Source organism: Arthrobacter rhizosphaerae (assembly GCF_023062595.1).
GTDB classification, from domain to species: Bacteria; Actinomycetota; Actinomycetes; order Actinomycetales; family Micrococcaceae; genus Arthrobacter; species Arthrobacter rhizosphaerae.
The window spans coordinates 1-56,159 of sequence record NZ_JALLAN010000021.1 but is presented as its reverse complement, the minus strand read 5'-3'; the positions used below and the strand labels follow the sequence as shown (position 1 = coordinate 56,159).

Sequence of the window (56,159 nt, the reverse complement as noted above, 5' to 3'; positions counted from 1 at the left end):
CTTCTATGACAACCTCGTCTCAGTGGTACCAGGGACCGATCTGACCCGGGATGAGGGAATCCGGGCCGGCTCTTCGGCCGAAAAGCTGGGAGGGCTCAAAACCGTATTCCGGAACGAGAACGGCACCGTCACCGCCGGCAATTCTTCCCCGCTGTCCGACGGCGCCTCCGCAGCCTGGATCGGCAGCGAACGTGCCGCCGGGCTTCTTGGCATGGAACCACTGGCCCGTATTGCCGGGCGCGGAGCCCACGCGAACGACCCCCAGTACTTCGGCTACGCTCCCGTGGAAGCCGCGAACAAGGCCCTCGCGAAGGCGGGGATCGGCTGGGACCAGGTGGGCGCCGTCGAACTTAACGAAGCTTTTGCCGCGCAATCAGTGGCCTGCATCAACGCCTGGGGTGTGGATCCTGCCATCGTGAACCAGCACGGCGGGGCGATCGCCATGGGCCATCCGCTCGGTGCCTCCGGCACGCGGATCCTGGGCACACTTGCCCGGAGCCTGCAGGCATCCGGTCAGCGCTGGGGCGTGGCAGCCATATGCATCGGTGTTGGGCAGGGGCTGGCCGTGGTGTTGGAAAACGTCACTGCTGATTCTGTCCCCGACAACAGGAAGGCCTAGGACATGTTGAACTTCATGGACACTGTTGAAGAGGCCGTCGCCGGAATCCAGGACGGCTCCACGGTGATGATCGGCGGGTTCGGCAACGCCGGGCAGCCGTTTGAGTTGATCGACGCCCTGATGGATTGCGGCGCGAAGGAGCTCACCGTGGTCAACAACAACGCTGGCCAGGGGGATCAGGGACTGGCCCTGCTCATCAAGGAGGGCCGGGTCCGCAAGATGATCTGTTCCTTCCCGCGGCAGTCTGACTCCTGGCACTTCGACGCGAAGTACAAGGCCGGCGAGATCGAGTTGGAACTGGTACCGCAGGGGAACCTGGCCGAGCGAATCCGTGCGGCGGGCGCCGGGATCGGCGGTTTCTTCACGCCCACCGGCTACGGCACCATCCTGGCTGAAGGCAAGGAAACCCGAATCATCGATGGCCGGGGGCAGGTTTTCGAGACGCCCATCCATGCCGACGTCGCCCTCATCAAAGCCCTCAAGGCCGACGGGAAGGGCAACCTCGTGTACCGCAAAACTGCCCGCAACTTCGGGCCTATTATGGCCGCGGCCGCCAAGCACACAGTGGTCCAGGTTTCGGAGATCGTGCCGGTGGGCGGGCTGGACCCGGAGAACGTTGTGACCCCCGGCATCTACGTGAACAGCATTGTGAAGGTGGCCTGAAATGACTGTTGAAACTTCCCTTCAAACGGCGGAAAAGCCGCTGGGCCGCGACGAGCTCGCGCGACTGGTGGCGCGGGACATCAAGCCGGGATCCTTTGTGAATTTGGGGATCGGCCAGCCAACGCTGGTGTCCAACTACCTCCAGCCTGAGCAGGACATCACGCTCCATACCGAGAACGGCATGCTGGGGATGGGGCCGGAAGCCACCGGCGACCAGATCGACGGCGACCTCATCAACGCCGGCAAGATCCCCGTCACGGAACTGCCCGGGGCCTCCTACTTCCACCATGCCGACTCGTTCGCCATGATGCGGGGCGGGCATCTGGACATCTGTGTCCTGGGAGCATTCCAGGTCTCTGCCGCGGGGGATCTTGCCAACTGGCACACGGGCGCCCCGGATGCGATTCCGGCAGTCGGCGGAGCGATGGATCTGGCCACCGGCGCCAAGGACGTTTTCGTGATGATGACCCTCCTGACCCGTGAGGGAGCGTCCAAGCTCGTGGACACCTGTACATATCCGCTCACCGGGGTTGGCTGCGTGACCCGGGTGTATACCGATATGGCCGTGTTCCTCACCGGACCCAACGGTGTTCAAGTCCGCGAGACGTTTGGCTGTACGTTCGAGGAGCTTCAGGCGCTGGTGCCCGTCCCGCTCATGCCCGTCGCGCCTGAGGCAGCGCCCGCCGTCGAACCCTAACCCCTCGCGCCAATAGGATTGGTAACCATGATTGACCAAGCAGCGCCTCCACAGGCCAGCGACCAGTACGTGCAGTCGCTGGCGCGCGGGCTGGCCGTCATTCGTGCGTTCGACACCGACCATCCGCTGATGACCCTCACCGAGGTGGCAGCGCGCACGGATCTGACGCGCGCCACGGCACGGAGGTTTCTGCACACCCTGGTGGAGCTGGGATATGTGCGCACCGACGGCAAGACCTTCGGGCTCACTGCTCAGGTGCTGCAGCTCGGCTATGCCTACCTGTCCGGGCTGTCCCTCCCCCAACTTGCGCAGCCCCATCTGGAAGAGCTGTCCCTCAAGCTGGGGGAGTCGACGTCGGCTGCCGTCCTGGACGGGACGGACATCGCCTACATCGCGCGCGTCACCACCCGCCGGATCATGAATGTGGGCATTACCGTGGGCACACGCTTCCCGGCCTATGCGACGTCGATGGGCCGGGTCCTGCTGGCAGCCCTGCCTCCGGCCAAGTTGCAGGAGTACTTGGCGGCAGCCGAAATCAGTCCCCTGACCCCGAGGGCGGTTGGAACCAAGCAGGAACTGCTGGCGGTTCTCGAAACCGTCCGGGCCCAGGGGTGGTGCCTTCTGGACCAGGAGCTCGAGGTGGGACTGATGTCTGTCGCAGCGCCGGTGTATGACGGTCCCAGCAAGGTAGTGGCCGCCGTCAACGTTTCCCTCCAAGCGCAGGCTGTGGCGGGACAATCCGATCCTGACGCTTACCTGGATTCTGTGCGCCAGGAGATCGTGGAGACAGCCAAGCTCATCTCGGCAGACCTTTCGGCGAAGCACTAACCAGCCCCGCCACCGATGCATCAGACGGGCGTTTGAGGGTCTTAAATTGTGCCGGTTGAAGGAGCCCTGTTGCCGACAGCAGGAGCGGGCCTTCGAGGAAAGGCAGCGGCGCAGCCACCATTCCACCTCGCGTGGAAATTTCCAGCACCCCTTGGTCGATGATGGCTCGTATGCGCTCTCCGTGGGGGAGGGGAATCCGCACATCCTTGAAGGCCGCATTGTCCGGGAGGTCGAGAATGAGCGAGTTCCCTGCATGTCTGATGGTTGCAACCGTCTTTTCGCCAGCCTTGAAATCAATCGCGGTTCGTTCTCCGGAGATCCAGGTGAAATCCGCTCCGCCGACCCACATGATTTCCACGGATTCAGGATCATCTCCGGCGTGGTTCTCAGGGACTGCATACGCTGCCAGATCCTGATGCGGGGTGGCAATCAGCGTGTCGTTTTCCAGCGTCAGAGTGTGGGGGATACTCAGGGCGCTGGCCCACTTCCTGTCCGGGCTGATGACCCCTCGAATCCAGAAGATCAGGGATGGTTTGCCGTCCTTGTCCCGGAAAAACGAGGGTGCGTAGTATCCGGAACCGTACGTCAGCTGTTTCCAGGCGCGAGCAGTGAATACGCCGTCACTGTAAGACCCGACGCCGTAGGCAACGTAGTGGAGGACATCGTCCTCCCATACCGATGTCACCAGGACGTGGGCACCGTCAATCTCGAACAGTTGCGGGCATTCCCACATGGTTCCGGTCCAGGCCTGGTCCATTTCTGAGGATCGGTCCCGTTCTGAACCGGGCCGTTCTGATCCGGGCCGTTGGGCGGCGATACCATCCAGCTCCCACGAGTCCATATCCCGTGAACTGTAGGAGATTGCCGCCCCGATTCCGCCTTCGAGTCCGGCCCCAACGAACATCCGCCACTTGTTTCCGTCCCTGAAGACGAACGGATCCCGGTATGCCACGACGCCGAGGTTCGGAGCCGAAAGAACCGTAGGGCCCTTCGTCCAGCGATTCCAGGTGTTGTCCTCGGGGGTTGCCGAGCGGATAGTGCCGATTCCGATTCCTGGCTCCTGAACGGAAGTGTAGAAGAGCTTTGAACGGCCTGTGGTATCAGTTGCGATCGATCCGGACCAGATCCCGTCGTCGCCGTCCCCTGGCGCCAGCGCTATTCCTTTCTCAGACCAGCTCACCAGATCCGACGAGGTGGCGTGGCCCCAGTGGCAGTTGGATGCCCAGGTGTCCCGGCCAGGGACGTATTGGTAGAAGAGGTGGTACTTCCCGTCCTTCCAGGTCAGCCCCAGCGGGTCATTGATCCAGCCTGCCTCGGCAGTGAAGTGGAATTGGGGACGGGGATCTTGTTCAGTCATGGCGTTCCTTCGTGTTTCTGGTCTCCGGGGGCATTTGGCCCTGGATGTAGACATGCAGGGATTGTCGGGCGTCCAAGGAGGCCGTCCGAAGGTCTTGCTGACTGCTGGGTGCGGCTAGCGGAGCGGAGGCCCCGCTACCGATTCCCGCACTACAAGCGGGCATCCCAGCACGGTGGGGTGGGTTGCGAACAAGGCCAGGTCTGTTTTGCCCTCGATGGCGTCAATGAGGTTTTCAGTTGCCCATGCCCCCATCTCGTAGTGCGGGAGCGCGACCGTGGTCAGGGCGGGGTGGAGGTTTTCGGCGATGAGCGCCTGGTTGTCGAAGCCGACAAGGGAAAGGTCGTCAGGAATTTTCAGTCCAAGTTCTCCTGCCGCCCGGTAGGCACCCATTGCCATGCGGTCGTTGTAGCAAAAGATAGCGGTGGGCCGGTCCTTCCGGTTCAGGAGCCTGAGGGTCGCCTGGTATCCGCCGGGCACTTCGGATAGCTCGGCCTCAACCAGCGAGGGATCGAAAGTCAGTCCAGCATCCGAGAGGGTGCTCCTGAAGGCCTCCAGGCGAGAGTGGGTTGCGGGGACATCATCGGTGTTGTTGATCATGCCGATCCGCTCGTGACCGGCCTCGATCAGCGTCCTGACCGCTGCAGTGGCCCCTCCGAATTCGTCGGGGATCACAGAGGAGATGGAGTGGTTGATGTCCTCGGAGTCCACGAGGATCGCCGGGACTCCGTTCAGGTTGTCCGGTACGGCCAGCTTGCGGTGGTACATCGTGGCATACAGGACCCCGTCCACTTGTCCCTTCAACATGGCTGCGACGTCGGCCTTGCGGGACTCTGCCGTGGCGGTACTGGAAGTGTTGATGATCATGAGGTTGTAGCCGCGCCGCCGGGCAGTCTCCTCCGCACCCAGGATGATCCGTCCGGCATGGGGCGTGGTGGCGATTTCTTCGCTGATGAATCCGAGCATGCCGGACCGCTGGGTTCGCAGGGCCTGCGCCAAGCGGTTGGGCCCGTATCCCAGTTCTCCAGCGACTGTTTTCACCCGTTCGCGGGTAACCGGACTGATGCGAGCGTAAGTGACGTTATTAAGGACGTGGGAGACAGTGGTCACGGAAACGCCTGCGGCGTCGGCCACGTCCTTGATGCTAATGGCTTTGCTGGTCAAATCTCCCACGTCCTCATCTACCTGATCTGGCCCGATTGTTTCATTTTCATACCCTCGTGATGTTCCGCCTCGAAACCTACCGTGGGTGTGGCTCTAAACGCGTTAACGGCCCTGTCTGCGATAACTTGGGCGTCACTTCCGGAGTCAAGGATCGTATTCCGAGCTGATTCGGAATCGACCATGACGGCCGTAACGGGGAGGCCGTCCGAAGCCGCGGTGGTCAACAGAGCGTCCACCTGAGCCGAGAAGCAGGAGTCACTTGACGTGGATTGAACGTCCATCGCTACCACATGGTTATTGGAGACGAAGTTGCCAACCCCCGCCATCAGCCGGATGATGACAGGCGTCGCGCCTGCCGGCCGGATGCTGTCAGAGTCGATGATCTCCGAGAAGTGATTGCCGATGACAGAGTTGTTGCTGCCGCTGATACTGAGAAGCCCGTAGAGGTCGTTCAGTCCGTTGTCGACTCCCAGGAAGGGCGTCCAGGGCTCATGATCATGCAGGAAATGATTGGTGGCCACGAGGTTCTCCGAACTGTTTGCTGCAAGAATCAACATCCCGGGGTAGAACGAATGTAAACGGTTGTTGGTGACGCTTGAACGCGTGACGCCGTCGAGGTGGACGCTGCTCGCACCACGGGGGAAGACGTTGTTCGCGGTTATCAGGAGACCGCCATGGTTCTGGGCGTAGATCGAGTGACCCTTGAATCCTGCCCCGATCAGGTTGTCGGTGATCTTTGATGCCTGTCCCCACCCGCGCAGCTCGATGCAGCTTCCGCATTCAGCGATGAAGTTGTTGTGAACGGAAAGTGCGTCCGCCTTGTAGATGGTGAGTGCGTTCTCGAGGTAAACGAACCCCATTCCGGTGATGCGGAATGAGTCATTGGCGTCAGCGACATAAATACCGGTCTTGCCGTTGACGTAGGTGTTCTCCGGGTGCATACCGGAGCCGTCCGCATTGAAGTGCAACCCGTCTATGCAGAAGTTGGAGAATTCCAGAGAGCTGATCCGCGGGCTTCCGCTTCGCTCAACGTAGAAGGCGGCTCCCTTGGATTCGTCCCCGTCTCCATCGAGGGGAATGTCGACGAGAATGCGGCTCCCGCCAGGCCACAGCTCATGTAAGTCGGGCCATTCGTCTTCGGGAACGTTGAAACGGATGCTCGACGACGTAAAGCCGTGTCCCGAGCCATGGATCCTGAGGAAACTGACGTCGATCACCACCTGTGTACGGAGGCGGTAGTCTCCGGGCGGAATGTAGATGACAGCGCCTGGTTTTCCTCCATCGTTCGCGTCTGTGACGTTCTGCCTGTCTTTGATGTCAGCGATGATGCTGTTAATTACTTCACCGACGTCCTCGGACGGATTGCCGACGGGCCACGCAGTCACGTCGTAGCAGTTGTTGCTTGACATAGGTACTTCCCCTTGTGTTGTGGTTTCTCAGCCCTTGACGGCGCCAAGCGTCATGCCGGCGACAATCTTGCGCTGCAAGAGAAGGGTGAGAAGGATGACCGGGATCGAATAGACGGCGGCGAGGGCCGTCATGGATCCCCAGTCCAGCCCGAACTGCGTCTGGAAGTTTGCGATGACCACCGGGGTGGTCTGCGACCTGATTGCTGTCATCAGGAGCGCGAACAGGAACTCGTTCCAGGACGCGAGGAAAGCGAAAATTGCGGTGACGGCAATGCCTCCGGACACCACCGGAATGACAACCCGCCAGAGCGCGCCGAGCCGGCTGCAGCCGTCAACTGTGGCTGCCTCTTCAAGGTCCTGCGGCACGGCCTCAAAGAAGCTGGACATCAGCCAGATCGAGAGCGGCAGAGAAATGGTGGTGTGCGCAATGGACAGCGCGATGGGCGTATCGGCAAGTCCCGCCGTCGCCATCATGGAAGCCAGCGGGATGCCGATGGCAACCGGCGGCACCATACGGGTCACCAGCGCAGCCATGATGAACACCCGGCCGCTCGGAGTCTTGTACCTGGTGATCCCATAGGCCGCGGGGACCGCCAGGACCAGGGACAGCGCCGTGCTGATGATGGCCGTCTGGGTGCTGTTGATGAATGAGGCGAGCACCCCGCTGCGTCCCAGAGCGTTGGTGTAGTTTTCCAGTGTCCAATCCTTGGGCAGGATCGTGGGCGGCACCGCTATGGTGTCGATCGGAGTCTTGAAAGAGGTGAACAGCAGGTAGAGGAACGGGAACCCGTACAGCACCATGGCTATCGCGAGGAGAATCCAGAGCAGGGTCCTGGTGCTGCGCTTGCCCGCCTCGAGGCCCTCCGCATGGTGGCGCGGGCGGCGCCGCTTGCCTCCCCCTGCCGCTGTTTGGCTTCCATGACCCTTCCGGGATGCGCCGGATGCCGGTAGGAGAGTGGTTTCCGTTGCCGGGGTGCCGCCAAGGCGTGAATCTGCAATGCTCATCAGTTGTCCTTTCCTGGCCGCCAGATGGTGGAGACGGCGAAAAATGCAACACCGAGCATGGCCAGCAGGTAGATGGTGCCCATGGCGCTTGCCAACCCCGGATCGCCGAAGCGGATCATGGTGCGGTAGATCAGCAGGCTCATGGTTTCCGAGGCGGACTGTGGACCGCCGTTGGTCTGAATGAGGATGGTGTCGAAGGCCCTGGCGGCGTCGATACCCCGCACTACGAGGGCGACGGCGATAACGGGGCGGAGCAGGGGAAGGATGATACGGAACAACAAGGCCGGGGCCCGCGCCCCGTCCAGCCGGGCTGCCTCGATGAGGTCTCCGGGGATATTCTGCAGGCCGGCGAACAGCACGAGGCACATAAACGATGTGGTGAGCCAGATGTCCGGAATCGCCACCGAGAAGAGCACGATGTTCGGGTCCGAAAGCCAGCCGATCTGGTTCGGGTTTTGCAGAATTCCTGCCTGGTGCAGGAGCGTCCCGATCAGGCCGAAGTTGTCGATCATGAGAAACTTCCACAGCAGGCCGGCCACGATGGGGGCAATCATCAGGGGGTACAGGAATACAGTCCGCCAGATCTGGGAATTGCGGCCCAGCATGGTGAACAGCAAGGCCATACCCAGACCCAGGGCGAATTCGAGGGTGACCACCACAAGGGTGTAGGCGAGTGTACGCCAGCCGGCCCCCATGAAGGCTTCTGAGGCGAAGGCCCGGAAGTAGTTGTCCAGCCCCACGAAATCGCGGGGCCCTCCGGCCATGGGCGAGATTTTGAAGAAGCTGTCCGTCACCAGACGGAACAGGGGGTAGGCCACGAATACTGCGAGGAACAGAGCCGCCGGGGCCATCAGGAACATTGCGAAGCGGCGATCGGAGATGCGCACGGTTTTCTCTTCCGCTGGTTGGGGCCGCGGCCGGCACTCGTTGAGCCAAGTGCCGGCCACGGGGTCTTACTTAAGGAGGTCCTGGATCTGCTTCTTGGCGTCGGCCAGGAGGGCAGCGGAGTCCCCGCCGGCCACGGCCTTCTGCAGGAGGGGTACCAAAACCGTGTCAACGATCTGCTGCCACTTTTCTGTCGCCGGGCGCGTGCCGGTGGCCTTCCCGTTGAGGGTCTCGATCAGCGGGCCGAAGCTTTCATAACCGGGCTGGTCCTGGTACTTCTCGAAAGCCGAGATGCGCGAGGCCAGGCCAAGGCTGGATTGAATGCCGAGGTCGTTGTGGTCGTAGGCGCATTTGATGAACTTCTTGGCGTTCTCGGTGTTCTTCGTGGCCTTGGGAACCGTCAGGTACCAGGGGCCGGGAACTCCTGCTATGCCGGCGCTGCCTCCGATCATCGGCGCTGTGCCCACCTTGCCTGCCACCGGGGCGTCCTTGGGGATCTGGCGGTAGGCGTGGGCCCAGAACCGGGTCATGGCCGTCTTGCCCTGGTTGAACAGATTTTGGGCCGCTGCCCAGTCAACCTGTGCCGCGCCCGGAGGGGCAGACGATGCAAGGCTGGTGTAGAAGTCCAGGGCTTCCTTGTGTGCTGCATTGTCAATGACGACGTCGTTTCCGTCCAGCACCATCGGGGAGCCTGCCTGGAGGACGTGGGCAAGCCATTCGGTCTCCACACCGCCCTTCACGTCGGTTCCATACATCCCGTCCTTCGTGAAGAACTCCGAGACTTCCTGGTACTGCTTCCATGTGGTGGGCGCGGCGAGGTCGTAGCCGTACTTGGCCTTGAAATCGGCCTTGTTCTGCGGGTCCTCGAAAAGGTCCTTGCGGTAGAGGATGATCTCGGCGTTGGTCCAGGCGGGCATGCCAATGAAGTGGCCATCCACGTTCGCTTCCTTCACGAGCGCCGGGAAGATGTCCTTTTTGGCCTCGTCGGTGAAGAGTTCATCGATCGGCTGGACCGCATCCTTGAAGCTGGGCAGCCAGACGGAGTCAAGGGCCGCGACGTCGAAGGAGACATTGCCGGAGGAGAATTCGCTGGAAAGCCTGTTGAACATGCCGTCGTAAGGGAGTTCGACGAAGTTGACGTCGATCCCGGCGTCCTTCTTGCATTGCTCGGCCACGCCGGTCAGCTCCGCGTGGCCGCCGGCCTCTACCAGGACATTGACGGTGCTGGCAGCGCTGCCCGACGACGTCGGGCCCCCAGCGCCGCACCCGGCGGCGGTGAGTGCTACGGCTGTGCAGAGGCCGCCAATAGTGGCAAACCTGTTGATGGTTGTTCGAGTGGACATCGCTGTCGACTCACTTTCTCTGGGGAACGGAAAATTCAGAAGAGGAGGGAGAACGGTGACAAATCGTTTTGGTAAAACGACTTGGCACCTAGAGTATGCGTCCCTTCCGGCGAGTGTCAAGCGTCACATTTGGTACTGTCCCGTCAAAGCCGATGACCCTCGGCCCACGGAATGAACCGGCAGCTAATTCCCTCAAAATCCAAATTTGAGGGAATTACTTGCCTGTTCACACCAAGCGGACCCAAGGGGCCATAGACTCGTGCCAACCACGTGCAGCAGTGTTGCTCCGCAAGGCATCGCCCACCGGCGAAGAACCGGCAAGCCGCCGCTGCACTCGTCGGAAGGGGAGTGGCGGGTGAAGCTAGGAATAGCGCGCGAACGCCGGGACGGAGAGCGGCGGGTGGCCGCGACGCCCGAAACCGTAAAGCAGCTGGCGGGTCTTGGCCTTGAGGTGCTGGTGGAGGCGGGGGCCGGAACGGCTGCCGGAAACAGCGACGACGACTACCGCCAGGCCGGGGCTCACATCATCCCCGAGCTGAACCTTCAGGAGCTGGATGTCTACGCCCATGTACGCCCGCTGGAACCGGCAACGGCACAGCGCCTCAAACCCGGAGCAATCACGGTTGGCCTTGCCTCGCCGTCGTCGGAGCTTCCCACCGTCCAGGCGCTCGCGGCCGCCGGGGTGACCTCCTTCGCCCTGGAACTGGTGCCCCGCATCTCTCGGGCCCAATCGATGGACGCCCTCTCTTCCCAGGCCCTGGTGGCCGGTTACCGCTGCGTGCTTGAGGCAGCAATGCGCTTCCCTCGCTTTTTTCCGCTGTACATGACCGCCGCTGGAACGATCCCTCCGGCGCGTGTGCTGGTGCTCGGCGTCGGAGTGGCCGGTCTCCAGGCCATCGGGACGGCAAAGCGCCTGGGCGCCCGCGTTTCGGCCAACGACATCCGGCCTTCCTCGGCTGAGGAAGTCACCTCAATGGGAGGCACGTTCATCAAACTGGACCTTGAGACTGCGGAGGCGTCCGGCGGCTATGCCCGGGAGCTCAGCGCCGATCGCGGCGCACTGCAACGCCAGCTGCTGGCCCCGCACGTTGCCCAGTCAGACGTCCTGATAACGACGGCGGCAGTCCCTGGACGGCGTGCCCCTCTCCTGGTGACCCGGGAAATGGTGCAGGGCATGCGCCCGGGTTCCGTCGTCGTCGACCTCGCGGCGGAGTCTGGCGGGAACGTGGAGGGATCGGTTCCCGGAGAGGACCTCCAGGTTCCAACCGCAGATGGCCAGGGTGCTGTCACCGTGGTGGGCATGAAGGATGCTGCGTCCGCAATGCCGGCAGACGCGTCGCGTCTCTACGCCAAGAATGTGGCGAACCTGCTCGCCCTGATGACGCAGGAAGGCGTTGTGGCGCCGCACTTTGAGGATGAGGTCCTGGCAGCGTCCTGCCTGACGCACGACGGCGTTGTGCAGCACGAGCCCACCGCCCAAGCGCTGCATCTGCTCGCGATGGAAAACGCCTCCGCGCCGAATATGGCTGCACCGAATGAGGGGGTGTCCTGATGGATCCGATCAGTTTGCTCACCATCACCGTGCTGGCGGTTTTTGTGGGCTTCGAAGTGGTTTCCAAGGTTTCCAGCACCCTGCACACCCCGCTCATGTCCGGGGCCAACGCCATCCACGGCATCATCCTGGTGGGCGCGATCATCGTCGCGGGCCAAGCCGCCGACCCGTGGGTGCTCGCGGTGGCCCTGCTCGCGGTAGTCCTGGCCACAGCCAACCTGGTGGGCGGCTTTGTGGTGACGGACCGCATGCTGGAAATGTTCCGCGGCCGTAAGAAGCCGGGTCTGGAAAAAACCAGTTCAGGAAACCGGGAGGTCCAAAAGTGACCCTCCTCGATCCCGTCTGGACGGCGCTGCTGTATCTCGCCGCTGCTGTTTTCTTTATCCTCGCGCTCAAGGGCCTCAATTCCCCCCGAACTGCCAGACAGGGAAACCTCCTCGGCGCCTTCGGGGCGCTCCTGGCGGTTGTCACTGTTTTCTTTTCGGCAAAACTCGACAATGTGCCCTGGATCCTGGGCGCCATTGCCGTCGGCACAGCTGTGGCGGCGCCCGTTGCCCGTCGCGTGCAAATGACCCAGATGCCCCAGCTCGTGGCCCTCTTCAACGGTGTGGGCGGCGGTGCCGCGGCGCTCGTGGCACTCCTGGAACTCGGGCATGCCGAGGAATCCTGGGTGCGCCTGGCGGTAGTCTTCACTTTGCTGGTGGGTGCCGTCTCCTTCGCCGGCTCGGCCATCACGTTTGCCAAGCTGCAGGAGCTCATGACCACCCGGCCGATTGTGTTCCCGGGTCTGCCTGTGCTGATGGCCGCTGTGCTGATCGCAGCGCTGGGTGCCGCTACCGCCGTCGTTCTGACCGGTTCGTTGGCGCTGGCTTTGATACTGATGGTGCTGGGACTGGCTGCAGGCGTCCTGCTGGTGCTTCCGGTGGGCGGCGCTGACGTTCCCATCGTCATTTCGCTCCTGAACGCCTTCACCGGCCTCGCTGTCGCGGCCAGCGGCCTGGTGCTCGGCAACGTGCTTCTCCTCGTCGCCGGCACGCTCGTGGGCGCCTCAGGTACTATCCTCACCCGGGCCATGGCTGCAGCGATGGGCAGAAGCGTTGCCGGCATCCTCTTCGGGGCCTTCCGCGGAGGTTCGACGGCGGGTTCGACGACGGCGAGTGACCGGCCAGTGCGGTCCTCCAGCGCCGAGGACGTGGCCGTGCTGCTGGGCTACGCGCAGCGCGTGATCATCGTTCCCGGGTACGGCCTGGCCGTTGCCCAGGGACAGCACACAGCTGCGGAACTGGCCCAGGCGCTCGAGGCCCGGGGCATCCAGGTGGACTTCGCCATCCACCCGGTGGCAGGGCGCATGCCCGGACACATGAACGTACTCCTCGCCGAGGCCAACGTGCCGTACGAGTCGCTCAAGGAAATGGGCGAGATCAACTCGGAGTTCAGAACGGCCGACGTCGCCTTGGTGGTCGGAGCGAACGACGTGGTTAACCCGGCCGCCAAGACCTCCTCCGGCTCGCCGATCTACGGTATGCCCATCCTCGAAGTTGCCGATGCGCGCCAAGTGGTCTTCCTCAAGCGCTCGATGCGCCCTGGCTTTGCCGGCATTGAAAATGACCTGATGTTTGAACCGCAGACAACGCTGCTGTTCGGGGACGCCAAGGAATCCCTCACCAAGGTGCTTGGCGCGGTCAAGGGCCTCTAAAAATCACGAGGCTTTATATCAAGCATGGGCGTTTCAGCTCTTGTGGTTGGTACGTTCCCCTGAGAACTGAGTCGACAGCGTGATGAGGACGCCGTCTGGATCGTCCCTGATGGTGAGGCACAATTCCCTGTCCACCACCGAGGCGTGGATGTCCTCGCTTCCCTCCGGAGCGAGCTGTTCAGCAAGCCTCGTTACTGCCCGGGCCATGGCCCGGCCCCAATCATGCGGGTCCCTGCTGTTCGCCTCGGCCTCTGCTGAAATGTTCTCCGCTTCGGTCATGCTCCGCCGCCTTCCGCATTGCTTTCGCGGCCCCCAGGAGTATCCCGGACAGGCCGGAGTGTTCCCTAACGTAGCCAGCCTATGGGTGGAAGGGGCGGACCGTCCACGACCCCGCGCCGGTGCTGCCCAGTCCGGTCAATCCCCGATACGATTTCAGTTCGGGGCCTTTCCCGTCGCCACGCGGCGTAGACGCCACTCTTAAGGACGCTATGACAGCCACTAACGCTACCCCCACTCTGCGGGCAGCCGTCGTCATCAATCCTGCCAAGTCTGTGGGCCCGGAGTTGCGCGGTTCCATTGTCCGGCTGTGCCAGACCCAGGGATGGGCCGAGCCGCTATGGCTGGAAACCACGGTTGAAGACCCTGGGGAAGGACAGACGCGGGAGGCGCTGGAAGCAGGAGTCGACGTCGTTATTGCCGCGGGCGGCGACGGCACCGTCCGCTGCGTGGCCGAGATCCTGGCAGGCAGCGGGGTCCCGTTGGGACTGGTGCCATTGGGCACCGGAAATCTGCTGGCGCGGAACCTGGGCATCAACATTACAGATCCGGTGGCCGCGGCCTACGATGTGCTGAACGGCACCGAGCGCACGGTGGACGTTATCCGGACCAACCTGGACGGCTCTGCCGACCGGCAGGTTTTTCTGGTGATGGGCGGCCTGGGCTATGACGCAGCGATCATGGCGGACACCATCGATGTTTTGAAGGACAGGATGGGCTGGCTTGCCTACGTGGAAGCCGGCATCCGAAAGCTCCCGGGAAAGCCGGTGCGCGCCAGGATCAGCATGGACGGAAGGCACCCTGTGCGGCGCCGCATTCGCAGCGTGATGATCGGCAACTGCGGCAGGATTATGGGCGGGGTGGAGATATTTCCCGAGGCCAAGGTGGACGACGGCGTTCTGGACCTCCTGATCCTCGCACCTCGTGGCCGCCTGGGTTGGCTGGGAGTGGTGGCTGGCATCTTCGGACGGAACAAACGCAAGACCACGTCGGTGGAGTACTTCCAGGGGAAGACTGCCGAAATCATTCTGGAGCACGAACAGGAATTCCAGCTCGACGGAGACCACGTCGGTACGGGTAAACACCTGGCAGTAACTCTCGAGCCTGCAGCACTCAAGATCAGGATGATGAACGACTGAGGGCTGGCGGCGCTCCAAACTCAGTTCGTGGGGCGGATCGGTCCGTCGGGATGCGGTGTCGTCAGCGGGTCGGCGTGGCGGCTGACGAGATGCCATCCGTCACTCTCCAAGCGAAAAGTGGTCGTGACGCGCAAGTCGAAGGGGGAGGGCTCTTCGCGACCGCCCACCTTGGTCTCCCAATGCTCGCGCTCGAACAGAGTAACGAGATCGGCGCCAACGTAGCGGGAAACTTCTTCAGTCCGAACTGGCGCGCCATTGCGGAAGTTCGATGAAGCGAAGTCGAGCGCCTGTGAAACCGCATCCCAGCCGCGCGAGGAGCCGCCGAAGGGATTCGCCAGCAGGACGTCCTCGCTCCGCGCGTACATTGCCTTGATCGGCTCCGGATCGCCCGCGGCAAACACATCTAATCCCGAGTGGTACTGCTCGATGACCTGACCAATGTCCATGGCTGACCTCCTATCTGAGGTCTACATCAGCGTCGCCTGGCACACAAGATCTAAGCCCGGGCCGCACGTTAGCCGGTCGGCTTGCGGTCACTAGGTGGTTGCGGCGATGCTCGATACGTGGAGGACAACATGATCGTTAGATCGGCCCAACCCGAAGACATTGCGGGGCTCGCCGCCTTGAAGGAAGCCTGGGCCCAATTGTCCCGCCCGGTATCCGAATCCGAGCGGCGAGAGTTTGCTGAAGACCTTTCTGCCTGGATGCGTTCCCAAGGGCAGGCACTAATATGCCATGTGGCCGAGATTGACGGTGAGCTCGTCGGCATGGCGTGGCTGGTGCTCTTCGAACGGGTTCCCGATATTGACGATCGAACTCGCCTCACAGGTGACATTCAGAGCGTGTACGTGCTTCCGCAACACCGCTGGCGCGGGATCGGCAGCGCGCTCGTTCGCTCATTGCTCCACGAGTCAGACGAGCGAGGCGTTCCGCGAGTGACTGTGAGCGCGAATGCGGCCGCCGCTGCGCTCTATTCGGCAGAGGGCTTTATGACTGCACCCTTTCTGCTTGAACGTCCTCATCGGTGAGGTTGCGGTGTGAATTACCCAATTCAGCAACGGAGCCCCCGGTGACGTCGAAGGGGCCGCCCGACGAGGTAGCCCACCATCCCGGCCTGGGAACAGCCGCGAATCTGCGCGGCGTCGTCTAAAGACACACAGCGCGCTTAAAAAACCTTGGTGGCCGGTCTCCCGGTCACCAAGGTCGATCAAAACTACCTTCAGCGGCGCACCTGTTTTTAGCCGCGGGCTGTGGTGCGGGTTGTTGTCACACTGCGCGCCAGGACGACGCCCAGGGCGACCATGCCCAGTCCCAAAATGAGGTGCAGCCAGTCGTCGGCGTCATTGAACGGTACGAAGTTGGCGGTGGAATCGTGGGGTACCAGGAGGCCATACAGCCAAAGAACCAGGTAAAGAGCCCCGCCGCCCACCAGATAGTTCCGGGCCTGGGTGGCACTGCGCGCCATGACGATTCCAGCCACTCCGAACAGCAGATGGACGATGTTGTGGAGGATGGAGACCTGGAACACGCCCAGGAGCAACGCCTCCGAGGCGGGTCCTGCCATTCCGAGGGCTGCGTAGTTGGTGGTTACACCCGGAATGAATCCCAGGATACCCACAAGCAGGAAGACTGCTCCTACGACCATTGCTGCCGTTTGGATGGTTGTTCGGCTACCTGTCGGGTTGGTGTTTACCATGATGTTTTCTCCTGCCTTGTACACAACTGCCTAGCAGATGTTGCGCTGCAGGGTGCCACGCTCCGGTAAGGCCGATCTACGTCGCATCCTTGAGTACATCATAAGTATGCTTATCAAGTTACGGAAGTGTTTGGAGTAATGTTTTAAGCACTACTTCAGAGGCGATTTGGCACGATCATAGGCCAGTATTTCCGCCAATTCGGCAAGCCGATGGGCGCGGGCGGATTCTGCAGGAGTGAAGGGTTCCCCAGGCCTGGAGAAAACAAGCGGCCCATGCCACGCCGTCGGGATCTTCAAAGCAGTGCCGGTAACCTGCGATCCGGAAGCCGCACGCCCGGTTCCAGCTACTGCAGGTGGCGTGTCTCCTCGGACAGGGTCGCCCGTATTGACCACATGAGCCCGGAGCAGTTCGGCAACTGCTAAAGGAAGCTCTGCCGGGTTTGCGGCAATTCTGGAGGCCAGGCTGAGGGCTTTGGTTTGGCCGTCCGCCATAGCCAGGGCGGTGGTGGGCCAGATGTGCGGGTGCCGGCCGCCCGCATCCCGCAATGCCGATAGAATCTCGGTTTCTCCCAGGTTCCCCGGAGCGGAAAGCACAAATTCGTCGAGCACGCCGCCGGCGATGGGATGGACGTGAATGCTGAGGATGTTCGTGTCAAGTCTGGCCAGGGTACGGGTAACCTTCTGGAGCGAGCCCGGCTGGTCACGAAGTACGGTCCGGGCCCGCCACAGAGCCGGTGCCTCCACAAGTCGGCTACGGTGGCGGAGGGCGGGAGCGTGAAGCCACTTCTTCAGGAGCCGCGCGGCCGACGGCTCAGCTACCCAGATCACCAGGAAAGTGGCAGTGAAGGTCAGGACCAAGACCTTGGCAACGTACGGCAGATGGGTTTCCACAACGGCAGCGTGCACCAGGAGTTCGATGGGGAGCATCACTGCGATGTTGGCCAGCGTCAGCCGGGCCTTAGTAGGTTCGGGCATCTGGCCGCAGACCTCACAACTCAGATCAGCCGGGAGCGGGACTTTCACCTTTGGCTTCATAAGCCCATACTGTCGGCCGGCTGTTTCGGCAGTATTGCCCCTGGGTAAGGATCAGTGGAAGCTTCCGCAGCCCTTGCTTCCGCCTCAGGCCCCGATGGATGCCGGCTACCGGGAGTTCTCTCTGCTGCGGTCAGCCTCTGCCATTTTCGTCAGCAGATCGCGGATCTCGGCCAGAAGAGCGGTGTCGGCCGGGATCGGTTCCTCTTCGGGTTCCTCCGTGGCAAGGCGTTGCTTGACCAAGGCGTTGATTTTGTTCATGGGGGCCACAAAGATGAAATAGACCACCGCTGCGGTAATCAGGAATGTCACTAACGCCGTGAGGACCCCGCCGATGTTGACGAACGTCTTTTCGTTTCCCGGCCAGATGGGGAAGCCCAGCCCCTCGGTCTGCACCCCGCCGGCCGCTGCGATGATCGGGTTAACAATGTTGGTGGTGAACGCGGCAACCAGCGCTGTGAACGCCGTACCGACGACGACGGCGATGGACAGTTCGATGACATTGCCGCGAAGAATAAAGTCTTTGAACCCTTTGAACACGGGACCTCCAGTTATACGTAAATACCTCGGAATCAACCGATAGAAGATACCACTGCGAGGAGGGTTTGCTCGGCTTCGGTGCTCAGCCGGAACCCTTCAGCGGACTGTGCGATGGCGCCTGACGCCACACGCTCCTCCCACCACCGGCGAAGAAAGTCCTCGGAGAAGCCGCCGGTACTAAAACCGTATGGTTGGTCGGTGAGGCTGAAGACAATCATGAGCTCATAACAAGGAGCGTCGTAAGAGCCAGCGCCCTCCGGATCTCTCACAAAGTGCTCAAAGGATTGGGCGCTCGTCAGCTGAGAATAGAGCCAGAAAATGAGGTCGTACATCGCGTATGACTGCTCATCGCCATGCAGCGCGAAACTGCCCTTATCCTCGACGATCTGACGCGCGAGGGCCCGCAGTATCCGTGCACTACCGGGGAGTTTGCCCGAGGCCGCAGCCACTGCCCTGACAACGATAGGCGAAAGCGTTCCCCGCTCCACCGTCACCATGGCTGCAGTGCGCTCGTCTTGTGCGAAATAGTAGTCATCCTCGCCCACAAGCCCGCGGATGAGAGTGGCGAAATCCTCTGCCACGAACGTGATGCGATAGCCGGCTTCCTGGTCGACGTGCACCACCTGTGGCTCGCCGTTTTTTCCGCAGGAACGGTAGTCGAGCATGATCTGCTCATGACCGGCGCTGGGGGTGTCTCCAATACCAACGCCGATGCGCGGATAGCCCCACTCGCTTTCCATATGGGTGGAGCCCAGCGGCCCAACAAGTGACTATTGCGCTGTCCGCCCCAAGGCGTACAGGCCCGTGATGACGATGTGGTCATCAGCCCAATTTGTGGGCAGGTCCATGGGGTAAACGCATCGGTGCAATACGCCGCCGTTGTGGAGCCGGGCCAGTTCGACATACGACGCAGGAAGTCTATAGCCGCCCAGTTCGGCCTCGACAGATGCGATCAACCCGTCACTCGGAGACGTTTCCTCGTGGTATTCGAGTGAGAAGTCGCCGTCTATCCACAGCCCGGTGAGATCGGAGTCAGTGAACGCTTTGCCGGTTTCTTTGGGCTCCCGAGGGCTGGTGCTTGCAGTCATTCTCCGGCGAGGGCAGCCTCGATTGCGTCGATGACCTCAGCTGAATCGGGCTCAACGGTTGGAGCAAAGCGGGCCACCACTTCGCCGTCGCGGTTTACCAGGAACTTCTCGAAGTTCCACTTCACCAGGCCGGGCAGCAGGCCGCTCTTGAATTTGGTCAGCTCCGCGTAGAGCGGATGCTGGTCCTTACCGCGGACGTTCGACTTCACGGTCAACGGGAAGGTCACCCCGAAATTCCGCTGGCAGAACTCGGCGATTTCGCTGTCGTTGCCAGGTTCCTGGCCGGCGAACTGGTTGCAGGGGACTCCAAGGACCTCAAAGCCGCGGTCCTTGAACTTTTCGTAGAGCGTCTCAAGCCCCGTGTACTGGGGAGTGAATCCGCAGTTGGAGGCGACGTTGACCACCATCACCACGTTCCCCTTGAAACGGCCGAAATCCGTCTGGGTTCCGTCGTTCAGGGTGAGGGGAATGGAGTAAAGGGATGTCACAGTCTTGGTCCTCGCAAAGTCGGTCTTACCGGAAACTTGTTGCCACTACCAGCCTACGGCCTCAGACTGAGGGTTTCCTGTCAGATAATGAAGGCTGGGAACGTCGACTAAAGGGGGCCGCCGGAGTGGGCGTCGCAGGACCAACTGATGCAGGACAAAGTGCACCACCAACGACTGAAGTCCTCAGGGTTCACGGACTGGTGAAGCGCTATGGGGAGCTGACCGCCGTCGACGGCGTGTCCTTTACCATCCAACCGGGGGAGACCTTCGGGCTCCTCGGGCCGAACGGTGCGGGGAAAACCACCACCATCTCCATGATCGCAGGCCTGATTGCTGCCGACGCCGGGACCGTTACGGTCGCTGGAATGGGTATGGGTCCATCCGAAACCGCAGCTAAGCGGCATCTCGGCCTCGTCCCCCAGGAGCTGGCGATCTATCCCGACCTGACAGGGAGGGAAAACCTGAACTTCTTCGGCCGGCTCCAGGGCCTGAACGGCAAGGACCTCTCCCGGCGGACGCAGGAAGTGCTGGAGCTTATCGGACTGGCTGACCGGGCCGGCGACCTCACCAAGAACTACTCCGGCGGAATGAAGCGGCGGCTCAATATCGGCATCGGGCTCCTGCACCGGCCCACCCTGCTGATCCTCGATGAGCCGACCGTCGGCGTCGACCCCCAATCCCGGAATTCCATCCTCGAAGCTGTGGAGGCCTTGTCTTCCGAGGGAATGGCCGTCCTGTACACCACTCATTACATGGAGGAAGCGGAGCGGCTCTGCGACCGGATAGCCATCATCGACGAGGGCAGCATCCAGGCAGAGGGGACGCGGGACCAGCTGATCAAGCTGACCGGCGGCGTGGACCGTATCAACCTTCATGGCAGCGGAAATTCCACGGCCGCGGCGGCTGCCCTGCGCCTGGTCCCAGGAGTGCAGCACGTGGACGGCGACGGTTCGGCCCTCGCGCTGACCGTGCATGATGGCCCCAGCGTATTGGCCGGCATCGTCACTGGTGCGGCTAATGCCGGAATGTCGGTGACGTCTGTGGAAATCACCCGCCCGGACCTGGAATCCGTGTTTCTCCACCTCACCGGAAAGGCGCTCCGGGACTGATATGCGCCAGCTGTGGATCATGACTCTTAAGGACCTGAGGCAACGGGTCAGGGATAGATCAGTCTTCGTTTTTTCACTCGTTGTTCCGCTCGCCTTAATGGGGGTGCTGAGCCTTGTGACAGGCGGTTTCGGCAGCGACGACCCCGGGCTGGAACCTGTGACAGTTGCGGCAAGCGCTGCCAACGCCGACCAGCTCGCCACAGCCGTTCTGGACACCATGGAGTCCCAGGAGGTGGTGGACGTTACCCTCAACAGGATGTCCGCGGATGACGCCCGTGCTGCTGCCCGCTCAGGGGCAGCCGACGTGGCAATCATCATCCCTGATGACTTTGGCAGCTCGCTCAGATCGGGGTCATCCCCCACGGTGCAGGTGGTTCAGGGCGACGGTGCCGGGCTGGAAACGGACGTCCTCATTTCTGTGGTGGTTGGAGTGGTGGACCAGTTGCACGCCGCTTCCGTAGCAGCGGCCGCGGCGGGTGCGGCCGGACTGCCCCCGGAAGCAATTGCCGCGATCGGGAACCAGGCGGCGGCCCGAGCCCCTGCCCTGACCCTCAAAGAAGGCCGGGCCTCGGACGAGCAGCTCTCGTTCCAGGGAACATTGGTTGCCGGCCAGGCCGGTCTCTTCCTGATGTTTACCGTTGGTTTCGGAGTCCTGGGGCTGCTGGCGGAGCGCGAGCAAGGCACCCTGGCGCGGCTGAAGTCCATGCCCCTCGGCCACGGAATCATTGTGGCTTCCAAGGCCGCCGTCGGCTATATCCTTGGCGTGGCAGCCACCGGAGTGTTGCTGGTGACGGGGTCGCTGCTTTTTGGAGTGGATTTCGGGTCCCCGCTGGTGGTTGGGGTGCTGGTTCTCAGCGTGGTGGCCGCGGCAACGAGCCTTACTTTCATCGTGGCACGCATGGTCAGGACCGCTGAACAGGCCAACGTGGCGCAGTCCATCCTGGCGATGGTGCTCGGTATTGCAGGCGGGGCATTCTTTCCGATCCAGGGCTCCGGATTCGCGCAGACCCTTCTGGATATCAATCCGGTTGGTGCATTCATCCGCGGCCTGGGGATTTCCGCTGGCGGGGGCGGCTTGCCTGAGGTTGGCGCTCCCATCGCGGTGATGCTGGTGTTCGCCGGCGCCTGTCTGGTTATAGCCAGGATCATTCCGGACCGGGGGGCGCGGGCATGACGGCAGTGCTGGCCCTCGCGGCTGTGGAGCTGAAACGGTTCCTGCGGGACAGGTCCAACATCTTCTTTGTGTTCATCTTCCCGCTCATGCTGATCCTTCTGATCGGCTCACAGTTCGGAGCGGGTGCCGGGCAATCGCGGGTGGCCATTTCGGGTTCGGGAACGGCAGTGGCGGAGGCCGTCAAGACGAAACTTGAAGCAGCCGACGTCGATGTCACCTTTGCGGGTTCGGATGCTGTGCGGCAGGAGCTGAGCCGCGGCAGCACCGACGTCGGGCTGTTCATCTCTGAGACGGCTGCTGCAGAGTTCGATGCCCGTGGTTCCGAAGCCGGGCGGCCCGCCGAGATTGAAGTGGTGATGGGGTCCCAGTCCGGCGCACAGGCAGTGATGCAACAGGTGCGTACGGCCATTCAATCGGTCAACGTGGAGCGTGGACAGCTCGCCGCCCTCACCCAGGCCGGCCTGACGGCAGGGCAGGCGGGTGATGCGCTCGCTGCCGCCTCGCAGAGGCTTTCCGCCCCGAAAGTGGAGGTGGTGGATACCAGTGAAATTGCCCAGGAGTTCCGCGGCCTGGGCCAGTTCGACCTTGGAGCAGCCCAGCAGCTGCTGCTTTTTGTGTTCTTGAGTTCTTTGACGGGTGCCACCACCCTGATCCAGGCAAGGCGACTGGGAGTGGTTCCGCGGATGTTGGCTGCACCAGTTTCAAGCGGGCAGGCCCTGGGCAGGTTCGCGATTGCGTTGGTGCAAGGTGGCTACATCATGCTTGGGACTGCGCTGCTCTTCGGCGTCCAGTGGGGGAGTATTCCGCTGTCAGTCATGGTTCTGGCATTGTTCTGCACCGTTTCAGCGGCGGCGGCCATGGTGATCGGTTCCGTGATGGACAACGACGGCGCCGCTTCGGGCGTGGGGGTCGGGGCCGGCTTGGTTCTGGCCGGGTTGGGCGGCTGCATGGTGCCGCCGGAACTGTTCCCGGAGACCCTCAGGGCGGTCTCCTACATCACTCCACACCGGTACGCGTACGACGCCTTTGCCGAGATCCAGCGGCACGAAGGCACGTTGGGCGACATCCTGCCTCAACTCGGAGTGCTTGCGGCGATGGCGATTGCGCTGTTGCTGCTCGGCTCCTTGCTGCTGCGCCGGAGCCTTAACCGGTCCCTCTGACTTTCGCCTGACGCGGGGTAGGGTGAAAGCGGAATTTCCATTCAATGGAAGCACTGCTGGGTGAACTTTAGGAAGTTCTCCTACGTGCCGGGAGGAGGTGGGGAGGCCGTGGCCAACTCTGAGTCCGGAGACTCCGTGGTGGACCGCATCGTGCGGGTCATCGCCGCATTTCCCGACGGCGTGAGCACGCTGCAGCTTTCAGAGCTTGCCGGGCGTTCCGGGCTTCCGCTCACCACCGCCCACCGGCTGGTCCGGCAACTCGCCCAGCATGGACTGGTGGACCTGGGCGACGGCGGTTCGGTACGGCTGGGACTGCGTCTATGGGAGCTCGTAAACCGAAATTCCCCCGCGCTCGTCCTGCGGCAGGCGGCTTTACCCTTTATGGAGGACATCCAACAGGTCCTGAACCAGAACGTGAACCTGGCGGTCCTGGACGGTTGGGAAGTCTTGTTTGTGGAAAGGTTGTCCCGCCGGGGATCGGTTGCCAACAGGGCGCAAATTGCGGGACGAATGCCGGTGCACATCTCATCGGCCGGCGTCGCACTGATGGCCTTCAAGCCAAAGGGAGTTCAAGGGGAGTATCTGGAGCAGTTCGCGGATCCCTCCGGCCGGCTGAGCCGCCGCGACATGCGTTCGCTCCTGGCCGAGACAAACCTTCAGGGGTACGCACAGCTGGCCGGGGTAGTGGACCCGGACACCTGGGGTATTGCCGTGCCGGTTCTTGACCGGAAAAGGAACGCCCTGGCCGCTCTCGGCGTCGTTGTTCCCCTACAGGAGATGCGTCTGCACGCTCTAGTTCCGGCACTCCAGACAGCGGCCCGCGGAATTGGGCGGCAACTAGGGAATGCTGCGCTGTAATTCCGTTCAACGGAATTGATGTGACGCGAGGAGGTCCGCTCGCGTCACACTGGTGCCAGATCAACAAGCCGGCCCTTTGCTCCCGGCCTACTGCGATGAAGCGAGGAATACCATGGCACCACGTACCGTCGTCACCACCCAGGTGGCCATCCTGGGGGCAGGACCCGCCGGGCTGATGCTTTCGCACCTCTTGGCGAAATCCGGGATTGCCTCAACGGTGGTCGAGATCCGCAGCCGGGAGGAGATCGCCGAAACGGTGCGCGCCGGCATCCTGGAACACGGAACCGTGAACATGCTGGTGGACAGCGGTGTATCGGACCGTGTGCTACGGGACGGTGATCGTCATGACGGCATTGAACTACGCTTCAACGGCGAGTCTCACCGAATCGACTTCAAAGAGCTGGTGGGGGAGTCCGTGTGGCTTTATCCCCAGACAGATGTCTTTAAAGACCTCGCTGCGCGACGGGAGGCCGACGACGGCGACATCCGCTACAGCGTGACCGGCACCAGTGTTCACGACATCGAAGGCAAACCGAGAATCTGGTTTACCGGGGCAAATGGCGTGGACTATGAACTCAAGGCCGACTTCATCGCGGGTGCAGACGGCTCCCGCAGCCAGTGCCGGCTGCAGATCCCTGAAGCCCGCAGGAAATGGTATTTCCACGAATATCCCTTTGCCTGGTTCGGGATTCTGGCAGAGGCTCCGCGGAGTTCCGATGAATTGATCTACGCAAATTCGGAGAACGGCTTCGCCCTGATCAGCCAGCGCACTCCCACCGTTCAGCGCATGTACTTTCAGTGTGATCCCGACGAGAACGTGGCCGAGTGGAACGATGACCGCATCTGGGAAACCTTCCGCAGCCGGGTGAATGGCAATGGGTTCACCCTCAAGGAGGGACCGGTCATCGACAAAATGGTCCTGAAATTCCGCAGCTTTGTCCACACACCCATGCGCCATGGCAATCTGTTCCTGGCCGGGGACGCGGCCCACACCGTTCCCCCCACCGGGGCGAAGGGCCTCAACCTGGCGATCCACGACGTAAAGATGTTGTTCGAGGGGCTGGACAGCTACTACTCCCGCGGTTCGAGTGATCTGTTGGACTCATACAGCAGCCGCGCCCTGGACCGGGTGTGGAAAGCCCAGCAATTCTCGTACTGGATGACATCGATGCTGCACACCCCCGCGGACGCTGACGACTTTTCACGCGCCCGCCAACTGGGGGAGCTTAACTCGGTGGTTTCCTCCAGCCACGGCCAGGCATACCTGGCTGAGGCATACACCGGCTGGCCGGGAGCAGCATAGGAGGGCCTTCTCTCCCACACAACCGGCCCTGCCCCGCACACGCGGCCCTGCCCAGCAACGCTTAAGCGGGGGAGGGCCGTGCGTGGCGGGGAGCGCGGACGTTTTGGCTACCGGGCAGAACTGGAAACCGTGACCGGGACGGGGGTATCGGCAGTTGTTGGCGACGTCGGGAGCTTCTGGCTTGCTCGGCCACCACGACGGCGGGCACGCCCGTACACGAGGTACATCGTGAACCCGGTGATCACCATCAGCAGCACCGTGTAGACGAAGGTGTTCGAGACTCCATCTACGCCTTCGGCCCCGTCGGTGTTGGCCTTGATGATCAGTCCAAGCGGCTGGAAGAGCGGATGGGCCAGGAAAATGGCGGTGTCATAGTCGTCCAGCATGCTGTTGAAGTTCAGTGCAGCGATGGCCGCGGCTGTGGGCAGGACAATCGGCAACAGGATACGGCGGAATATATACAGCGTCCTGGCTCCCATAATGGCTGCGGCCTCCTCCAGCGAGGAGTTCACTGTGGTGAATGTTGCCTTGAGCATCCTGAGGGTAAAAGGGATCTTGACGGTGACGAAAGCGATCAGCAGGATGACTGTGGTCCCGGTCAGGACGGCTCCGCCGACCAGGGGATTCGGATGGTCGTAGCTGATGATCAGGCCCAGGGCGAGGAGTGCTGATGGCAGGATCCACGGGATGTGCAGGAGGTATTCGAAGAGCGAGGTGAGCCAGTTCTGGTGCTTCTGGATCAGCCGAGCGACGAACAGAAGCCCTCCGACCGTGATGACGGCAGCCAGGGCGCTGTAGACAATGCTGATGATGAACGGACGAAGGCCGGAAGGCTGGGTTAGCACCCTGACATAGTTCTCCAGGGTGAGGCTGGACAGGGACAGTTGACCGGTTTGGATAGCTGCACTGTCGGCGAATGAATAGAGCACGATCAGGACAACCGGCAGGGTGTACACGGCAAAGAGCAGATAAGCGGCCACATGTATCAGGACGTTGGCCAACGGGTTTGTGATGGCCTGCTTCTCGAGGCGTGAGGACACCTTGGAAAGCGAGAAGTAGGTGCCGCCCTTTTCCAGACGGGTCATCACGGCAAGCATCAGGATGGTGGCCACACCAAGGATCACGGCAAGCAAGGCGGCGAGGTCCCGGGACGTGGGGCTGTTGGTGAAGGTCAGGATCATCGGGGTGATGGTCTGGAACTCCCGGCCGCCCAGGACCTGGGGTGCGCTTAGGGCGCCCAATCCGGTCAGGAAGGACAGGATGGTGGCCGCAAACAGTGTGGGCTTGAGCATGGGCAGGACGATCCGGCGGAGGATGGTCCAGGTTGAAGCGCCCATGTTCCTGGCGGCTTCAATGGTCTGGAAATCCACGCCTTTCAACGCGTTGGCAACAAAGAGCATGTGGTTGGTGGTGGTGGCAAAAGTCATGACCACCAGGACGGCAAAGAAGCCCGAGAACCAGCCTGCATCCATCCCGGGGAACATGCCGGCCAAGAGAACCGTGACAATGCCCTTCTCGCCGTAGATGAACTTATAGCCGGCAGCGAGCACAATGCCGCCGTAGATGAAGGTGGTGGCGTAGCCCAGGAACAAGATCCGGGACCCGCGGATCTTGAAGTAGTGCGTCACCAGCACAATGAAGATCCCCACAATGTTGACTGTGATGGAGAGGGCCACCGCCAACATGAAGCTGTTGCCTAGGGATTTCATGGCGCGGTCGGAGGACAGGAGCTTTTCAGCCGCCCTGCCGGAAAAGCGGCCGTCGGGGAAAAATGTGGCGATCAATACGTTCGCATTTGGCCAGACGAGGAATGCAGCGATGAACCAGGTCAGGGCCACGCCCACCACAATCACGAAGGGCGATCTCAGCATTGACCTGGCCGATGTTCCGCTCATGACTGCGAGGTGGCCGAGGTCGCCAGGGCTTGATTTTCGAGCCTGCTCCCCGTCTTCGGATGATATTGCAGCACATGTTCAGGCCTGACATGGACAGTGACCCGGGCCCCGGACTCAGGCCGCCTGCTCCCGTCCTCCCGGACAATGATGCTCAACTCGGAGCCGTGGGATTTCACCCGGTATCTGCTGTGAAGCCCATGGTAGGTCCGGGAGACCACGGTCCCCCCGACAGCAACTGCTCCTTCGGGAACGGCTGCGCCAAAATCCGTGCCCAAGTCTGCGCCAAAATCTGAGCGTGCATCGGTGCCCGAGCCCGATTCACTTATGCCCGGTGCCAGCGAGGCCTTCTCCACCCGGAGGTACGAGCGGGCATCGGGGTCCAAATGGGTGCGGGACTGCCGGTTGAGTTCGCCGATGAACTCAGGCGTCAGGGCAGAACTGTCGCCGATGAAGTTGCAAACGAATTCCGTGGCGGATTCGTCGTAAATGGTCTGCGGCGTGCCCACTTGTTCCACCATGCCCTTGTTGAATACGGCAACCCGGTCACTCATGGCCAGGGCTTCGTCCTGATCGTGGGTGACGTAGACGGTGGTAATGCCGAATTCGCTTTGCAGGTCCTTGAGTTGTTGCCGCAACTGGTGCCTGAGCTTGGCATCGAGGTTGGACAAGGGCTCGTCAAGAAGCAGGATCTTGGGCTGGAGCACCAACGCCCGGGCCACCGCCACACGTTGCTGTTGTCCGCCGGACAGTTCCGCGACGTTCTTACTCAGCTGTGCATCCGATAGATCAACCCGCCGGGCGATTTCGCGCACCATCCTGTCGCTGTCCGCCGGCTTTTCCTTGCGCACGCGAAGGCCAAAGGCGATGTTCTCCCACACGCTCATGCTGGGAAACAGCGCATAGTTCTGGAACACCATGCCTACCTGGCGCTTGTCACTTGGGAGCCGGGTTACGGCCTTGCCGTCGACATAGACATCTCCCGCGGACGGTTCGATGAACCCCGCCAAGGTGCGCAACGCCGTCGTTTTTCCGCAGCCGGAAGGTCCCAGCAGGGTAAAGAACTCCCCTTGTTCCACCTCCAGCGTCAAACCGGGGATGGCGATGAAATCTCCAAAGGTAACTTCGATGTTGTCCAAGCGGATCATGGGAAAGCCTGTCTGGAAGGAGTTGTTCGAGGACGTAAAAGGCGGTGACGGGCGGCTCAGGTTCCGCCCGTCGTCCGTCCTACGTCATGTATTCGAGCTCGATCTTCTCCACCCAGGCACCGATGTTCTCCTGGACGAACGTCCAGTCGATGTCCTGCTGCTTCAGCGAATTCACGAACTCCACCACTTCAGGCTTCGCCTTCGCGACGGCAAGGTTGTTGACGGGCATGGAGTTGAACTTCTGGGCCCATTCGCCCTGGAATTCGGCCCCGCCGAACCAGTCGATGAACTTCAGCGCCTCCTCCTTCTTGTCCGTTCCCTTCACCAGCGCAACCTGCTCCACCGCGAACGGCACACCCACGGAAGGCTTGACGACGTCGACATTCACTTTGAAGGTCTTCTCGCGTTCAGGGATGATGGACGACGGCATCTGGCCCATGTCCACTTCGCCGCCTGCAATCCGGGCAAAAAGATCGGTCTTTGGAACCGCGGGGCTGCCATGCTGGAAGTATTGTTCGATCTGGCTCCAGCCTTCATCGGAAATTCCCAGGTCACCGGAATCGTCTTTATAGCGGGTGAGAATACTGGCCAATACCAATTGGGATGTGGCCGTCCCCAAGCCTGTGACCCGCTCATACCGGTCCTTGAATTCGTCCTTGCTCCACAAGTCCGTCCAGTCCTTTGGTGCTTTGTCGGCGCTGAATTTATCGGAGTTATAGCCGAGCAGAATGGCCTGCTTTACCAGCGGCCAATAGGCTTTGTCTTCGCTTTTGTCGCCGAGTTCAGAATCAACTTCCTCTGCCCAGGACGGCGTGTAGGGCTCGATTGCGCCGCCGGCCTTGACTTGCTCGAAGTACATGTTGTTCAACCCGAAGGCGACATCGGCGATCGGGTTATTCTTCTCGGCGATGAGCTTGTTGGTGGCATCCGCGCCGCCTGCGCCAACGATTTCGATCTTGAAACCGGCAGCTGCTGCCTTTTCGGTCAGCCACTCACCCCGGCCCTCGCCGTTGGAATTCGTATAAACAATCAACGTTTCTCCGGTGGGTCCGCCCGAAGCTTCCGAGGAAGATCCGGAAGGGGACGCCGTCCCTGGCGCACCACCACAACCGGCCAAAGCAAGAACAGCGGCAATACCGGCAGCGAGAGCTTTTATTTTTTGCATGATTAAGACTCATTTCCCCCAATGGAATCAGCAATGTCCCGCAAGCCTATAGGCATACTTGGAAACGGCTGATGACGAATCACCGTCAATTTCAGGAACAGCCGCGCGGACGGCCCAGCCCCGCGCGGACGGCCCTGGCCAGCAACGGTTATGCGGGGAAGGGCCGTCCGGGCTCACAGCCATCCCGACGGCGGGACCACCTTGACGCCGTCGAACGCGTACACTCGGCCCGTGCATGAGATAACGATCGTGGGTGGCGGCGTAGCCGGCCTGGCCCTTGCAGCGCGGCTGGATTCCCGGCGCTTCCGGGTCACCCTCCACGAGCAGAGGACGCAACTGCCCACGGTGGGCACGTCCCTGATGATGTGGCCGAGGGCGCAAGAGGCGCTTGCTGCGGTGGGAATACTCGGTGCCGTCAGTGCTGCCAGCCCCGCATTGGCTGTCGGATCCCTCCGCAGCGCTGCCGGTGAGCCATGGTTGATGGTCCCTGCCCGTGGGACCATTGCTGTCTCCCGTCCTGAACTCATCCGCCTGCTCGAATCTGCCGTGCCGGACTCCGTCCGCCGGGAAACCAGCCGCTTTGAGTCCGTCAGCCCGGAGGGGCCAGGCGTGTTGATCGGAGCCGACGGAGTAGGCAGCGTGGTCCGCCGCAGCGTGTGGGGAGAGTCAACGCGCGCCCGCCTGACTCCTTATATGGCAGTGCGGGGAGTGGTGCCGGGCAGGCTCTGGGCGGATCACTCGGGGGAGTACTGGGGGCGGGGGGATCTGTTCGGGATTGGCCCCGCGGCCGGAGGCACCAACTGGTATGCATCCTTCCACTCCGGCTTCCGCCCGGAACTGGAACCGGACGGGATCGACGTCGAGAGGGTCCTTGAGTTGGCCCGAGTGCGCTTTGCCGGCCATGCACGAGCCATTCGTGAGGTTCTCGTCACCGCCGACACCGAGAGAACCTTGGCGCAGCGGATCTGGACGACGCCTCCGCTGACCGGGTACGTGAGGGGCCGGGTGGCGCTGGTGGGAGATGCCGCCCATGCCATGACGCCCAATCTGGGGCGGGGGGCCTGCGAGGCACTGATCGACGCCGTGACCCTGGCGGACCAGCTCAACTCCCGTCCGGTCGACGTCGCGCTCCGGGCCTATGGGCGTCAACGGCTCCTGCGCACTCAGGCCTTGCGTCTTGGCTCGGCAGCTATGATGCGCCTCGCCTTGGCGGGACGCCTGCAGCCCGCCCGGGATCTGGCACTGCGGACAGCGGGCGGTCGACGGCGGAAGTCCCCACCGCCGTCGAACTAATGGTGCTAGGCCATGGCCGTGTGAGCTGCGCTGTGCGAATCGATCTTCTTCGCATAGCAGTGTGAATGCTCCTGGCCGATATAGGGTCCGAAGCTCGGCACTTCCGCAAATCCGCTGTGCTCGTAGAAATGCCGCCCGTCGGGTTGCGCCGACCCCGCCTCGGCAGTCACTGTGGTGAAACCCTGCTGGTGGGCATGCGCTTCCAAGGCAGCAAGGATGGAGCTCGCCACGCCTGAGCCACGCATGTAGGGAATCACATAAAGGCGTTTGATCTCGACGGTACGGTCATCCAGCATCCGCAACCCGCCGCAGCCCACGGGCTGTCCGGAGCTCTTCTCGTAGGCCACCAGGAACACAGCAGTATCGGCTTCCGACGGCGGCGTGCCAGGCTCGTGATCGGCTGTTCCGAAGCGGGCATCCAGCTCCGCTTGCTGGGCTGCTCGAAGGTCAGCACCCACGGGGTTCGCCCAGGTGACTTGACGGATGTTGAGACGCGGGTTGGTCTGCATGACTGCCTCGATTCGAGATCACAATCGCCGAAGGGGTATGCAACTCAAGACTAGAAACCAGCGGTTACCGCAGTGTTTCGCGGGGGTAAGGGCCGGGAGAACTTTTCCCGGCCAACTTGACCCGGCTCAAAATCAGTACGAGTCGCCCGTGGGATCTTCCGCCGTCGGGTCCGCCAGGGCCAGTCCGCCCACCGGGCTGCCGTCCCAGTGGAGAAGGTGCCATCCGCCGTCAGGGTCCCCATCCAGTGCGACGATTCCGGTGTTTGAGAGGATATGCCTGGCTGCGAAATCAATGTCGATGTTGTGCGTGCGGGCGGCAGCCCAGACGCGGATGGCAGCGCCGTGGCTGACAACAGCCACTGTGCCTGAATCGCCGTCTGGTCCAGCGGGGACTGCCGCAGCCGCAATGGTGGCGATGGCGGCGTCGTAGCGCTGGAAAAAATCGTGGCCGTTCGGGCCATCGGGCATCCTGCGGTCCAGGTCGCCGGACGTCCATGCGAATGCCGTACGCATGTAGCGCATGTGCGATTCGTGGTCCGTCAGTTTCTCCAGCGCGCCGGCCTCAATCTCGTGCAACCCGTCCATCACTTGGATTTCCAGGCCGCGGGCACGGGCTAACGGGGTAGCGGTGACCTGCGTCCGGACCAGCCTGGAGGCATAAAGGGCGTCGATCTGCTCATTCACCAAGGCCCTGGCCAACGCTGCCGCCTGCCGCTGACCGAGCTCGGTCAGGCCAGGGCCGGGGTGCGCAGTATCCAGCTGCCCGAGGACATTCCCGGGCGTTTGGCCGTGGCGAATGAGCAGGAGCCTCATTTCAGATGATCGACCAGCTGATCGGCGATCCCCGTGTACTTACCCGGTGTCAGCGCCAGCAGCCTGGCTTCCGCCTCTGGAGAGAGGCCCAGGCCCTGGACGAACTCCCGCATGCGGGCTGCGTCGACGCGCTGGCCGCGGGTGAGGTCCTTGAGCCGTTCGTACGGGTTCTCCATGCCTTCGACGCCTGCGATTGCCTCCGCACGCATCACCATCTGGATCGCTTCACCAAGGACTTCCCAGTTGGTGTCCAGGTCCTTGGCGAGGACGTCCTCAGCCACATCAAGACGCTCCAGCCCCTTGGCAACATTTGAAATGGCGAGGAGCGAATGTCCGAACGCCACACCGATGTTGCGCTGGGAAGAGGAGTCCGTCAGGTCACGCTGCCAGCGGGACGTCACCAGCGTGGAGCCCAGCACGTCCAGCAACCCGGAGGAGATCTCCAGGTTGGCCTCGGCGTTCTCGAAACGGATGGGGTTGACCTTGTGAGGCATGGTGGAGGAACCCGTGGCTCCTGCGACCGGCACCTGTGCGAAGTAGCCTATGGAGATGTAGCTCCAGATGTCTGTGCAGACGTTATGCAGGATCCGATTGAAGCGGGCGACGTCTGCGTACAGCTCTGCCTGCCAGTCGTGGCTTTCGATCTGTGTGGTCAGCGGGTTCCAGGTAAGGCCGAGCCCTTCAACGAAGGACTTGGAGACCTGCTGCCAGTCAGCACTGGGCACGGATGCGACGTGGGCGGCGTAGGTTCCGGTGGCACCGTTGATCTTGCCGAGGTATTCCGTCCTTGCGATCCGATCCAGCTGGCGGTTCAGGCGGTGCGCGACGACGGCCAGCTCCTTGCCCAGCGTGGTGGGCGTGGCCGGCTGGCCGTGCGTGCGGGAAAGCATGGGGACGGCGCGGTTGTCTTCGGCCATCTTCTCGATCTGGGCCACCAGCGACCTTGCAGCCGGCAGCCATACGTCCTCCACAGCGCCCTTTACGCCAAGCGCATAGGAGAGGTTGTTGATGTCCTCGGACGTGCAGCCGAAGTGCACCAGCGCGGTGAGGTTTTCGATGCCGATCCCCTGGAGCCTGCGGCCGATGTAGTACTCCACGGCCTTGACGTCGTGGACGGTTACGGCCTCAATCTCCGCCAGTTCCTGAACTGCGGCTGCATCGAATTCAGTGACGATGGTGCGGAGCCGCTCCTGCTGCTCCGGCGTGAGGGGCCCGGCTCCCGGAAGAACATTGTTGCCGGTGAGGTGAATCAGCCACTCGACCTCCACGGCGACGCGGTCCCGGTTCAGGGCCGCTTCGGACAGGTAGTCAACGAGCGGAGCGACGGCGGACTGGTACCGGCCGTCCAGCGGGCCGAGCGCAATCTGGACCGGAGAGGCGGCAAGGGCAATGCGTCCGGAAGGCGTACGGGTGTCAGCTGTGGCGGCAGTTTGAGGCATGCGGCAATTCTTTCATGAACTTCGACTCTGCCTAAGCCGGGGGAGCGTATGACTTCCAGTCAGCAGCGGCACGGGTTGTAGTGCCCGCTTATCCACATAGCCTCCAGGCTCTGTTCACGATGGAAACAGGGTTCCTTACAGTGAAAGTTCAGTGACAGTTCTTACGTTCCTGGACGCCATTGTTCCGGGGACGCAGCTGTCACCCATCCACGTTTGGGGGTCCAGAAAATGAGCAGCGCCATCACACCGGCGGATCTCAACCAGTGCGCTTCGCGGAGCTATGAGGTCCAGTTGCTGGCAGGCCGGGTAGAGGCGGGAATAACTGAAATCGAGGCTGTACATCGCAGACTTTCCCAGTTGGAGCTCACCAGTTGGGAGTCGCCCGCCGGCCGAGCCTACCGCCTCAGTGTAGGTCTGCAGGCTGCGGCCTTGCGCCGTGCCATGGAGCAGCTGAACCATGCGGTCGCAGCCGTGCGCCACCATGCCCAGAACGTGGCGGCGTGGTCCACGCGGACTGCGGCGGGCGGTTACTGATGGCTGAGATCTCACCCGGAGGTGCAGGTGGGCCGCTCCGTCCCCAGGTGCCGCCGCCTGACGGGGATCTGTCGATCAGGGGCGGGGTTGGCGGCATCAGCTTCCAGCTTTCCGAGCTTGCAGCGGGCGCAGGAGCACTGGATGTCCTCGCCCGCACGCTCACGTCGGTCGAGGCGGCAACACACAATGTCTGGCAGGAGCTGTGTAACTACGGGAACGAGCCACGGTCCAGCGGAGTGGCTGCGCTCGAAGCGGTGGGCGAGGGCCGACGCGCGGTCGGGGTGGTCCGGCAGGAGCTGCAGGACATCGGCAGCCAGGTGCGTGCGTGTCAGCGTGAATACGAGGCAGCCGAGAGCCAGAGCGGCCAGGATCTCCGTATGGGAATGCGGTCCTTTGAACTGGTGGCTGCCCAGGGCATAGATACCGGCCTGACCGGGTTCATGAACAGGGAAACATCCGAGGCCCTCGCCCGTAATGTGCCCCTGACTCTGGGCCTCCTCCTCGGAGTGCGGCCGGAGCTGGCCTTGGCTGCAGCGGCGGCTCTTCGTCCTGGCTTCAAGGGCTCCGGTGTCCCGTCCATTATCCGGATGATGGCAGAGGGGGGAGTTCCGGACCTTAAGCCCCGTCACGTTAAAGCAGTAGAGGAAGAGACAAATGACATGGTTCTCGATGCGTCTCCGGCCGGTCTGCTGGCCAGGGCCCGCAGCGTCGATGCCGAAGGACTCGGCCACATCGAAATCATCCAAACTGTCCAGAACGGACACAAGGCTTTCATTGTGATCATTCCGGGCACGCAGCCGGGTGCACCCAGAGGCGGTGATAATCCCTTCGATGAAGCCGGTATCGCTGAAGGGCTTGGCTACGATTCCGCATACACCGGCGCTGCTATCCGCGCTGCGCTCCAGCAAGCCGGAGCAACAGTGCAGGATCAGGTGGTGGCTGTCGGTTACAGCCAGGGCGGCGTCCATGCCATGAACCTCAGCAATGACAAGGCATTTCTTGCGGAGTATGACCTTAAATATGTGCTGACCGCGGGCTCACCGGTTGGTGGAATAACTCCGCAGCCGGGAATCAGCAGCTTGCATCTGGAACACCGCCAGGACTGGGTGCCGGGAAGTGACGGCGTTCCCAGCCCGGATACCAGGGACCGGGTCACGGTGACGCTGACCAATCGCGTGCTGACGCCGTTAGGCGAGGAAGCCGGGCTGGGGCCCGGGCACAGACTTACCAACTACGAAGCAGGGGCGAGGGCGGTATCCATCAGCGATGATCCTTCCCTGATTGCGTCAACCGCAGCCTTGGCCGGAGTGGTGGGCGCCGGCGGTGCTGCCACGGCTACCCGCTTCCGCATGGTCCGCGACCCCCAGGTTCAGCCGAAGGACGGTGCCGGTCGCGTTTCGGCTGCCCGGAAGGAGCGGCATCCAGGTTATCCGTACGGTGGCCGATAGCCGCGCCGGGCAGCTGTTGGCTGTCCCGGACGGCCGTTAGCTGCGGCGGGCTCCCGGAATCCGGCTGGCAACCAGAGAAATGATGGTGATGATGATGGCGGCCAGGATAGCTGTCCAGAAAAAGCTGTCGATGGTGAAGTCGACGGGGGTGTAGCTGCTGAGCCACGACGTCAGGTAAAGCATGGCTGCGTTGATGATGATGGTGAACAGCCCGAGCGTGAGAATAGTGATCGGCAAGGACAGCAGGCTGACCAGGGGGCGCACGAAAGCGTTGACCAATCCAAAGATCAATCCAATGAACAAATACGCGAGGATGAGCCCGATGGTGTCTGTTCCTTCGGTTACGCCTGTGCGCGCAACAGCCGCAGTTGCTGCCGACGTGGAAATGTCCAGTCCCGGGAGGATCCAGCTTGCAATCCACAAAGCCAGTCCGTTGATTATTACCCGCACAATAAAAGAACGCATCCCCCATGTTTTCACACGCGAGCCGGCCGCAGATACGTGGAAGTAGGCTAGTTCACATGACGACACCAGAAAAGACTGCGGGTATCAGGCCGCGGCCAGTGGTAGACAGGCTGCCGCGCTACGCTGCTGGAAAGCCGCCCCTCGCCGTCGAGGGCATCACCAGTTACAAGCTTTCGTCGAATGAAAATCCGCTGCCGCCAATTCCCGCCGTCGTTAAGGCCATGGCGGCTCAACAGGACTTCAATCGCTACCCTGATCCGTTGAGCACCCGGCTGCGGACGGCCCTGGCCGGGTTTTTGTCTGTTCCGGCGGAGGACATTGTTACAGGCACGGGAAGCCTGGGCGCCCTGAACCAGCTCCTTGCCGCATTCGCCGGCCAGAACGAGGACGGCAAGGCGGACGAGGTGATTTATGCATGGCGCTCATTTGAGGCCTATCCCATTTGTGTGGGCCTCGCGGGCGCCGAGAGCATCAGGATCCCCGTGACCTCTGAAGGGCGCCACGACCTGGAGGCGATGGCCGCCGCAGTTTCAGCCCGGACCAAGGTAATTCTTCTCTGCACTCCCAACAACCCCACCGGACCGAGCCTGGACGCCGAGGAGACGGAGCGGTTCATCAACGCCGTCCCGTCTGACGTGATTGTGGTTATCGACGAGGCCTATCAGGAATTCGTGCGGGACCCTGATGCCGTCGAGGGTATCGATATGTACCGGAAGTACCCGAACGTGGTGGTGCTTCGGACGTTCTCCAAAGCCCATGGGTTGGCAGGACTTCGTGTGGGTTACAGCATTTCACAGCCGCATCTGACACAGCACCTGCGGGTGGCGGCCACGCCTTTCGCTGTCTCTCAGATAGCGGAAACTGCGGCTGTGACTTCCCTGGAGAACTTCAGTCAGGTTGTAGAAAGGGTACAAGGACTGGTGGATGAACGGGACCGGGTAACCGCGGGCCTCAAGGAGTTGGGCTGGTTCATTCCTGAAGCGCAGGGCAATTTTGTCTGGCTCAACCTGGGTGAAAACAGTTCGGATTTCTCGCGTAGGGCAGAAGAAGCAGGACTCTCGGTCAGGGCCTTTGGGAACGAAGGTGTCCGCGTCACCATTGGAGAAACAGAGGCGAACACCCGGTTCTTGGAACTCTGTGCGATCTATACAAAAGCCCCACAGCGTTCCTAGCGCTTAACGAGGCGCCTTCCGTTACCTTACTGCGGATAAAGTAAGGAACAGTAAGCCACTATATATGCTCCTACAGGAATGTATTCCTTGAAGAGCATATATCCCAGCGACATTGCAGCGCATTCTGATGCGGCAAGCAAGGAGACGGTATGGGCGCCACACATCTGCCCTCCACCGAGTTCGACGGAACCGAGGTAGACGACCAGCTCGAGGCGGAAGCTGAGGCTGCGATGGGGGAACCCGATGCCCAGATGGTGCAGCTGCTGGGCCCGGACGGAACCTTGGGCAGCGACCCTGTTTTCTCGGAGTACGCTGAAAAGCTCGACGCCGGCAAACTCCGCGGCTTCTATGCGGACATGGCTGCGATCAGGCGGTTCGACCAGGAGGCCACAGCCCTTCAGCGGCAGGGACAACTGGCACTTTGGGTACCACTGACGGGACAAGAGGCAGCCCAGATCGGCTCAGGCCGGGCCAGCCAGCCCCAAGACTACATCTTCCCCACATATCGGGAACACGGCGTTGCCCTCACAAGGAACGTTGACCTGTCCGAACTCCTACGGCAGTTCCGCGGTGTCTCCAACGGTGGATGGAATCCCAAGGACACCAACTTCCATCTGTACACCCTCGTTCTTGCTGCCCAGACCCTCCATGCGGTGGGGTACGCGATGGGGATCCAGCGTGACCAGAAGCTGGCTGCCGCCTCGGATCCAGCGGGAACGGAGCCGCCCGCTGCCGTAATGGCGTACTTCGGCGACGGAGCCAGCTCAGAGGGCGACGTGCACGAATCCATGGTCTTTGCCTCCTCCTATAACGCTCCCGTGGTGTTCTTCTGCCAGAACAACCACTGGGCGATCTCCGTCCCCAGCGCCGTGCAGACCCGCGTTCCGCTCTCCAACCGTGCCAAGGGCTACGGCTTCCCCGGCATTCGCGTGGACGGCAATGATGTCATCGCCGTACACGCCGTGACGGAGTGGGCACTTGAGCACGCCCGTTCTGGCAAGGGCCCTGTTTTGATCGAGGCTTTCACGTACCGGCTCGGTGCGCACACCACCGCGGATGACCCCACCAAATACAGGCTTTCCTCCGAAGAGGACGCCTGGCGGGCGAAGGATCCTCTTGCGAGGCTTGAGGTTTACCTGCGTGCCGCGGGCTTGGCGGATGACGCCTTCTTCGAGCAGGTCAAGGCCGACGGCGACGAACTCGCCTCCTATGTACGCCGCACCACCCACGACCTCGAGACACCTGACATCAGGGCGGCCTTCGCGAACGCCTATGTGGAATCACACCCGTTGGTCGCTGAGGAGCTCGCCTGGTTCGAGCAATACAGCGCAGGATTCGAAGAGGCAGCTGAAGGGGCGGCGCACTGATGACCACCATGACCATCGCGAAGGCGATCAACGAAGGCCTCCGGGCAGTATTGGCCAACAACCCGAAGTCCCTGCTCATGGGCGAGGACATCGGACCCCTCGGCGGCGTCTACCGTGTCACTGACGGGCTGATCGGGGAATTCGGTGCCGACCGCGTCGTAGACACTCCCCTGGCTGAGTCCGGCATTATCGGTACAGCCATCGGTCTGGCCTTGCGTGGCTACAGTCCCGTCTGCGAAATCCAGTTCGACGGCTTCGTGTTCCCCGGGTTCAACCAGATCACCACCCAGCTGGCCAAAATGCATGCCCGCAGCCACGGCAACCTCACCGTTCCGGTAGTTATCCGCATTCCCTACGGTGGCGGCATCGGATCGGTCGAACACCACTCGGAATCACCCGAGGCACTGTTCGCGCATACTGCAGGTCTTCGCATCATCACGCCATCCAACGCCCATGACGCGTATTGGATGATCCAGCAGGCCGTGGAGTGCCAGGACCCCGTTATTGTCTTTGAGCCCAAGCGCAGGTACTGGCTCAAGGGCGACGTCGACACCCAGGCCCCCGGGCTCGCCGATGATCCTTTCAAAGCGCACGTGATCCGGGAAGGACAGGACGCCACTGTCGTCGCGTATGGCCCACTGGTTCCGGTTGCCCTTGCAGCGGCAAACGCGGCGGAGGACGACGGCCGAAGCGTGGAAGTCATCGACCTGCGTTCCATTTCGCCCATCGATTTCGATACCGTTACGGAGTCCGTGAAGAAGACCGGCCGGCTGATCGTGGCCCACGAGGCCCCCACCTTTGGTGGAATCGGCGGCGAAATCGCGGCGCGGATCAGCGAGCGGGCGTTCCTGTCGCTGGAGGCTCCCGTGATTCGGGTGGGAGGCTTCCACATGCCCTATCCCGTTGCCAAGGTGGAAGAGGATTACCTGCCGGACATCGACAGGATTCTTGAGGCGCTGGACCGCGCCCTGGCCTACTGAATCCAGCCCGCCTGCAGCATGTCCCAATGCCGCCCTTGATCGTTTCGAAACCGAGGACCCCATGACTCTGAACAAGTTCAACCTCCCCGATGTGGGTGAAGGGCTGACCGAGGCTGAAATCGTCTCCTGGAAGGTCAAGGCCGGCGACACTGTGGCTATCAACGACGTCCTTTGCGAGATTGAAACCGCTAAGTCGCTCGTCGAGCTCCCCTCGCCCTTCGCCGGTACCGTCACCGAACTGCTGGTACCCGAGGGCGTGACCATCGACGTCGGCACCCCCATCATCAGCGTCAGCGATGCGATCGCCGGTGACCCAACTCCCGCTGACGTACCGGCCCCTGCCCTCCGGACAGCAGAACCCCCCGCTTCGGCGCCGGCCGCTTCGGTGCCAGCAGCTCCGCTGTACGGCAAGCTGCCCGAGGACACCCCCGGCACGGGCCCGGAGGCGGGCGGACCGCTGGTCGGATCCGGTCCCAAGGCCGACGCCGTGAAGCGCCGGCCGCGTAAGGCCTCGGGCACAAACATCCCGGCAGTTTTGTCGCCTGCTGCCCCTCCTGCCGCTGAGCTGCCGGCCGCCGTCGTGCCTCCGCAAGCTCCGCGAATGGAAACCCCGGAGCCAACAGGCACGCCCGGCACCATTGCAGAAGGGGACCGCCAGACACTTGGCGGGACCATCAGTGGGCTGGTGAACAAGGTCCTGGCTAAGCCTCCAGTGCGCAAGATCGCACGGGATCTTGGCATCGACCTCTCGGACGTTGTCCCCACGGGTGCCCGCGGAGAGGTCACCCGGGAGGACCTGGTGAGCTACCAATCGCAGCGCGACGCCGAACTGGATAAAGCCGATTCGTTTTGGGGCAAGTCCGGCAAGCCCCAGGACCAGCGCATCGAGCGCATCCCGGTCAAGGGTGTCCGAAAGGCTACGGCCAAGGCGATGGTGGAGTCTGCGTTCTCGGCTCCGCACGTCAGCATCTTTGTGGATGTTGATGCCAGCCGGACCATGGAGTTCGTGAAACGGCTCAAAGTATCACGCGATTTTGAGGGCATCCGGGTCTCCCCGCTCCTGATCCTTGCGAAGGCGGTCATCTGGGCTGCGGCGCGTAATCCGAGCGTCAACGCCACGTGGGTGGACAGCACCGATGGCAGTGATACCGCGGAAATCCATGTTAAGCACTACATGAACCTGGGGATTGCCGCCGCCACTCCGCGCGGCCTCATGGTGCCCAACATCAAGAATGCCCAGGACCTCTCCCTCAAGGAGCTGGCCCTGGCCCTCAACGACCTCGCCACAACTGCACGCGCAGGCAAGACCCAGCCGGCGCAGATGCAGGGCGGGACGCTCACTGTCACGAACATCGGTGCGCTGGGTATCGATACGGGAACCCCCATTATCAATCCCGGCGAGGTAGCCATCGTCGCCTTCGGCACCATCAAGCAGAAGCCATGGGTGCTGGACGGAGAGGTCATCCCGCGCTGGATCACCACCTTGGGCGGCTCATTTGACCACCGCGTGGTGGATGGGGATCTTTCGGCACGGTTCATGGCGGACGTCGCGGCCATTCTCGAAGAGCCTGCCCTGCTGCTCGACTAAGCAGTTGCTTGACTTACTCATTGCATGCAAGGCCGGAGCGTGGTCGCTCCTCCGGTGATTGGTGGCCGCCGGAGGAGCTTCACGCGAACGTGAAGAGGCGCGGCGGCCTCAGTCGACGTCGTCCGTCTTGGCAATGTAGACATCGCAAGGCGCGCTGTGAGCAACGCTGTTGGCCACGCTGCCCAGCACCCGGCCAATTCCGCGCATGCGACGATTGCCCACCACGATCATCCGGGCGTCGCTCCGCTCGGCTTCATTGATCAGTGCCTCGGCCGGCTTTCCACGCGCCGCGGAATAGGTCACGGACAATTCCGGCGTGCGCAGGCGATCGGCGACGCCGCGGGCGACTTTCTCCGCTTCGCCGGCGTCGGAAACGATCCACTGGTCGCTCCCGCTTCCGAAGACTTCGGTGCGGTCGCTGTCGAACGCGCTCACCACATGAAGAGTGGCTCCCATTGAAGCGGCGAGACCTGCGGCCGTTTCGGCAGCCTTCATCGCCGTTTCACTGCCATCCACGCCGACAACAATAATTCCGGTCATATTCCTGCTCCTTTAAGTCGATGCATCTCCGGACCAAGCCGGGATGTTTTCAGGCTACAGTGCCGCAATTGCTTCCCGCATAACGGGTGCCAACCTGCGGACACCTTCGTCTATGGATTCGGGTGGAACCGCGCTGAAGGCGAGCCTGAGCTTGTTGGATGGTTCAGTCGAATGCGTGAATGCTGCCCCGGGAATGAAAACTACGCCCGCCTCGATGGCCTTGTGAAGCAGCGGATATGTATCTACTCCCGCCGGAAGCGTGACCCAGACGAAAAAGCCACCGTCCGGCCTGGTCCAGGTCATGCCCTCAGGCATGTGCTTCTCGAGGGCGGCCAGCATGGCGTGGCAACGCTCCTCGTAGAGCGCTCGATAGGTGCGGATCTGTTCCTTCCAGTCAAAATCCCGCAGGTAGGCAGAGACCAGCATCTGGTTGAAGGCCGGGGGACACAAAGTTACGGATTCGGATGCCAGGTAGTAGCGGCGCTGAAGGTGTGCCGGAAGCAAAGCCCAACCAACCCGCAGTCCCGGCGCAAAGATCTTCGAAAACGAGCCCAGGTAGATGACATCATCCGGATTGCCTGTACGCAGGGGCGTCAGTGGCTGGCCGTCGAAACGCAGAAGACCGTAGGGGTTATCTTCCAGAACCAGGATATTTGCGTTACGACAAATATCGACTATCTGCTGGCGACGTTCCTGCGCGAGAGTAATGCCTGACGGGTTGTTGAAGCTGGGGATGGTGTAGAGGAATTTGATCTTCTTGCCGGCTTTTTGGAGAGCGCCGATTTTCGCGCGCAGCAATTCGGGGACCAGGCCGTCTCCATCCATGGGAACGGTCTCCACCTGTACCTGATATGCCTCAAAGGCATTCAATGCACCCACATATGTTGGATTCTCCACGAGGACCACGTCGCCTGGATTGCAGAAGACCTTTGCCGCGATGTCCTGGGCGGACTGGGACCCGGCGGTGACCACCACGTTCTCCGGGACGGCGTCAAGGATTCCCTCCTCGGCCATCACCTCGCAGATCTGCGTCCGAAGTTCCAGGCTGCCCTGGCCGCTGCCGTACTGGAGTGCAATCATTCCCTGTTCGGCGATGATCTTGGCGGCTGTTTCCGAGAGCCGGTCCAGGGGGAGTGACTGCAGGTAAGGATTGCCTCCGGCCAACGACACGAGACCCGGGCGCATGGAGATGTCAAACACATCTCGTACGGCTGACTGCTTGATGTTGGCGGCGCGCTCCGAGAAGAGTCCCTCGTGGCGGTGGGCGGACGTAGCCGCTCGTTCGATAGCTTCAACGGCTTCAGCGGGCAGCAACTGTGCTGCGGCATCCAATGTCTCGTGGCTCACATTCCTCAGGATACAGCCATCAGTTGTTGTTTATGCAACCTCTGTTGCCTCACGGGGTCTGGGCAGGTTCAGCTCGCCTGGCGGCCATTGTTACCGAAGGCTGAGGACTTCGGCCAGGCTTCGTCCGTTGATGTAAATTTCCGCCCGTGTTGCACCAACTGCCGTAACGGCTGTGTGCGTCAGTTGGGCCTCAATCCTGGGAACGTCACAGGTCCCCGCGGGACTTAGTGTGCCACTCAGGTTCACCACCACTGTCGATCCGTCGAAGTAACCCGAGACGAAGCTGAGCGTAGAAGATGCCAAGGCGTTGTAGAGCCCGTCCGGGGCGGATCCTCCGCCGTTGCTCCCGGGGAGCAGGGCGTGAAGCGCTGATTGAAGTGGTTCGTTTGCGAGCGGGGCGGCAAGGGGCACGGATACCAGGCTGTCGTTGCAGCCAAAGCGGACGCCTCCACTCCCGCCGTCGTCGAGCAAAACAAAGTAGGCCTTTCCGGGCTGCTGCGTACTGGTGGCTGGAGGATTACCTGCAGGAAGCGCGGCCCCTTGCGTGGGGGAGGGTTCAGGCGAAAGTATCGGCCTTGGTGACGACGACGCGGCCGATGGAGAATCTCCTGGCGTGGCGCCGGGTGGCGGGGTTTGGGCTGCCGGCTCCTGGTAAGGCTCACTTGTTCCGCGGGGTGCCAATTCGGGACTGGCCGGTTCAGCAAGCTCGGTTACAGGGGTGGGTGCACGCTGGGCTTCGGGCTCAGGCGCAGCAAGCGCAGGCACCTGTGTCGCCTGGCTGACCACTGAACCTTCCGCCGCTTTTGTGGCCGAGCGTGTGTCGGACGTGGAGCAGCCCGCCAGCCACAAGGGAATGGCCAGGCAGCAGGCCAATCCCGCCGCCCTCGTGAATCCTTGGGAGGTCCTCATGACAACCCGCACCTCCAGCCCCGCTGCAATCCGTATATCAACGTTACGGCTCAGCTGGGAGGGGTGGAATATGTTTCTGATGACGGTTCGGCGACAGGTGGATCACGGTTTGGTACGTGCGGCCCCTTTACGGGTCAGGGCCGAAAATGCAGAACGCCTCCGGCTGCCCTGAACTGGCCGCCGGAGGCGTCATACTTCATCTGAAAAGATCAGGCAGCGGCGACAGGGCTGCTCTCAGCAATGGCATCGAAAACATCCTTGATCTGTTCCACGATCTCGGCGTCGTCCTTCGGGTGGAGCTCAGCGAAGCGCACCACGGAACCCGGTACGGCGAGCTTGACGCCCTCAAGGACCTGCGCACCGGCGATGCCGACAGCCTTGCGGGTCTCATCCTGGGCCCAGACTCCGCCGAACTGACCATAAGCAGTTCCGACGACGGCGGTCGGCTTGCCGGTGAGGGCGCCTGCACCGTACGGACGGGACAGCCAGTCGATGGCGTTCTTGAGGGACGCGGGAATGGTGCCGTTGTGCTCGGGGGTCACCAGCAGAAGGGCGTCTGCGTCGGAGGCGGCGGCCCGGAGTGCTGCGGCTGCGGCCGGAACCTGGCCTTCGACGTCGATGTCCTCGTTGTAGAAGGGGATGTTTCCCAGGCTGTCGTGGATGATGACGTCCACCTGCTCGGGCGCGTTGACCTGAATGGCCTCGGCAAGCTTCTGGTTAGTGGATTCTGCGCGCAGGCTGCCTACGAGGGCGAGTACGGTGCTCTTTGACATATGAACTCCTAGTGTCAGCCACCGGTTGGGGCGGCGGTTTGCTGTAGGTGAGGCTTTGAAGCCTTCAGAGAGCTAAACGGACTACGGTCCGGTTCTTATTCCCACGGTCTAGAATGTTTTTTGTGAGCCTTATCCCAATCCGCTCCGGATCCCCGGGTGAGGATTCAGAGCGAAGCGATGCCGCCCGGAACCGGGAACGCCTGCTGGTGGCGGCCCGTGAACTCCTGGATGAGTGTGGTGTGGACTCTCTCACGATGGACAAGCTCGCCAAACGCGCCGGGGTAGGCAAGGGAACGGTGTTCCGACGTTTCGGCAGCAAGGCGGGCCTCATGATGACCCTCCTGAGCGACGCGGAGGCGGAATTCCAAGGGCGCTTTATGTTCGGCCCTCCCCCGCTTGGACCGGGAGCGCCGCCGCTGGACAGGTTGGTAGCTTTCGGCCATGCCCGCATCGGTTACCTCCTGGAATTCGGGGACCTGGCACGGGCTGCTGACCAGTCGGTCTATACCAAGCTCGAAGTTCCCGCCACGCTGCTCTGGCACCGCCACGTCGAGTTACTGCTCCGTGCGGCCGGAATGACTGCCGATCCCTGGCTCATGGCAATATTCCTCGGAGCAACCCTGGACCCCGAGCGGCTGCTCTATGCAGTCCGGGTTCAGGATGTGGCACCGGAACGGCTCGCCGAAGCATGGACCGAGCTCGTCACTCGGGTGGTCGGCAAGGCCTAGCCCCACTTCAACGCTCCCTCACCTTTCGCGCGTTTTTCGCAGACGCTCCCTCACCTTTCGCGGGTTTTTGGCGGACGCTCCCTCACCTTTCGCGGGTTTTTGGCCGACGCTCCCTCACCTTTCGCGGGCGCCCACGTGGTTCCGGTCGGGATGTGAGGGAGGGTTGGGGGATTTTGGTCGGGATGTGAGGGAGGGTTGGGGGATTTTGGTCGGGATGTGAGGGAGGGTCCGGGGGTAGCGTTGCCCCATGACTACAGACTCTTCCTTGGACGCCAGCCGGCCCGCCCCCATTCGCACAGCGGTGGCGGGCTATGGATTGTCGGGCAGTGTTTTCCACGCCCCGCTGATCGCCGCCAATCGCGCTTTCTCCCTGGACGTCATTTCAACGTCCGACGCCGGCCGGAAGTCCGCGGCGTCCGATCGGTACCCGGCAACGGGGCTTGTGGACACGCCGGAGGACATCCTCGGGCTGGCCGGCGAGCTCGACCTGCTCGTTCTCGGAACCCCTCCCGCAACCCACTATCCGCTGGCGAAGGCCGCGCTGGAAGCGGGCCTCGACGTCGTCGTCGATAAGCCTTTTGTGGTGACCAGCAGCGAAGGTGCGGAACTCATTGGACTGGCCGCACGCCTGGGGCGCGTACTCACGGTCTTCCATAACCGCCGGTGGGACGGCGATTTCCTCACCCTCAGGGCCATCCTCGCTGGCGGCACCCTGGGCAATATGGCCCGGTTCGAGTCGCGGTTTGAGCGCTGGTCGCCGCAGGTATCCAAGGCCTGGAAGGCGGAAGCCACAGCTGAGCAGGGAGGAGGGGTTCTGTTTGATCTGGGGAGCCATCTTGTGGATCAGGCCCTTCAGCTTTTTGGCCCGGCCACGGTTGCTCACGCCGAACTTCAGGTCCGGCGCCCGGGCGAAAACGTGGACGACGACGCCTTCCTGGCCTTGCGGCACGAGTCGGGCGTGACCAGCCACCTCTGGATGAACATGCTGTGCGCCCAGCAGGGTCCGCGCTTCCGGCTACTGGGAAGCGAAGGCGGATTCACCAAGCACGGCGTGGACCCCCAGGAACCTTACATCGTGGCCGGTGGGGGTCCCTTGGACGAGGAGTACGGCCTCGAAGCCCCCGAATGGGCCGGAACTCTTGGCCGCGATGGGCATCTGGACCGGCTCCCGACCGAGCGGGGAGCCTACCCGGAGTTTTATCGGATCCTGGGGGAGAAGATCCACGACGGCGGAACCTCCTCTGCCTTTCCCCTCCCAGTCAACCCCCAAGACGCAGTCGAGGTCCTGAAATTAATAGAGCAGGCCAGGACGTTGGCGTGGGATGGGGCTTAACGACTGAATGGCAGCCATCCAGAAAGCGTGCGTCAAAGCGACGAAGGAGCAGCACGCGTTGGATGACTGCCATTCAGTTGGCAGCCAGGGGATCAGGCGCTAACCAGCTGGTGCCAATCGGCTACGAGCGGCAGGTTGTGCGCCTCAGAGACTGAATGGTGGGCAACATGGCCTGCAGCAATGTTGAGACCGGCAGCCAGCGCGGGATCCTTCTCGAAGGCAGCCTTCACGCCCAGGTTCGCCAGTGCGACGCCGTAGCGCAGCGTGACGTTGGTGAGTGCATAGGTGGAGGTGTTGGGAACGGCACCGGGCATGTTGGCCACGCAGTAAAAGATGGTGTTGTGCACCTTGTACGTGGGTTCCTGGTGCGTTGTGGGGTGGGTGTCCTCAAAGCAGCCGCCCTGGTCCACGGCGATGTCCACGAGGACCGAGCCCGGCTTCATCCGTGCCACAAGTTCATTCGTCACCAGCTTGGGGGCCTTGGCTCCCGGAATCAGTACGGAGCCGATCACCAGGTCAGCGTCCACTACTGACTTTTCAATCTCGTACTTGTTGGACGCAACGGTTTTCAGGCGGCCCTGGTACTGGGCATCGAGTTCCCGCAGGCGGGGGATGTTGATGTCCAGGATGGTGACGTCCGCACCAAGCCCGAGCGCCATTGCTGCAGCGTTTGTTCCGGCCACTCCGGCGCCGAGCACCACAACCTTGGCGGGACGGACTCCCGGTACCCCGCCCAGCAGCACGCCCTTGCCTCCCGCCGGGGCCATCAGCGACGCCGCTCCCACCTGGACGGACAAGCGGCCCGCGACCTCGGACATCGGTGCGAGCAGCGGAAGGGTGCGGCCCTCCTGAACGGTTTCGTAGGCGATGGCAGTGACGCCGGAGTTGATCAGTTCGTGGGTCAGTTCCGGTTCTGCTGCCAGGTGCAGGTAGGTGAAGAGAATCAGGCCCTTGCGGAAACGGTGGTACTCGGCCTTGATGGGCTCCTTGACCTTCATCACCATGTCTGCGCGGTCCCAGACGTCGTCGGGATCAGCCACGATCTCGGCACCGGCAATCGAGTATTCCTCGTCGGTGATTCCCGAACCCAGCCCTGCGCCGCGCTCCACCAGGACCGTGTGGCCGTGCATGAGGAATTCGTGAACGCCGGCTGCAGTGATGGCCACGCGGAATTCGTTGTTCTTGATCTCTTTGGGGATGCCGATAATCATTTTTGGGCTCCAGGTTCGGCGGCTTTCTGAGGGCCAGGATGGAAGTGTTGATGTGATTCCAGAATAAATCCGCTTGTGAGACGCGCGACATTGGGGCCATCAGGAGCAAGCGCAACTTCCGCGTGTTTCCGGGGTTTCCCTAGAAATCCTCTCGACGTTTGTCGAGTTCTGTAGCGGCAACTGTCGCCTCATGTTGGTGCAGGAAGGTGAGGTCACGGAGGGTGCAAGAGCAGTACTGTTGCAGCATGCAGCAACAGGATGTGGAACAGCTCGTCGAGCACGTGGCACTCAAGTTGGGCCGGGGGCTTTCCCTCGAGGATCTCGACGGCGTTCTGCTCGCCTACAGCTCCAACCAATCCCATGCCGACCGTGTCCGGGTGAACTTTCTGTTGAGCAAACGGGTCCCGGCCGATGTCAGCGCCTGGCAGCTGTCGCACGGGATCGCCACGGCGGTGCGTCCCGTCGTCGTGCCTGCCAACGAGGATCTGGGGATGCTGGGCCGCGTATGCGTCCCGCTGCTGGTGCGCGGTTTCCGCGTCGGGTACCTGTGGGTCCAGCAGGACCTTGAAGACGAAAGCGCGACGGCGATCCTGAGTCAGCTGCCCGGCGTGCGGGAGGAGCTGGAGGTACTATCCGGGCTCCTGCTCGAGTCCAACACAGCGGAATCCGAGTTCCGCCGCCGTCGTGAGCAGGAATTCCTTAAGGCGTGCGCCGGGGAAAGCAACGCTGTGGCGGCCGTGGCCGGGTGGAAGGAAGTGCAGGGCAAGGGGCCTTGGCAGCTCGTGACGATCATCGACGCCGATGGCTGGACTGAAGGCCCCGATCCCATCGCCTCTACGCTCATCCACCGGTCTGCCGCGCTGCAGGCAACTATCGGAGTGGATTCCACGCTTTTCAGTGCCGGCACCGAAACCCATGCTGTGGTGCTGTTCCGGGAGTCCATCGGCCGGGCCAGCCACGCACAGGTTCTGGTGCACTACCAGCTGGAGTTGGCCAAGCGTTCCGGGCGACCCGTCCAGCGGATCATCCTTGGATGCAGTGAAGGTTTCAGTAAGCCCCGGGAGCTGAGCCATGCCTATAGTCAGTCGAAGCAGGCGGCCCAGGCGGCAGCGGTTGATCCGCAGCTCGGCGAGCTGGTGGATTGCCGTGCTACCGGTGTGTATCAGCTGCTGGCCTCGGCCGGAGGCGGGACTGGAGCGTGGGCAGATGCCGGATCTGTGTACTTCCATCTTCTGGAGGACCACGACCGCAACGGCGAACTGCTTCCCGTGCTCGAGTTGCTCTACGACAACGACGGCTCAGTCCAGGATGTTGCTGACAAGCTGCATCTGCACCGGAGCAGCATCTACAACAGGCTGGGCAGGATTCGGCAGTTGCTGGGAGTTGATCCGCTCAAAGGCATGGTGCGGCTGGAACTGCACGCGGCTCTCAAGGCGCGGCGCTGGGCCTCCCGCCCACGCATCTGAGCCGAGCCTTCCCGCCGGCGGGCATCTGACTTCGGCCCGGCGCCGGCGAAGAGCTAGCCGCCGAACACCTTGCTCTCCAGGAAGCTGTTGCGGAATTTGTGCTCGGGGTCCATGCGGTCGGCCAGCGCCGTGAAGTCCGCGAACCGGGGATAGAGGGGCGCGAGGGTTCCTGCGTCCGCCCGAAAGAGCTTGCCCCAATGCGGGCGGGCGCCGAGCGGGGCCAGCCTCTCCTCCATCAGCGGAAGGACCTTCTCAACAGCGGTCTGCTCGGGCTTCCAGGTGAAGTGAAGGCCCGCTGATGACTGGGCGTAGGAAGGGCTGAGCCACAGCCGATCGGCGGCGATGGTGCGGATTTCAGAGACCTGCAGCAATGGTGTGATGCGCTCAGAAAGTCCCCTCATCGCGGCGATGGCCTCAGCGGCGTGCTCGCGGGCCACAAAGAATTCGCTTTGTAGTTCGGCACCGCTGCTTGGCGTGAAGGCCATCCGGAAGTGCGCCAGTCGCTCGGACCAGGGGCCGGGAACGCCCAACTGCTGGGTGCAGTTCTCACCTGAGAATCCAGGCAAGGGGTGCATGGCTCGGACGGCCGGGGAGCCGCCGTAAAAACTCGCCCCGGCCGCGGCTGCGGGGACACCGCCGTCGTAACCGCGGCTCTTCAGCCAGGACTGCGCCACCGTCTCCCCCTGCCAGTCCGTAAACAGGCTGACGCTGTAGGCGCTGGCCGTGACGGCGTCGAAATCTGCAAGCACCTGCTCCCAGGCGAGTGCTTCGAACACGTCCTGGCGCACGGAGAAGGTGGGCTCGATGTCCAGGGTAACCCGCGTCACGATGCCCAAGGCGCCGAGAGCCACCACGCAACCGTCAAAGTCGGGGTCTCCGCGGCGCAGGGTCCGCAGGTTCCCGTCGGCCCCAATCAGCTCGAGTTCGGCCACGGATGTAGCGAGGTTGCCGTTGGCATCGCCCGATCCGTGGGTTGCCGTGGAGATGGCGCCCGCTATGGAAATGTGCGGCAACGAGGCGAGGTTGGGCAGCGCAAAGCCGTTACGCTCGAGCTCCTCCGCCAAGGTCCCGTAACGCGCTCCGCCGGAAACCGCAACGGTCCGCGCCGCAGAGTCAATACTGATGTCAGGGTCCACGGCCTCCAGTGAGAGCAGGGCTCCGCCTGAATCAGCGATGGAGTTGAAGGAGTGGCGGGAGCCGAGAGCCCTGATTTTCCCCGCATCTGCGACGACTTCCTGCGCTTCCTGCAACGAGCCTGGCCGGTGGATCAGTGGAGCTCCATAGCGGTAGTTGCCGGCCCAGTTGAGTTCATCAAGCTCCGTGCGCATTGCTCCCTTTCGTCCCGAAACCTCTGATTCCGGCAAGTGTTACCGCTCACAATACTGTTGGGCACCCAGCGCACTGTCAATGGGACGTGCGGTCAAGCCTAGGAGTTTTCGGGGTCCTTCGACTGGTCCGTTTCCAGCAATGCAGCTGACTTCTTCTGCGTCTCCAGCCAGGCCATGATGTCCGTGAGCCGGATCCGTCGATGGGTGCCCCTGTACTGCACCGGGATCTCGCCACGGTCTGTCATGTTCCGCAGATATGTATGCGAGATCCCGGCCAACTCAGCGGCGCGGGAGGTGGTGAGCATCTCTTCCACACTGCTGACAGTGACGGCGTCCCCCTCACTGAAACGCGTCAGGAGATCGACGACGGCGTCCCTCGCCTGCCGGGGCAGCCGGTGGACAGTGCCGTCAACAAACACAGTGATGTCATGGCTGCCCTCAAGGGCTCGCTTGAGCTTGCGGGCATCGTCAGCGGGCAGTGCGCCGGTGACCTGTGGGGCTATCAGTGCCATGGCTGAATACTAACCCGACTGAATCCAACCGAGCCCGTGCACAGGCCATCCGACGCACCGCTGCGGCCAGGCACAGCGGCCGGGCACAGCGGCCGGGCGCAGCGGCCGGGCACAGCGGCCGGGGAACCTACAGCCCCAGCTCCTCCAGCACAGGCAACTTGGCGCGAACCCATGCGCGGGCCTCCGCGGCGCTGGGAGCGGACAAGGCGAGCTTCGCCAGTTCCTGGGCCTCTGCCAGCGTGACGGTCTTCAGCACAGCGGCGACTGCTGCCAAGGAGCGGGCAGTCATGGAGAGTGTGGAGACCCCCAGGCCGGTGAGGACGACAGCCAGGGCGGGATCTGCTGCCGCCTCGCCGCAGACGCCAACGGGCTTATTGTGGCCTTCTGCCACTGACCCCTCAACCGTGAGTCCCACCAGCCGCAGGACTGCCGGTTGCCAGGGTGTGTTGAGACCGGCGAGCGGGCCAAGCTGCCTGTCGGCCGCCATCGCGTACTGGGTGAGGTCGTTGGTTCCGAGGCTGGCGAACCCGACTTCCCGCAGGATGGCTTCGGCGGTGAGAGCAGCTGACGGAACCTCTACCATCACGCCAGGCGTGCGGATACCGGCGTCGGCACACATGGAGGCGAAACGCGCAGCCTCTTCCGCCGTCGAGATCATGGGCGCCATCACCCACACATCCGCCTCAGAACCCTTGGCCGCCAGTCCGATCGCCTCAAGCTGGCGGTCCAGCACGCCGGGAGTGGTGAAGTCGGTCCGGTAGCCGCGGACACCGAGGGCCGGGTTGGGCTCTGTGGCGTCGGTGAGGAACGGCAGGGGCTTGTCGGCACCGGCGTCGAGAGTCCTGAGCACAACTTTCTTGCCCGGGAAGGCATCAAAAACGCCCTTGTAGGCTGCCGCCTGCTCTTCAACGCTGGGCTCGGTATCGCGTTCCAGGAAGCAGAATTCGGTGCGGAACAGCCCTACTCCCTCGGCGCCGAGGGCAGCAGCAGCCACGGCATCCTTGGCGCCTCCAACGTTGGCGAGAAGCGGCACCAGGTGACCGTCCGCCGTCGAGCCCGTACCGCTGAACTCTGCCAGCAGTGAAGCGGTCGCCGCCCATGCCTCGGCGGAAGACCGCAGTGACTCGTCGGGATCTGCGGTGATGGCTCCAGCTGCGCCGTCGACAAAAACTTCGGTGCCATCCGGCAGTTCATCGACGCCGACAGCGGCCACGACGGCCGGCAATCCGAGGGACCGCGCAATGATGGCTGTGTGGGACTGGGGCCCGCCACCCGCAGTGACCAGCGCCAGGATCTTGTTGGGATCAAGCGTTGCGGTATCGGCAGGTGCCAGGTCCTCGGCCACCAGGATAAAAGGATTGTCCGACTCCGGGATGCCCGGTGCCGGGACTCCGCGCAGTTCAGCCACAATTCTTGCCCGGACATCCAGGACGTCGGTGGCGCGCTCGGCCATGTAGCCGCCCAGATTCAACAGCATCTCCGAGACGGACGCCCCTGATTCCCAGATTGCACGTTCGGCAGACGTTCCCCGAGCGATCAGTTTGCCGGCGCCCTTGATGAGCATGGTGTCGGTAGCCATCAGCGCGGTGGCTTCCAAGACTGCCTTGCCATCGCCGGTGGCTTTGACGGCGCGCTCCTTGAGTTCATCATGGACGGCTTTGGCTGCGGTTTTGAGCTGTGCCGTGGCCTCCTCCGGGGAGGCCCCCTCCGGCAGTCGCTCGCCCGCAAGGGGTTCGCTGATCGGTTTTGGCATTTGGCGGATGGTGCCAATGATGCGGCCGGGGCTTACGCCTACTCCTGGGAAGTTCTGCACTGAAGGTCCTCATTTTCTGCCGGTAACCAGGCTTGCGTCTTCGGATGCTGGGACGTCGGTACTGCCACGTCCGACGCTAGCTGCTTTGCCTGAAAAAAGTGTATGTGATGCAGTTCATATAGCAATGCTATAGGTGCTAGGGTAGCGGTTATGAGTTTCGATGGCCAGCCGCCGCCAAAGGCGAGACTGCTGCGCGCGGCGGCTGAACTGCTCGCCAAATCAGCGGGTGCCCCCGTCTCCACCCGCCAAATCACACAGTTGGCGGGCGTTACGGCACCCACGCTGTACCACCACTTTGGCGACAAGGAAGGGCTGTTCGACGCCGTTGTTACGGCCGGCTTCGAAGAATACGTAAAAGGCGAACGCGACTTCACCCCGTCCGGCAAGCCGGTGGAGGACATCCGGCGAATGTGGGACAACCACGTGCAGTTCGGGCTCAACCAGCCTGAGCTGTACCTTGTCATGTTCGGAAATATCCGGCCTGAAAGACGTCCCGCCATCGTGGCCGACACAGAAGCTTTGATGGAAGAAATGTTGAACAAAGCGGCCGTGGCAGGCCAGCTCAACGTGCCTCCACGGGAAGCGGCCCGAAGCATTCTTGCGGCAAACGTCGGTGTCACTCTTATGCTCATTTCCGAACCTGCTGCAGATCGAAACCTGGAACTTTCCTCTATGACCCGGGACGCTATGATTTTCGCCGTGTCCACGGACCAGGCCAAAGGGGTTGCACCGGACGATTCCGGCAGATCATCAGTGGTGGTGGCCGCCATCGCCCTCAACGCCGCGCTCCAGGCCTCACACTCGGATCAGCTCTCAAGTTCCGAACTCAAGCTCTTCCTCGAATGGCTCCATAGGATCTCCAACAGCTCCACCGGCCTCCGCGGTGCTCGAGGGGTCGACGCGCCTGCATCGGAAGCCACCGACGGCGGTTCAAAGATCCTTGCCTCGAACAGCGTGATCCTGCATGGGACGGCCACCACCCGGGACGCCGCAATTTATGAAGCTGGCAGATTGCTGCTGGACCGCGGTGCCGTGGACAGCGGCTACATCACGGCCATGCACGAACGCGAGGAATCGGTGTCCACGTACATGGGCAGCTACCTTGCAATCCCGCATGGGACCAACGCCGCGAAGGACCACATCAAACAATCCGCTGTCTCGGTGGTCCGCTATCCCCGTGGCATTGACTGGAACGGTAAAGAGGTCAAGTTCGTTGTCGGGGTCGCAGGCATCGGCAACGAGCACCTGCACATCCTCTCCTCAATCGCCGAAGTCTTTGCTGAAAAGGCCCAAGTGGCACAGCTTGAAGCCGCAACATCGGTGGAAGAAGTGCTGGAGCTGTTTGCCAAGGTGAACTCCGGAGACGCCTGAGGCCCCCCGGGGGATCCTCCCTCACGTTCCGCCCGTATTTTGGGGACCCTCCCTCACGTTTCGCAAGAAAAAGGCCAACGCTCCCTCACATCGTGACGGAGCCTTCGCGCAGGCAGCAGGAAAGGTGAGCGAGGGTTTCAGCCCCCGCTATTTCGGGGTGATACAAACAGGGTTTCCGCCTGCTCGAGGGACATGCCGTTGGTTTCCGGCACTTTGAACATGACAAAGAAGAACGACGCCGCCGCGAACAGCGCGTACATGGCGTACGTCAGGGGCAAGGAAGCCGCTGCCATGACCGGGAAACTCAAGGTGATAGCGAAGTTGGCGATCCACTGCGCGGCGGCGGCCAGACCCAAAGCACGGGCACGGATCCTCGAGGGGAAAATCTCGCCCAGCAGTACCCACACGAGCGGTCCCCACGAGGCGCCGAAGCTGACCACGAAGACGTTCGCCGCCACCAAGGCGACCGGTCCCCAGCCGCCCGGCAGCGAGATTTCCGATCCGGAGCCAGTCGCGGAAGAGAAGGCCACGGCCATGGTGCCCAGAGAAACGGCCATGCCGATCGAGCCAGCCAGCAGGATGGGCCGCCGGCCAATGCGATCCACCAGTGCGATGGCTACGAGCGTGACCAGGATGTTGGTGATGGAAGTGGCCACAGAGATGGTGAGCGAGTCCTTCTCCTGGAAACCCACGGCCTTCCAAAGAGTGGTGGAGTAGTAAAAGATCACGTTGATCCCGACAAACTGCTGCAGCACCGAGAGCGTGATGCCGATCCACACAACGGCCTGCAGTCCGAAGACTTTTCCGCGGAGGGAGCCCTTCTGCCCTGCCAACTTGTCTTCCTCGATGGCCGACTGAATCTCGCGAATGCTGCGGTCTGTGTCCTCGCCCGGGGCGATGGTCTCGAACACCTTGCGGGCCTCGTCCTCCTTGCCCTTAAAGACCAGGAAGCGAGGCGATTCGGGCAGTCTGTAGGCGATCCAGCCGTAAACCACGGCAGGTACGGCGGCGGCGAGGAACATCCATCGCCAGGCTTCGATCCCGAGCCATAACGGCTGGTCCGCGCCGCCGGCGCTCGTTGCAAAGAGTGCGTCGGACAGGAGCGCCGCGAAAATACCCGTAGTGATGGCCAGTTGCTGGAGCGACGCCAGGCGTCCCCGGACGTGGCGCGGAGAGATCTCCGAGATGTACGCCGGGGCGATGACGGAAGCCAGGCCGATTCCGAGCCCACCCACCAGCCGCCAGAAGATCAGGTCCCAGACGCCAAAGGCGAAGCCCGTCCCGGCGGCGCTGACCAGGAACAGCAGTGCGCCCAGCTTCATGGCCGGAATACGTCCGTATTTGTCGGCTACTTTTCCGGCCAGGTAGGCGCCCGCCGCACAGCCAAGGAGAGCCACGGCCACAGCAAATCCGGTGACGGCTTCTGACAACGCGAACTCGTCCTTGATGGCATCAACGGCCCCGTTGACCACAGACGAATCGAAGCCGAAGAGGAATCCCCCGACCGCACCCGCGACCGCAAGGCCGATCACCTTGCGGGGGACGTCAGGGCGCACTTCAGTAATGGATGTGGACATGGATCTCCCCTTGGATCTTGCATCGGATTTCAGCGCTGCAGACTTCGTTGGCCACCGGATCCAGCCCTCCAGGCCGGCGCACGCGCGCTCAACAGTGTGCCATGCCCCCGTTAGAGGTTCCAGTCCGCCCCGTGAGGGAGGGTTCGCAGAAAACGGGCGGAAGGTGAGGGAGGGTTTGCAGAAAACGGGCGGAAGGTGAGGGAGGGTTCGCAGAAAACGGGCGGAAGGTGAGGGAGGGTTCGCAGAAAACGGGCGGAAGGTGAGGGAGGGTTTGCAGAAAACGGGCGGAAGGTGAGGGAGGGTCTGCAGGGAGGCCGACGACGGCGGGAGGCTCCCGCCGTCGTCGGGCGTTCCAATGGG

The 56,159-nt window shown here is 62.4% G+C and carries 54 protein-coding genes and 2 pseudogenes (1 of these 56 running past the window's edge); 26 read left to right on the top strand and 30 right to left on the bottom strand.

From position 1 onward, the window contains the following. The 4 genes in view from MU551_RS21160 to MU551_RS21145 are tightly spaced (at most 27 nt apart) and all read left to right on the top strand, a layout consistent with a single transcriptional unit that may run on beyond the window. A protein-coding gene (locus tag MU551_RS21160; RefSeq protein ID WP_247048529.1) for a thiolase family protein crosses the window boundary here: on the top strand, window positions 1–619 show its 3' portion. The gene continues 596 nt to the left of window position 1, outside the view; only the last 619 of its 1,215 coding nucleotides appear in the window; the start codon falls outside the window, past its left edge; its stop codon occupies window positions 617–619. Between the two features lie 3 nt (window positions 620–622). Next, a complete protein-coding gene (locus MU551_RS21155) occupies window positions 623–1,282 on the top strand; it encodes a 3-oxoacid CoA-transferase subunit A (protein WP_247048528.1) in 660 nt (219 codons plus the stop codon). A 1-nt stretch (window position 1,283) separates the two neighbouring features. After that, window positions 1,284–1,979, top strand: a complete 696-nt coding sequence (locus MU551_RS21150; protein ID WP_247048527.1) for a 3-oxoacid CoA-transferase subunit B — start codon at window positions 1,284–1,286, stop codon at window positions 1,977–1,979. 27 nt (window positions 1,980–2,006) lie between these two features. Continuing rightward, window positions 2,007–2,807 (top strand): IclR family transcriptional regulator domain-containing protein, encoded by an 801-nt coding sequence (locus tag MU551_RS21145; protein WP_247048526.1) that lies wholly within the window; start codon window positions 2,007–2,009, stop codon window positions 2,805–2,807. Here the strand turns inward: MU551_RS21145 and MU551_RS21140 are convergent. The 6 genes from MU551_RS21140 to MU551_RS21115 all read right to left on the bottom strand — a co-directional run bounded on the left by MU551_RS21140 (window position 2,776) and on the right by MU551_RS21115 (window position 9,967). After that, entirely contained in the window at window positions 2,776–4,164 is a 1,389-nt protein-coding gene (locus MU551_RS21140; RefSeq protein WP_247048525.1) for a glycoside hydrolase family 32 protein, read from the bottom strand. The genes MU551_RS21145 and MU551_RS21140 overlap by 32 nt on opposite strands. Window positions 4,165–4,278: 114 nt before the next feature. After that, window positions 4,279–5,325 carry a LacI family DNA-binding transcriptional regulator gene (locus MU551_RS21135; protein WP_247048558.1) on the bottom strand — a complete coding sequence of 349 codons (1,047 nt, stop codon included), beginning with the start codon at window positions 5,323–5,325 and terminating at the stop codon, window positions 4,279–4,281. A gap of 17 nt (window positions 5,326–5,342) precedes the next feature. Further along, entirely contained in the window at window positions 5,343–6,734 is a 1,392-nt protein-coding gene (locus MU551_RS21130; protein ID WP_247048524.1) for a NosD domain-containing protein, read from the bottom strand. Between the two features lie 27 nt (window positions 6,735–6,761). Then, complete coding sequence (locus MU551_RS21125) at window positions 6,762–7,739, bottom strand: carbohydrate ABC transporter permease (protein ID WP_247048523.1); 978 nt, start codon at window positions 7,737–7,739, stop codon at window positions 6,762–6,764. Continuing rightward, window positions 7,739–8,626, bottom strand: coding sequence for a carbohydrate ABC transporter permease (locus MU551_RS21120; RefSeq protein ID WP_247048522.1), 888 nt, complete (start codon window positions 8,624–8,626; stop codon window positions 7,739–7,741). Before MU551_RS21120 ends, MU551_RS21125 begins: the two co-directional genes overlap by 1 nt. 66 nt (window positions 8,627–8,692) lie before the next feature. Beyond that, a complete protein-coding gene (locus MU551_RS21115; protein WP_247048521.1) occupies window positions 8,693–9,967 on the bottom strand; it encodes an ABC transporter substrate-binding protein in 1,275 nt (424 codons plus the stop codon). Window positions 9,968–10,322: 355 nt separating this feature from the next. Between MU551_RS21115 and MU551_RS21110 the strand changes: the two genes are divergently transcribed. Genes MU551_RS21110 through MU551_RS21100 form a run of 3 tightly spaced genes read left to right on the top strand, consistent with a single transcriptional unit; the run spans window position 10,323 to window position 13,215 of the window. Next, on the top strand, window positions 10,323–11,519 hold the full coding sequence (locus MU551_RS21110) for a Re/Si-specific NAD(P)(+) transhydrogenase subunit alpha (RefSeq protein ID WP_247048557.1): 1,197 nt from the start codon (window positions 10,323–10,325) through the stop codon (window positions 11,517–11,519). Beyond that, complete coding sequence (locus MU551_RS21105; protein WP_247048520.1) at window positions 11,519–11,845, top strand: NAD(P) transhydrogenase subunit alpha part 2; 327 nt, start codon at window positions 11,519–11,521, stop codon at window positions 11,843–11,845. The genes MU551_RS21110 and MU551_RS21105 overlap by 1 nt, the downstream gene beginning before the upstream one ends. Then, entirely contained in the window at window positions 11,842–13,215 is a 1,374-nt protein-coding gene (locus MU551_RS21100; protein WP_247048519.1) for an NAD(P)(+) transhydrogenase (Re/Si-specific) subunit beta, read from the top strand. Before MU551_RS21105 ends, MU551_RS21100 begins: the two co-directional genes overlap by 4 nt. 33 nt (window positions 13,216–13,248) lie before the next feature. Here MU551_RS21100 and MU551_RS21095 read toward each other — a convergent pair whose 3' ends face one another. Then, a complete protein-coding gene (locus tag MU551_RS21095; RefSeq protein WP_247048518.1) occupies window positions 13,249–13,494 on the bottom strand; it encodes a hypothetical protein in 246 nt (81 codons plus the stop codon). A 209-nt stretch (window positions 13,495–13,703) separates the two neighbouring features. Between MU551_RS21095 and MU551_RS21090 the strand changes: the two genes are divergently transcribed. Next, the gene (locus MU551_RS21090; protein WP_247048517.1) at window positions 13,704–14,630 is read left to right on the top strand and encodes a diacylglycerol/lipid kinase family protein; all 927 of its coding nucleotides are present in this window, start codon (window positions 13,704–13,706) and stop codon (window positions 14,628–14,630) included. A gap of 20 nt (window positions 14,631–14,650) precedes the next feature. Here MU551_RS21090 and MU551_RS21085 read toward each other — a convergent pair whose 3' ends face one another. Next, entirely contained in the window at window positions 14,651–15,076 is a 426-nt protein-coding gene (locus tag MU551_RS21085) for a YybH family protein (RefSeq protein WP_247048516.1), read from the bottom strand. Window positions 15,077–15,205: 129 nt separating this feature from the next. Between MU551_RS21085 and MU551_RS21080 the strand changes: the two genes are divergently transcribed. Further along, a complete protein-coding gene (locus MU551_RS21080) occupies window positions 15,206–15,658 on the top strand; it encodes a GNAT family N-acetyltransferase (RefSeq protein ID WP_247048515.1) in 453 nt (150 codons plus the stop codon). Between the two features lie 209 nt (window positions 15,659–15,867). On the opposite strand, the gene MU551_RS21075 is transcribed toward MU551_RS21080, so the two are convergent. From MU551_RS21075 to MU551_RS21050, 6 genes are all read right to left on the bottom strand, one after another. Further along, window positions 15,868–16,326: a DUF4383 domain-containing protein gene (locus tag MU551_RS21075; RefSeq protein ID WP_247048514.1), complete on the bottom strand. Its 459-nt coding sequence runs from the start codon at window positions 16,324–16,326 to the stop codon at window positions 15,868–15,870. Between the two features lie 150 nt (window positions 16,327–16,476). Further along, on the bottom strand, window positions 16,477–17,361 hold the full coding sequence (locus MU551_RS21070) for an ACT domain-containing protein (protein ID WP_247048513.1): 885 nt from the start codon (window positions 17,359–17,361) through the stop codon (window positions 16,477–16,479). Window positions 17,362–17,466: 105 nt separating this feature from the next. Further along, window positions 17,467–17,898, bottom strand: coding sequence for a large conductance mechanosensitive channel protein MscL (gene mscL / locus MU551_RS21065; protein WP_247048512.1), 432 nt, complete (start codon window positions 17,896–17,898; stop codon window positions 17,467–17,469). A gap of 32 nt (window positions 17,899–17,930) precedes the next feature. Further along, window positions 17,931–18,638, bottom strand: a complete 708-nt coding sequence (locus MU551_RS21060; protein ID WP_247048511.1) for an SMI1/KNR4 family protein — start codon at window positions 18,636–18,638, stop codon at window positions 17,931–17,933. A 30-nt stretch (window positions 18,639–18,668) separates the two neighbouring features. Then, complete coding sequence (locus MU551_RS21055) at window positions 18,669–18,986, bottom strand: SMI1/KNR4 family protein (protein ID WP_247048510.1); 318 nt, start codon at window positions 18,984–18,986, stop codon at window positions 18,669–18,671. Beyond that, the gene (locus tag MU551_RS21050) at window positions 18,983–19,474 is read right to left on the bottom strand and encodes a glutathione peroxidase (protein WP_308198333.1); all 492 of its coding nucleotides are present in this window, start codon (window positions 19,472–19,474) and stop codon (window positions 18,983–18,985) included. Before MU551_RS21050 ends, MU551_RS21055 begins: the two co-directional genes overlap by 4 nt. A 125-nt stretch (window positions 19,475–19,599) precedes the next feature. Between MU551_RS21050 and MU551_RS21045 the strand changes: the two genes are divergently transcribed. The 5 genes from MU551_RS21045 (at window position 19,600) to MU551_RS21025 (ending at window position 25,078) form a co-directional block, all read left to right on the top strand. Further along, window positions 19,600–20,583: an ABC transporter ATP-binding protein gene (locus tag MU551_RS21045; RefSeq protein ID WP_247048509.1), complete on the top strand. Its 984-nt coding sequence runs from the start codon at window positions 19,600–19,602 to the stop codon at window positions 20,581–20,583. A 19-nt stretch (window positions 20,584–20,602) separates the two neighbouring features. Further along, window positions 20,603–21,757 (top strand): ABC transporter permease, encoded by a 1,155-nt coding sequence (locus tag MU551_RS21040; RefSeq protein WP_247048508.1) that lies wholly within the window; start codon window positions 20,603–20,605, stop codon window positions 21,755–21,757. Further along, window positions 21,754–22,917: an ABC transporter permease gene (locus tag MU551_RS21035; protein WP_247048507.1), complete on the top strand. Its 1,164-nt coding sequence runs from the start codon at window positions 21,754–21,756 to the stop codon at window positions 22,915–22,917. Before MU551_RS21040 ends, MU551_RS21035 begins: the two co-directional genes overlap by 4 nt. 108 nt (window positions 22,918–23,025) lie before the next feature. Next, window positions 23,026–23,775: an IclR family transcriptional regulator gene (locus MU551_RS21030; protein WP_247048506.1), complete on the top strand. Its 750-nt coding sequence runs from the start codon at window positions 23,026–23,028 to the stop codon at window positions 23,773–23,775. 112 nt (window positions 23,776–23,887) lie between these two features. Then, on the top strand, window positions 23,888–25,078 hold the full coding sequence (locus tag MU551_RS21025; RefSeq protein WP_247048505.1) for a 4-hydroxybenzoate 3-monooxygenase: 1,191 nt from the start codon (window positions 23,888–23,890) through the stop codon (window positions 25,076–25,078). Between the two features lie 107 nt (window positions 25,079–25,185). On the opposite strand, the gene MU551_RS21020 is transcribed toward MU551_RS21025, so the two are convergent. From MU551_RS21020 to MU551_RS21010, 3 genes are all read right to left on the bottom strand, one after another. Next, on the bottom strand, window positions 25,186–26,973 hold the full coding sequence (locus MU551_RS21020; RefSeq protein WP_247048504.1) for an ABC transporter permease: 1,788 nt from the start codon (window positions 26,971–26,973) through the stop codon (window positions 25,186–25,188). After that, window positions 26,970–28,118, bottom strand: coding sequence for an ABC transporter ATP-binding protein (locus tag MU551_RS21015; RefSeq protein WP_247048503.1), 1,149 nt, complete (start codon window positions 28,116–28,118; stop codon window positions 26,970–26,972). The genes MU551_RS21020 and MU551_RS21015 overlap by 4 nt, the downstream gene beginning before the upstream one ends. A 79-nt stretch (window positions 28,119–28,197) precedes the next feature. After that, on the bottom strand, window positions 28,198–29,283 hold the full coding sequence (locus tag MU551_RS21010; RefSeq protein ID WP_247048502.1) for an extracellular solute-binding protein: 1,086 nt from the start codon (window positions 29,281–29,283) through the stop codon (window positions 28,198–28,200). 231 nt (window positions 29,284–29,514) lie between these two features. Here MU551_RS21010 and MU551_RS21005 point away from each other — a divergent pair, with 231 nt between their 5' ends. Then, window positions 29,515–30,576, top strand: a complete 1,062-nt coding sequence (locus MU551_RS21005) for an FAD-dependent monooxygenase (RefSeq protein ID WP_247048501.1) — start codon at window positions 29,515–29,517, stop codon at window positions 30,574–30,576. 5 nt (window positions 30,577–30,581) lie between these two features. Here MU551_RS21005 and MU551_RS21000 read toward each other — a convergent pair whose 3' ends face one another. The 3 genes from MU551_RS21000 to purB form a co-directional block, all read right to left on the bottom strand. Next, on the bottom strand, window positions 30,582–31,085 hold the full coding sequence (locus MU551_RS21000; protein ID WP_247048500.1) for a GNAT family N-acetyltransferase: 504 nt from the start codon (window positions 31,083–31,085) through the stop codon (window positions 30,582–30,584). Between the two features lie 132 nt (window positions 31,086–31,217). Beyond that, entirely contained in the window at window positions 31,218–31,898 is a 681-nt protein-coding gene (locus tag MU551_RS20995) for a histidine phosphatase family protein (RefSeq protein ID WP_247048499.1), read from the bottom strand. After that, window positions 31,895–33,337: an adenylosuccinate lyase gene (gene purB / locus MU551_RS20990; RefSeq protein ID WP_247048498.1), complete on the bottom strand. Its 1,443-nt coding sequence runs from the start codon at window positions 33,335–33,337 to the stop codon at window positions 31,895–31,897. The genes MU551_RS20995 and purB overlap by 4 nt, the downstream gene beginning before the upstream one ends. Before the next feature lie 228 nt (window positions 33,338–33,565). Here purB and MU551_RS20985 point away from each other — a divergent pair, with 228 nt between their 5' ends. Together MU551_RS20985 and MU551_RS20980 are read left to right on the top strand one after the other, a co-directional pair. Further along, window positions 33,566–33,871: a hypothetical protein gene (locus MU551_RS20985; protein WP_247048497.1), complete on the top strand. Its 306-nt coding sequence runs from the start codon at window positions 33,566–33,568 to the stop codon at window positions 33,869–33,871. Continuing rightward, on the top strand, window positions 33,871–35,319 hold the full coding sequence (locus MU551_RS20980; protein ID WP_247048496.1) for a hypothetical protein: 1,449 nt from the start codon (window positions 33,871–33,873) through the stop codon (window positions 35,317–35,319). Before MU551_RS20985 ends, MU551_RS20980 begins: the two co-directional genes overlap by 1 nt. Window positions 35,320–35,355: 36 nt before the next feature. Here the strand turns inward: MU551_RS20980 and MU551_RS20975 are convergent, their stop codons facing one another. Beyond that, window positions 35,356–35,784 carry a phage holin family protein gene (locus MU551_RS20975; protein WP_247048495.1) on the bottom strand — a complete coding sequence of 143 codons (429 nt, stop codon included), beginning with the start codon at window positions 35,782–35,784 and terminating at the stop codon, window positions 35,356–35,358. Window positions 35,785–35,840: 56 nt separating this feature from the next. Between MU551_RS20975 and hisC the strand changes: the two genes are divergently transcribed. The 4 genes from hisC (at window position 35,841) to MU551_RS20955 (ending at window position 40,891) form a co-directional block, all read left to right on the top strand. Beyond that, window positions 35,841–36,956 carry a histidinol-phosphate transaminase gene (gene hisC / locus MU551_RS20970; RefSeq protein WP_247048494.1) on the top strand — a complete coding sequence of 372 codons (1,116 nt, stop codon included), beginning with the start codon at window positions 35,841–35,843 and terminating at the stop codon, window positions 36,954–36,956. Window positions 36,957–37,105: 149 nt separating this feature from the next. Further along, window positions 37,106–38,323 (top strand): pyruvate dehydrogenase (acetyl-transferring) E1 component subunit alpha, encoded by a 1,218-nt coding sequence (gene pdhA, locus MU551_RS20965; RefSeq protein WP_247048493.1) that lies wholly within the window; start codon window positions 37,106–37,108, stop codon window positions 38,321–38,323. Next, window positions 38,323–39,303 carry an alpha-ketoacid dehydrogenase subunit beta gene (locus MU551_RS20960; protein WP_247048492.1) on the top strand — a complete coding sequence of 327 codons (981 nt, stop codon included), beginning with the start codon at window positions 38,323–38,325 and terminating at the stop codon, window positions 39,301–39,303. The genes pdhA and MU551_RS20960 overlap by 1 nt, the downstream gene beginning before the upstream one ends. Before the next feature lie 61 nt (window positions 39,304–39,364). Further along, on the top strand, window positions 39,365–40,891 hold the full coding sequence (locus tag MU551_RS20955; RefSeq protein ID WP_247048491.1) for a dihydrolipoamide acetyltransferase family protein: 1,527 nt from the start codon (window positions 39,365–39,367) through the stop codon (window positions 40,889–40,891). Window positions 40,892–40,999: 108 nt separating this feature from the next. Here the strand turns inward: MU551_RS20955 and MU551_RS20950 are convergent, their stop codons facing one another. The 4 genes from MU551_RS20950 to MU551_RS20935 all read right to left on the bottom strand — a co-directional run bounded on the left by MU551_RS20950 (window position 41,000) and on the right by MU551_RS20935 (window position 44,460). Further along, window positions 41,000–41,431: a universal stress protein gene (locus tag MU551_RS20950; protein WP_247048490.1), complete on the bottom strand. Its 432-nt coding sequence runs from the start codon at window positions 41,429–41,431 to the stop codon at window positions 41,000–41,002. A gap of 54 nt (window positions 41,432–41,485) precedes the next feature. Next, window positions 41,486–42,778 (bottom strand): aminotransferase-like domain-containing protein, encoded by a 1,293-nt coding sequence (locus MU551_RS20945; protein ID WP_247048489.1) that lies wholly within the window; start codon window positions 42,776–42,778, stop codon window positions 41,486–41,488. A gap of 90 nt (window positions 42,779–42,868) precedes the next feature. Beyond that, a complete protein-coding gene (locus MU551_RS20940) occupies window positions 42,869–43,687 on the bottom strand; it encodes a GerMN domain-containing protein (RefSeq protein WP_247048488.1) in 819 nt (272 codons plus the stop codon). 209 nt (window positions 43,688–43,896) lie between these two features. After that, complete coding sequence (locus MU551_RS20935; protein WP_247048487.1) at window positions 43,897–44,460, bottom strand: NAD(P)H-dependent oxidoreductase; 564 nt, start codon at window positions 44,458–44,460, stop codon at window positions 43,897–43,899. A 122-nt stretch (window positions 44,461–44,582) separates the two neighbouring features. On the opposite strand from MU551_RS20935, the gene MU551_RS20930 reads away from it, so the two are divergent. Next, window positions 44,583–45,188 carry a TetR/AcrR family transcriptional regulator gene (locus MU551_RS20930; protein WP_247048486.1) on the top strand — a complete coding sequence of 202 codons (606 nt, stop codon included), beginning with the start codon at window positions 44,583–44,585 and terminating at the stop codon, window positions 45,186–45,188. A gap of 247 nt (window positions 45,189–45,435) precedes the next feature. Then, window positions 45,436–46,521 carry a Gfo/Idh/MocA family protein gene (locus MU551_RS20925; RefSeq protein WP_247048485.1) on the top strand — a complete coding sequence of 362 codons (1,086 nt, stop codon included), beginning with the start codon at window positions 45,436–45,438 and terminating at the stop codon, window positions 46,519–46,521. 92 nt (window positions 46,522–46,613) lie between these two features. Here MU551_RS20925 and ald read toward each other — a convergent pair whose 3' ends face one another. Further along, the gene (ald, locus tag MU551_RS20920; RefSeq protein WP_247048484.1) at window positions 46,614–47,732 is read right to left on the bottom strand and encodes an alanine dehydrogenase; all 1,119 of its coding nucleotides are present in this window, start codon (window positions 47,730–47,732) and stop codon (window positions 46,614–46,616) included. Between the two features lie 245 nt (window positions 47,733–47,977). Between ald and MU551_RS20915 the strand changes: the two genes are divergently transcribed. Continuing rightward, complete coding sequence (locus MU551_RS20915) at window positions 47,978–49,198, top strand: PucR family transcriptional regulator (protein ID WP_247048483.1); 1,221 nt, start codon at window positions 47,978–47,980, stop codon at window positions 49,196–49,198. 53 nt (window positions 49,199–49,251) lie between these two features. On the opposite strand, the gene MU551_RS20910 is transcribed toward MU551_RS20915, so the two are convergent. The 3 genes from MU551_RS20910 to ptsP form a co-directional block, all read right to left on the bottom strand. Continuing rightward, complete coding sequence (locus tag MU551_RS20910) at window positions 49,252–50,526, bottom strand: FAD-binding protein (protein WP_247048482.1); 1,275 nt, start codon at window positions 50,524–50,526, stop codon at window positions 49,252–49,254. Between the two features lie 98 nt (window positions 50,527–50,624). After that, complete coding sequence (locus tag MU551_RS20905; RefSeq protein WP_247048481.1) at window positions 50,625–51,038, bottom strand: helix-turn-helix domain-containing protein; 414 nt, start codon at window positions 51,036–51,038, stop codon at window positions 50,625–50,627. Window positions 51,039–51,165: 127 nt separating this feature from the next. Further along, the gene (ptsP, locus tag MU551_RS20900; protein WP_247048480.1) at window positions 51,166–52,851 is read right to left on the bottom strand and encodes a phosphoenolpyruvate--protein phosphotransferase; all 1,686 of its coding nucleotides are present in this window, start codon (window positions 52,849–52,851) and stop codon (window positions 51,166–51,168) included. 150 nt (window positions 52,852–53,001) lie between these two features. Between ptsP and MU551_RS20895 the strand changes: the two are divergent. Further along, window positions 53,002–53,724, top strand: a pseudogene (locus MU551_RS20895) (TetR/AcrR family transcriptional regulator); the annotation flags it as partial. A 21-nt stretch (window positions 53,725–53,745) separates the two neighbouring features. Beyond that, a pseudogene (locus tag MU551_RS20890) lies at window positions 53,746–54,222 on the top strand (PTS mannitol transporter subunit IIA); the annotation flags it as partial. Window positions 54,223–54,359: 137 nt separating this feature from the next. On the opposite strand, the gene MU551_RS20885 reads toward MU551_RS20890, so the two are convergent. Then, window positions 54,360–55,799: a sugar porter family MFS transporter gene (locus MU551_RS20885; RefSeq protein WP_247048479.1), complete on the bottom strand. Its 1,440-nt coding sequence runs from the start codon at window positions 55,797–55,799 to the stop codon at window positions 54,360–54,362. Window positions 55,800–56,159: the final 360 nt, after the last annotated feature.

Bases quoted from the DNA above. Each gene is read 5' to 3' on its own strand.
- ald (WP_247048484.1), bottom strand. From the start codon at position 47,732: ATGATTATCGGCATCCCCAAAGAGATCAAGAACAACGAATTCCGCGTG.
- MU551_RS21080 (WP_247048515.1), top strand. From the start codon at position 15,206: ATGATCGTTAGATCGGCCCAACCCGAAGACATTGCGGGGCTCGCCGCC.
- MU551_RS21145 (WP_247048526.1), top strand. From the start codon at position 2,007: ATGATTGACCAAGCAGCGCCTCCACAGGCCAGCGACCAGTACGTGCAG.
- MU551_RS20980 (WP_247048496.1), top strand. From the start codon at position 33,871: ATGGCTGAGATCTCACCCGGAGGTGCAGGTGGGCCGCTCCGTCCCCAG.
- MU551_RS21060 (WP_247048511.1), bottom strand. From the start codon at position 18,638: ATGGAAAGCGAGTGGGGCTATCCGCGCATCGGCGTTGGTATTGGAGAC.
- MU551_RS21010 (WP_247048502.1), bottom strand. From the start codon at position 29,283: ATGCAAAAAATAAAAGCTCTCGCTGCCGGTATTGCCGCTGTTCTTGCT.
- MU551_RS21020 (WP_247048504.1), bottom strand. From the start codon at position 26,973: ATGAGCGGAACATCGGCCAGGTCAATGCTGAGATCGCCCTTCGTGATT.
- MU551_RS20905 (WP_247048481.1), bottom strand. From the start codon at position 51,038: ATGGCACTGATAGCCCCACAGGTCACCGGCGCACTGCCCGCTGACGAT.
- MU551_RS20910 (WP_247048482.1), bottom strand. From the start codon at position 50,526: ATGCGCACGGAGCTTGATGAACTCAACTGGGCCGGCAACTACCGCTAT.
- MU551_RS20915 (WP_247048483.1), top strand. From the start codon at position 47,978: ATGCAGCAACAGGATGTGGAACAGCTCGTCGAGCACGTGGCACTCAAG.
- MU551_RS20995 (WP_247048499.1), bottom strand. From the start codon at position 31,898: ATGAGGCTCCTGCTCATTCGCCACGGCCAAACGCCCGGGAATGTCCTC.
- MU551_RS20960 (WP_247048492.1), top strand. From the start codon at position 38,323: ATGACCACCATGACCATCGCGAAGGCGATCAACGAAGGCCTCCGGGCA.
- MU551_RS21140 (WP_247048525.1), bottom strand. From the start codon at position 4,164: ATGACTGAACAAGATCCCCGTCCCCAATTCCACTTCACTGCCGAGGCA.
- pdhA (WP_247048493.1), top strand. From the start codon at position 37,106: ATGGGCGCCACACATCTGCCCTCCACCGAGTTCGACGGAACCGAGGTA.
- MU551_RS20985 (WP_247048497.1), top strand. From the start codon at position 33,566: ATGAGCAGCGCCATCACACCGGCGGATCTCAACCAGTGCGCTTCGCGG.
- MU551_RS20950 (WP_247048490.1), bottom strand. From the start codon at position 41,431: ATGACCGGAATTATTGTTGTCGGCGTGGATGGCAGTGAAACGGCGATG.
- MU551_RS21025 (WP_247048505.1), top strand. From the start codon at position 23,888: ATGGCACCACGTACCGTCGTCACCACCCAGGTGGCCATCCTGGGGGCA.
- MU551_RS21055 (WP_247048510.1), bottom strand. From the start codon at position 18,986: ATGACTGCAAGCACCAGCCCTCGGGAGCCCAAAGAAACCGGCAAAGCG.
- MU551_RS20885 (WP_247048479.1), bottom strand. From the start codon at position 55,799: ATGTCCACATCCATTACTGAAGTGCGCCCTGACGTCCCCCGCAAGGTG.
- purB (WP_247048498.1), bottom strand. From the start codon at position 33,337: ATGCCTCAAACTGCCGCCACAGCTGACACCCGTACGCCTTCCGGACGC.
- MU551_RS21150 (WP_247048527.1), top strand. From the start codon at position 1,284: ATGACTGTTGAAACTTCCCTTCAAACGGCGGAAAAGCCGCTGGGCCGC.
- MU551_RS21130 (WP_247048524.1), bottom strand. From the start codon at position 6,734: ATGTCAAGCAACAACTGCTACGACGTGACTGCGTGGCCCGTCGGCAAT.
- MU551_RS21075 (WP_247048514.1), bottom strand. From the start codon at position 16,326: ATGGTAAACACCAACCCGACAGGTAGCCGAACAACCATCCAAACGGCA.
- MU551_RS21085 (WP_247048516.1), bottom strand. From the start codon at position 15,076: ATGGACATTGGTCAGGTCATCGAGCAGTACCACTCGGGATTAGATGTG.
- MU551_RS21155 (WP_247048528.1), top strand. From the start codon at position 623: ATGTTGAACTTCATGGACACTGTTGAAGAGGCCGTCGCCGGAATCCAG.
- MU551_RS21105 (WP_247048520.1), top strand. From the start codon at position 11,519: ATGGATCCGATCAGTTTGCTCACCATCACCGTGCTGGCGGTTTTTGTG.
- MU551_RS21000 (WP_247048500.1), bottom strand. From the start codon at position 31,085: ATGCAGACCAACCCGCGTCTCAACATCCGTCAAGTCACCTGGGCGAAC.
- MU551_RS21095 (WP_247048518.1), bottom strand. From the start codon at position 13,494: ATGACCGAAGCGGAGAACATTTCAGCAGAGGCCGAGGCGAACAGCAGG.
- MU551_RS21125 (WP_247048523.1), bottom strand. From the start codon at position 7,739: ATGAGCATTGCAGATTCACGCCTTGGCGGCACCCCGGCAACGGAAACC.
- hisC (WP_247048494.1), top strand. From the start codon at position 35,841: ATGACGACACCAGAAAAGACTGCGGGTATCAGGCCGCGGCCAGTGGTA.
- MU551_RS21070 (WP_247048513.1), bottom strand. From the start codon at position 17,361: ATGAAGCCAAAGGTGAAAGTCCCGCTCCCGGCTGATCTGAGTTGTGAG.
- MU551_RS20975 (WP_247048495.1), bottom strand. From the start codon at position 35,784: ATGCGTTCTTTTATTGTGCGGGTAATAATCAACGGACTGGCTTTGTGG.
- MU551_RS20940 (WP_247048488.1), bottom strand. From the start codon at position 43,687: ATGAGGACCTCCCAAGGATTCACGAGGGCGGCGGGATTGGCCTGCTGC.
- MU551_RS21090 (WP_247048517.1), top strand. From the start codon at position 13,704: ATGACAGCCACTAACGCTACCCCCACTCTGCGGGCAGCCGTCGTCATC.
- MU551_RS20925 (WP_247048485.1), top strand. From the start codon at position 45,436: ATGACTACAGACTCTTCCTTGGACGCCAGCCGGCCCGCCCCCATTCGC.
- MU551_RS21040 (WP_247048508.1), top strand. From the start codon at position 20,603: ATGACTCTTAAGGACCTGAGGCAACGGGTCAGGGATAGATCAGTCTTC.
- MU551_RS21015 (WP_247048503.1), bottom strand. From the start codon at position 28,118: ATGATCCGCTTGGACAACATCGAAGTTACCTTTGGAGATTTCATCGCC.
- MU551_RS21035 (WP_247048507.1), top strand. From the start codon at position 21,754: ATGACGGCAGTGCTGGCCCTCGCGGCTGTGGAGCTGAAACGGTTCCTG.
- MU551_RS20955 (WP_247048491.1), top strand. From the start codon at position 39,365: ATGACTCTGAACAAGTTCAACCTCCCCGATGTGGGTGAAGGGCTGACC.
- MU551_RS20935 (WP_247048487.1), bottom strand. From the start codon at position 44,460: ATGTCAAAGAGCACCGTACTCGCCCTCGTAGGCAGCCTGCGCGCAGAA.
- MU551_RS21115 (WP_247048521.1), bottom strand. From the start codon at position 9,967: ATGTCCACTCGAACAACCATCAACAGGTTTGCCACTATTGGCGGCCTC.